Below are 53,500 nucleotides of genomic sequence, written 5' to 3' on the forward strand. Positions count from 1 at the left end.
AAACTCCGTTATTCGGCACCTATCTGAGATCGTCGTGTTCTGACCTTAAGAGCATAAAGCCCAGCTTTCTTTATGCCAAGCATAGACGCTACCTTTGAGTTATCTGGGTCAAGTACTGCTACCATCCCATCCCATCTATCCGAGAATTCCCGCCCACCGCAGACCGGGCATATGTTTGTGTCGTCTGGGACAAGGGCCTTGCACCGAACACACGCCTTCAGCGTTGCTCACCCTTGGCCTGGACTTGCTGTTTTTCCGCTGCCAGCCACTGTAAGCTGCCGAGGCCGGGCTGCCTCAGCGTTAGGCTCACCTTAACATCACTTGAGTCGCCCTCGTGCACGCTCGCCGTTATTATCCTTGCCCTTACTAGATCTCCCCTCTCAATGGTCTTCTTGGTGTTCCTTCCTATGTACTTGCCGCCCCGTGGGTCGAAATCGACGTAATCATCCATGAGCTGGGACTGGTGGGCTACCCCTTCAATCGGACCTATTCTGACGTGTATGCCATATTCTTCAACGGCTACTACTTCTCCTTCGACGATTTCTCTTTCCAAGGGGCGGTAGGTTAGGAGAGAAAACGACGCTTCATGATAGGTCACGCCCTGTCCTATGGGTATCTTTCCCTCTTCGGACGCCTGAACGTCGAGCACCTGCAGCACTATGCCTATGTCCTCGTTTATTACCTTGCCGACGTACTTTTCCCTGAGGGCCATGGTCACGGCGTCCTCTAGCGGGTTTCCGAAGAGGGTGGCCGGCACTTTTACCAAGTCGCTCACTTTGCAGAGGTAAAACATAGACTAAACACGCCCTACTTTTTATCGCTTTTGTTGCAAAGATGCCCGTACCTGTTGGTTTGGATCGCCCTTATCGCAGAAAACGATAAGCCCATATTGCAATAGGGATGAATGAGCGGGTCGCTTTCTGCGTACCATGGGATCGGTGAACACGTCGTACTCATCCGTGCTCGTGGATGAGAACTCGGAAATTACGGCTCCCTCATCACCTGCCTGAAACCAGTGCTTGGTGTTGGGGGGTATTGTGTACTGCTGGGCGGGGAGAAGTACTATTTGATGCTTTGCGGTATAGTATTCTGGTCTCAAGGGAGGTCTTACGTCAGGTTGCTTTTCCTCTTCTCCCTCTACGAAAAGGTAAACCTTTCCCCAGCGGCATCTGAACGTCTCCTGCTTTCCTTGCCTGCCGTCTACCGGAGGATGCCTATGTTCTGGGCACGTTTGCCCTGGTAACATTATCAGCTCTTTTGCACAGTACCTATCATTGTTTACATATACAATCAGCTGCAAGCCTACCTGCTCCAAGTGGCCAAGCCCGAAATCAGCAACCTCCATGTTATTGATTTCTTCATTGGTTACAGCTATGCATGCCTTCTTCAATATGGCGAGGGCTTTTTCCTTCGCTTTCAAGCGCGTTGCGTCGTTATTCATAAGTAATATTCGCTATAACGTAAAAGGCATTTGGGCATGAACTTTACTTAGATGGGGCCGGGGAAGTGGAAGCTCCGTCCGTTAGGGCGGGCCAGCCCGTTATGGCGGCCGAGCTCTCTTTGTTGTGATTCACCTTTATAAGTCATGGCATGGGAAAGTTATGGGCTTAGTGTACTTGCCACTTCCTCAAGACATGGAACTCATGCGTAGGCCCTTTGGCGAGCTTTACGAAGGAAGCAAACTGGAAGACCTCCCCGATCGCTTGAGGAAGAGGGTGAGAGAGACCGTTCTCTGCAGCGTGGGAGATGTGGTTACCCGTTATCTACTGAAGAACGGCCTTTTCCCAAACGTGGCTGTGACCGACGGCAAGACGCTCCGGGGTAATGCGGGGCTAAGTAAAGCGGAAAGCGGTTATGAGGTCATCCAGGTGCATAATCCTCCTGGAACCGTTTCAGCCGAATCCCTTTCGGTTATTACCGCTATGTCGCAGAAGATAAATCCCTCGTGCAGGTTCTGGATAATGGTGGATGGTGAAGAAGACCTTTTAGCACTTCCCATAATAGCTCTTTTCCCTCCGTCAACCATAACGCTTTACGGGCAGCCAAAGAGAGGCGTCGTTTTGGTCACGGGTAACGCTAAAAAGGAAGAGGCGTTAAAGATATTGGAGAGGATGCAGGTCGCCAGAAGAGATTAGCTTGATTAGGGATTTTAGGAACAACCTCCTAGGTAGAAGAGAAGTGACCCTGACGTTTTCCACGCAGGGCCCCACTCCGAGCAGAAAACAGGTACTGTCTTTGATAGCTTCTGCTTTACACGCGCCAGAGGATAGGATCGTGATAAAGGAGATAAAGCAGGAGTACGGCGAAACGGTCGTCGTGGTAACCGCAAACGTTTACGACGACGCCGCGACTCTAAAGCGCGTCGAGTATCAGCACTACCTCAAGAGGCTTGAAGGTAAAAAAGAGGGGCAACAGGTCCCAGCAGGGCAGGCTCCGGCTCAGGAGGCGAAGTGAGTTGTCAGAAGTTCACAAGCTTTACGATTATTCTTATGAGACGGGAACCATAACACTTAAGAACAGGAAGTGCCCGCGTTGCGGATCTGTTATGGCCAAACACACGGTAGGAGGTGCGAGGTGGAGCTGCGGAAAGTGCGGCTATACGGAGTACGTAAAGGGATCCTGATTTGAGGTATTGGGTAGGGATTGAGAGCACCGCCCACACGTTCGGAGTTTCCATAGTTTCTGAGGAAGGGATGATATTAGCCGACGAAAGGGACGTGTACGTTCCGCCTGCTGGAGGGCTGCAGCCCAGGGAAGTTGCCAGGCATCACACGAACGTTGCGCCCGACGTGATAAAGAAGGCGTTTACCAAGGCTGGAATAGGTCCCTCTGATGTGACCGGGATAGGAATTTCTTACGGTCCCGGGCTTGGGCCTTGCCTTCGCGTGGGGGTGTCTGTTGCGAGGGCTCTCTCGTCCTATTACGGTTGGAGGCTTTTCGGCGTTAATCACACCGTTGGCCACGTTGAGATCTCAAGGCTTTTAAGCGGCTTCTCGGACCCATTGGCCGTTTACGTGTCAGGCGGAAATACCAATATCGTTGCCTGGAAAGACGGTCGGTACAGGATATTTGGAGAAACTCTTGACATAGCGGTGGGCAACCTACTTGACTCGTTTGCCCGTGAAGTGGGGCTGCAGCATCCGGGCGGGCCGAAGATCGAAAAGCTCGCGCTTGAAGGTGAGAAGCTTGGCCTAATAGAACTGCCCTACTCAGTAAAGGGGCAGGATGTATCGTTTTCTGGTCTTTTGACCGCGGCCATAAGGGTTTACAAGTCAGGGGAAAAGCTCGAAAGGGTAGCTTACTCTCTTCAGGAAACGGCTTTCGCCATGCTCGCGGAAGCGGCCGAGCGCGCTCTGGTGCACACGCGCAAAGATTCTGTTATCTCCGCGGGAGGAGTTGCAGCTAACTCGAGGCTAAATCAGATGCTTTCTCTTGTGGCTAAGGATCATGGCGTTCCATTCTTTGCCACTCCCATAAGGATGGCAGGCGATAACGGGGCTATGATTGCCGCTGTAGCCATGGAAATGGACATGGGAGGAGTTAGCCCAGAAGATCCGTCAAAGCTTTTGCCCACGCCGAAGTTGAGGATGAGTGATACTGACGTGTATTGGAGGGTCACGGGGCTAAAGCTGAAGGTGAAATAACGATGGCTGTCTTGGACTTTTTCGTTGAGGGGTCTCTTGTGGCTAAGGGGGCAGAGGCCGAGCTTTGGTCTGCTACCATGCTTGGCATGCCGGTGCTCATAAAGAGGAGAACAAGCAAGGCGTACAGGGACCCAGCTCTCGACTTCAAGCTTAGGGTAAACAGGACCTTTGAGGAAGGAAGGCTCATATCTAAGGCTTACATAGCAGGTGTCAGCGTTCCAGCTCCGCTTTTCATTGATCCCATAAATTTCATGATCGTTGAAAGTTACGTTAAGGGAGAACTTTTGAGAGATGTCGTGGAGCGTAAGGGGCTCATGCACAGCGTTGGCGTTGAAGTTGCCAAGATGCATGGTGCTGGAATAGTCCATGGCGACCTAACTACGTCGAACGTGTTGATAACTTCCGGGGATAAACCCGTCATTATAGACTTTGGCCTAGGGGCTTTTAGCTACGACGTTGAGGACTTGGGCGTCGACGTGCTATTGATGAAGAAATCGTTGGAGGCGAACGTACCGGCTAAGGCCATAGCCCTTTACGACGAGTTCATGGAAGGGTACAGAGAGGTGGCAGGCGCGGCTTCAGAAGAGGTCTACAAGAGGGCCGAGGAAATAGAGAGAAGAGGGAGGTATTTCCAAGAGAGGGCAATTGACCGATGAGGGTTTTGCTGGTAACGGGGAACCAATCGAAGGTGGCTGAGGTCAGAGATGCGCTTGAGCCCTACGGAGTGAACGTGGAGAAGGCTGACTTGCGTAAATTTGAAGTTCAGGGGGAAATAGAAGAGGTTTCTATGTTGGCGGCTCGCCTGGCCGCGATGGAGGCCTTAGAACCAGTCGTAGTTGATGACTCTGGGTTATACGTGGAAGCCCTGAAAGGTTTTCCGGGTCCCTATTCTTCTTACGTTTACTCCACTATAGGTAATGAGGGCCTCCTTTCGTTGCTTAACCACGATGACAACAGGGCTGCGGCGTTCAGGTGCGCCGTGAGCTACGTAGATCCAATCAACAGGGTGGAAAGGACTTTCTTAGGAGAGGTTATGGGTTACATAAGGCGCGAACCAGGTAAACCAGGTGGATTTGGTTTCGATCCCATATTTTCCCCCTTCGGTCCGAACGGCGTGCCCCTCTCCGAGATGTCCATCGAAGAAAAAAACGCTATATCGCACAGGGGCAAGGCGTTCAGAAAGCTTGGGGAATACCTTGCGGCAAGGCAGTAAGGTCTACCTGTGGGGTGGCCTTGGATGTCGAGCGGGGAGAAGATGATTGAGCTGGATGGCAGCCTCGGAGAGGGAGGAGGACAAATGCTGAGGACAGCGCTCGGCCTTTCGGCCGTCCTCGGAAAGCCTTTTTTTATGAAACACATAAGAGCTGGGCGCGCTAGAGCAGGCCTTCAGAATCAGCACCTCAAGGTAGTTGAGCTCATGCAAAAGCTTACTGATGCTAAGGTCGCTGGGAATGTCATAGGTTCCATGGAACTGACTTTTGTTCCATCAAGAAGGCCGCAGGGCTCGATTGCATTGGATACCGGTACAGCTGCGAGCCTAACGCTAATGATACAGCCGCTCTTAATAGCAACGTTGGCAGGCGGTGACTTGGCGATAGACCTCAAAGGAGGAACAGATGTGCCCATGGCTCCTACCTGCGATTACGCCAAAGCCGTTGAACTTGGAATTTTGGGCAAGTTTGGCCTCGTGGCATCGCTGGACATAGTTCGTAGGGGCTACTATCCAAGAGGCGGTGGGAGGTTACGCTTTTGGGCAAGGGGCTGGTCTCCACCTCCTATAAACGTGCGCAGGGCCCAGGAGATAAGGGAAGCGCGCGTAATCGCGGTTGCCTGTTCTTTGCCAAGACGTGTTGCTGAAAGGGAGGTGAACAGCGCTGCCCAAGTCATCGCAAGCGAGCTTGGCATCAATCCCGAGATCTCCATATCGCTGTGTTCTGATAGCGTGGGCACGACCGTTTTGGCGCTTGCTGATGCGGGGACGTCTTTTCTTGGCAGCGATTCCCTTGGCGAAAGGGGAAAACCAGCCGAAATAGTAGGTAAAGAGGCGGCGATGTCGCTAATCGCCGAAGTAAAGAGCGGGGCATCCGTTGACGTTCACATGGGTGACATGCTTTTGCCCTTTATTGCGCTTTCCGGTGGCTCCTTTACTGTGCGCGAGCAAACGCCTCATATGATTAGCAATGCTTACGTGATCAGACAGTTCACTGGGCGCGAGGTCAAGTTCGAAAGAGAGGGATCTCTTTGGAGAGTTTCAGCTTGAGATTCAGGGCGTTAGGAATGGTAACGCATATAACCCTTGACTTAAGGGTATCGTGAAAAGTTCAGTCGTAGTTGGTCTTCAGTGGGGAGACGAAGGCAAGGGCAAGGTGGTTGATCAGCTAGCACACCGGTATGACGCAATAGTAAGGTTTAACGGTGGAGGTAATGCTGGCCACACCGTCGTAGTGGGTAATGAGAAAAAGATCTTTCACGTGCTTCCCTCGGCCGCGCTCTGGAAGAAAAAGCTTTACATAGGAGCCGGCGTGGTCGTAGATCCCGAATCGCTGGCTCAGGAACTTTCTCAAAACCCTGTAAGCGTCATGGTTGACTATCGGTGTGGTCTCATAACGCCGTTCGAAAAATGGCTCGATAAAAGGCTTGAAGAGCTTCGGGGAGCTGGCGCCATAGGCACCACGGGGAGGGGTATAGGTCCCGCCTATGCTGATCGCATGTTAAGGGTGTCGCCGCGCGTTATGGACGTTGTTTACGGTAATCGCCACGACCTTTCGATCATGCGTATGCTGGTCGGGGACGGATGGGACGTGACGAATGAGTGGCTAGATATGAGCCGCAGGGTACTTTCGCCTATAGCTGGCGACGTTCCGGAGTCCCTGTCCTCCGTCTACGAGAAAGGTGGGTCGATACTTTTTGAGGGAGCACAGGGCGCATTGCTCGACATAACATACGGAACATATCCCTACGTTACCTCTTCAAACACGGTTGCGTCCTACGTTGGGGTTGGGGCAGGCTTTCCCGTGAGCAAAATTGACGAGGTAATAGGTGTGGCCAAACTCTACGTCACAAGGGTTGGCGCTGGTCCTTTTCCTACAGAGATCACGGGAGGGCTCTCAGAGAGGATGAGAAGCAAGGGCGGAGAATACGGTTCCACAACGGGAAGGCCCAGAAGGGTGGGTTGGCTGGACCTAGTGGCATTGAAGTACGCCGTATCCCTCAATGAACCAGGCAAGTTAAGGCTCGTGCTCACCAAGGCAGACGTTCTGACCGGCTTGGGAGACCTTAAAGCTGCTGTAGCCTACAGCGTGGATGGGAAGGAGAGTTCCAACTTCGTTGACGCAATGGTGGGCAAAAGCGTTAAACCAGTTTACGAGAGCTTTGATCCGATACCCGAGGTTGATTGGGGGTCTGTTACGAAAGGAGGATGGGACGTGGCGCCAAGGCAGCTACGCAAGTTCGTCGATTTCGTTCAGGATTACCTTAAGGTTGAAGTAGCGGAAGTTTCGGTCGGTCCACAGAGAGGGATGAACGTTGAGCTCAGGTGACGCCCTTTCTCCGGTTGATGGCAGGTATCGGGACGAGGTCGCTCCACTCAGGGAGCTCTTCTCCGAAAGGTCGCTTTTTCTTGAAAGGGCGCGCGTTGAGCTATTGTACCTCAGGAACTTGGTTATGAGCGGAGCATTGGGGCTGCAGCCCCAGGAGTTTGACCCGGAGGGTCTCATTAATAGCTTTCCCGATGAATGGTACGCGCAGGTTAAGGCCTTAGAGGAAAAACTGGGCCATGACGTGAAGGCCCTGGAGGTTTGGCTACGTGGTTTTCTCGAGAAGCGTGGTTACCAGCGCCTTGCACCGCTTGTTCATATAGGTCTAACCAGCGACGACACGAATAATTTGGCTTATGGTCTTCTTTTGAAAAAAGCTCTAGACGAGATGATTGCGCAATATGAAAGGCTTCTCGCCGAACTCCGCGCTCTAGCTGAAAGGCATGGTAAGGACGTCATGCTGGCTAGAACGCATGGAGTTCCTGCCGTGCCCACGACCTTTGGCAAGGAGATGGGCGTCTTTGCCTGGAGGTTAAACGAGAGGATTGAAGCATTGAAGGCGATAAAGCCTTACGGGAAGCTTGGAGGCGCCGTTGGAAACCACAACGCTCTGTGCTTCTTGAATGGGGATTTTGATTGGCTGGATTTCTCCGCGAAGTTCGTATCGTCTCTAGGGTTGAGATATGCACCTCTTACCAAGCAGGTGGTGCCACATGAGGCAACTTCCGATGCGTTGCATCAGATAATGTTGATAAACCAAATAATGGCTGAGCTGAGCCGGGACCTTTGGACATATAATATGTTGGGGCTAATATCTTTCATGAGAAAAGGTGTTAGCAGCTCGACCATGCCGCACAAGGTAAACCCCGTTGACCTTGAGGATGCTGAGGGGCAGTGTGATATATCTAACTCGCTACTTTCCCTTCTGGCCTATAGGTTAGTGAGTACAAGGCTCCAGAGAGACTTGTCGGATTCGCCCATAAGGCGTATGATGGGACAGGCACTGGCGCATTCGTATATAGCATGCGGCAGAGTGATCAGGGCTCTAGAATACATGAAGGTGAACTCAGAAGTAATGCTGAGCGAGGTGCGGGCGCACCCCGAGGTTCTATCGGAAGCCGTACAGGTAAGCCTGAGGGCAAGCGGGGACCCTTTGGGATATGAGGAAGTGCACGGTAACATATCAAACATGGAAGAGTTGAAGAAGAAAGTGAGAGGAGATCTGGGCAGGCGCCTGATGAATTTGACGCCCGAGAAATATGTCGGGATGGCTGAGAGGCTTGCCAAGCTGGCATCAGAAAAAAGCTCCTAGTTGCAAGCTTAAATGCGATTCCATGGGGCTTTGATCATGGAGATAGAAATCGACTTTGACTTCGAGAGCGAGAAATTGGCGCAGGCCGTATGCGTTGCGACGTCTCCCGATAATGTCAGCGTCCCAAAAGATCAAACCATCGAAGAATCGGTGAACGGAAGGACCCTCAAAGTGAGAGTGAGCGGTGAAGAAAGCGAATCGTTTCTTTATACAATCGAGGATGTCTTCGATAAAGTAGCCCTTTGCGAGAAGTGCGTGCTCTGCCTTCAGCCCTCCCGGAATTGAGGCGCATTGCTTATTAAGGTACGGCCTTATTTGAGCGGAAGTTGTCTCAGGTAAAAGTTAAGGAAAAACACTGGTACAGCATATATGCGCCCCCCACGCTGGGAAACAAGGAGATAGGAAAAGCGCTTGCCGTTTCTCCGGAGGACCTCATGAACCGCACGGTAGAGGTAACACTTTATGAGCTGACGGGCGACATAGAGCAGGCGCACGTCCACATAAAGCTTCAGGTTAAGAGGGTTCAGGGTGGGGTTGGATATACCGAGTTCAAGGGTCACCACTTCTCCAGAGATTACCTTGGCGGCAGGATCAGGCGTAGGTACAGCAAGGTTGAGGCCATATTCGACGTTTCTACGAAAGATGGTGCGTCTATGCAGCTCCAGGCAGTCGCTATAACAGCAACTCCTGCCTCTAGGGCACAGCGTCATGACATAAGGATGAAGATGATCAAGACCGCGCAAGAAGCGGCTGCGAGCGCCAACTTCTACGACTTCGTGCAAGATATGCTGACGGGAAAGCTGGCACAGCTCATGCAGAAAGACGCGAAAAAGGTCTTTCCAATAGCATTCTTAGATGTTGCTAAATCAAAGGTGAAGGCCATGGGTGAAAAACCCGTTGAGGCCGCGCCCGCTGCTTCAGAACAAGTTCAGAGTTAATGGCGTGCCCGTTGATTGGGAGCCGATACGTGGGCTAACCTCAATCGGGGCTTCACTTGGAAGCAAGGGTTCGAAAGTACTTGTCACGGGTAGCAGGGTAACTGCTGACCTCGTGCTTGCGGGTTCTTTGGTGGCCGGCTCATATCCGTTTTATTGGAATGTGGATTCTCCGGAGCTAGCATCATTTACCTGCAAGCTTATGGGATTTGACTCTTGCGCGTTTTGCTCAAGTAACTCAATTGATGTGATGGTTAGCGGGAAGGCTCCTGGGCCGTCGTTCTTTGGTTCCTTGAAGGAAGCTGATCTTTCATCGCTTGACTGGAGGGAGGTTTCCCAGGTAGGTGAGATAAGCGCTGACCTCAAGCCCTATCTCGACGCGTTTAGGGACGCCTTTCAGGGCATAACCCTCATGGGAATCGAAAAGAGCATCCTTGTTGAAGCTAACAACGATCAGACGAAGCTTATCGCGGAGGCCTTTGAAGAGCTCGGAGGAAGGATGCCAGCGGTGCTGATAAAGTCGAGCTATAAGGCCGACCTTACTTACCGTGATCGCTATGTTTGGCCCTTTAGCGAAGAAGACCTGTGGTCTCGGGCGGTCTCTTTGGCGCTGCAGCTAGGAGGTAAGCTAGCAGTTCCCCTTGACGCGCCAAGCGTGCTGGAAGAGGTGATGGACAGGAACGGCGAAAAACTCGTAAGAGTTGGAATAACTGAGTACGATTTGTCCTCGTCTGATAACGGCTTTGACATAGGAGTGAGCTCTCATGGTTACTGGGTCAGACCGAAGCTGCATAGGTGGAAGGACGCAGCAGTAGCCTCGGTAGCATACGCGATCCCCATGAAGCACCCAATTTCCTTGCCTCCCTCTTATTCAGTTGAGGTTAACGGAACACCTAACATGGCTGCTCTGGGTTGGACTTTGCATGAGGGATGGGGTTGGAAGGCCGGTGTCGGCGATGTTGATGGTCATCGGGTGACCGTGGTTCAGGAAGTGGGAAAGGTAATAGTGAGGGCTGAGGGAAGAGATGTAGCCCAAGCTAGGGAGATCGACGAGAAGGTCGCCAAGATCATTGGTGGTCATTCGCCTTGAAGGCTGGAGTACTGGCAGGAGGCATGGGGAAGAGGCTTAGACCGTTGACCGACGTGGTTCCCAAGCCGCTAGTGTTCGTAGGAGGAGCGGTTATGATAGATCACTGCATGAGCGCTCTGAGAGCCGTAGGCATATCAGACGTGGTCGTTGTGGTATCGCCTTACACCGAAAGCGCGGTGAGGCAGCACCTAGCTGAAGAGGGAATTGAGGTAAGGTTCGCAAGGCAAGACGCGCCGCTTGGTACAGGGGACGCCGTATCAAAGCTTTATCCTTCAAACGATGATGTTTTGATAATCTCATCTGACGTGACTGTTGAGCCGCGTTCTTTGAGCGCTCTCATAGAGTATCACAAGAGGTTCAGGCCAGTCGCAACAATATTGGGCATCAGGGTACGTGATCCTCGGCGTTATGGCGCCCTATTGATCGAAGGAGAAAGGCTGAAGGGAATCGTTGAGAAGCCGCTAGTTCCCGTAAGTAACGTGATAAATTCTGGTATCTACGTCATTTCGGAGGAGGGCCTAAAGGCTACGAAGGACCTGCCGACCAGCCCGAGGGGTGAGAAGGAGATCACAGACGCTTTCAACTTAATGGTAAACCAGGGAAAGGAAGTGCGCGTGATAACGGATGAGGGGTCATGGTGGCATGATGTAGGGGACTTCGTTTCGCTTATTCGTGCTAATGAGTTTTATCTTGAGAGAGGCACAGGAGCGTCTTACGTTGGCTTTGGAGAAAAGAGGGTCACGGAGGAGGGTGGCGTGATAATCGGCCCCAGTTACGCGCCAGCTGGAGCAAAGATAAGGGGTTCGGTAGGTCCTTATACCTCGGTCGACGGCGGCTCGATAGTGGAGAGAGGGGCTTCTGTTGATCACTCGATATTAATGAAGGGTTCTCGCGTTTTCTCGGGTCGCCGTCTATCTTACTCCGTACTGGCGCCCGGCGCGGTTGCCTCCAGAGATGTCTTTGGCAGCGAAGACGCCCCGTTGCTCATACCAGCTGGCGGTAACACTGCCGCTTGAGTACCTGCTTATCACTTGATGTGCGATATACGTGGGTTGTCCCATATATGGGCACTTCTAGGCTTGCTAGTACCTTGCCTTTACTTCCGAAAAGCGCGGGAAGCGGTAGCGATAGAGCTGCTCTAGGTACTGGGCAAGCTCTGACCTTTTACCTCGCGATAAGGTTAAATAGCCTGCTGACCTTTTACTCGAAGTGTCATCAACCGCGGTTTGGAATGGCATACACTTCGACATGAACACGGTAATACCGTGGTGGGTCATAGGCGTTTACGTTTTGATCATTGTTTTTCTTCTTCTCTATGGCTGGCGCAAACACCTTTTGTCCTCTTACAGGACCGTTGATTACGTTTACATGGGCTTACTAGCAGCGCTGCTCGTGATTTGGAACTTCTTCATATCCCCCTTGATACCTAAGGTATCGGCGGTTACTTCGTGGTTTTACTACCCCTTAATAGGTGAGGTAATAATACTGTTGCTGGCGGCTTCCCTGATAGGAAAACCAGGAACCGTTATGGTTACCATGTTCATATATACACTTCTTTCTGATATATTCCACTATGGGTTTGGAGGTGAGCCGTTCTGGTTCATATACGAGATAATCGCTTACGCCGCAATGTTTGACCTATATCTCCTTCTGAGGGGAAAGTACTTCGGGACGAACAACCAAGCCCTCGGCAAAAAAGAGGTTAAAACCGAGCAAGGAGAGATTAGAACCGAAGAGAGAGTGATAACGATACCGGGCCTTTTTGTGGTGGATTCCGTCATAGGAGGTATCATAGTCGCCATAGCTTACCCGCTTTTCTATCATGGCTTCTTTGCGACGTTTGTCGAGGGATACAGCTACACAACGAACTACGTGCTGACCAATACCCTGGTGAGCCTAGCTGGCGGCGTTATAATGGGGCTGATCGCAGCGCCCTTCGTAGTGTACATAAGAAAGGTAATAACCGGAGTATACTGATTTTTTTAACTTGGTTGCCAGTTCTGAGGTAGGATACCCTCTCTCTTGTAGTATTTCATCAAGCGTCTTATCTTAGAATCTGTCCTAACCAATCCCTTCTTGGAGTCGTTGTCCTTAGGATGTTGTTCAAGGTGGTTTTGAATCCTTTGCTTCTTGCTAATAAGGTTTGCGAGGTCTTCTGGCACGACCTCCTTTTCCCCCTCCTCTTTAAGGGCTCCTGTTAGTGATTTCCCGAGTATCCTCTTCACGGAGGGAATTCCCTCTTCGTCGCGCAACTTCTGCCCAATGAGCGCCTTGCTTAATCCCTGCTTACGCATAGAAACGATCTTTTCCTTGAGCTCTTCCGGTGTCACCGGGTTTCCTTCCACTAGCTGGAGCTGTCCCAGTGGCCTCTTAGATTGGGATTTTCCTTTTCTATGGTTCTTTTTCAATGTGCATGTTTCTAAGCAGTTCTCTTTTAACCCTTTCGTTCTCCTGATTATGCTGCCCTTTGAAAGGCCAATCTTTTAAATCAAAACCAGTTGTTAGCGGATTGCAGGAGCTACTCGATGCCGTTGACGAAGCCAAGAGCGTTAAGGTGATATCGGGACGCTCACTGGATGCGGTCATCGCCTCAGCTATCGTATTTGATTACTTGGCTTCTAGCGGGCTTATCGCTTCTATGCAGGTAATGGATGGCATGCCCGGCGCGGACAACGATGCGGACCTCATGGTTTACGTGGGCACGGGATATCCTTCGGTAGGGATCAAGGGAAAAGCGATTTTCATAGACTATGCGCTTAAGGGATCGCTTCCAGATGCATATATTCAAGTTGATGGTAGCATTTCTCGCGCGATTTTCCAAGGTATTGGCTACGGGATAAGAGAGGTTGCCGAGGTAGGCGAGCTTGATCCATTTTTAACAATACCTCGTGTTGCTCTACCCGACGAGCTGTTCGCTGTCGATGCTTACACGCTCTCTTGTCCTCCCTTACCTGGTGTAATCAACGCAAAGGAACAGCTCATAGATAAGTCATCAAACAGGGAACTGTTGATGCAAGCCATTGAGGAGCTGGTTCACGAGATGGGCTTTTCGTTGGAGTTTTCTTCGGGTGCCGGCAGAAAGGTGTTTTCTGAGGCTAACGTGGTAACGCGGGAGCTGTTCAAGAAACAGGGTGAATCGGCCGCGGTGGCATTTCTGGTCGAAAGGGGCGTTCAGCTGAAATATGAGCCGGATAACTTACTGCTTGAGACTCTAAAGCAGTTCTTCAATCGCTCGGATAACTGGCTGACAGTGAACGCGAACATAGGAAACCTTTTGCTTTTGCCCTCAGGGTTACCGCTTACTTATGCGATACCTCCGGCGATTCCCGTAATAGCGTCCTTTGGAGGGTTAAAACTGCCGGTCTTTATCATCGAGCCCATTTCGGATGATAAGTCGGTGGTTTGGGGAGTGGGGAAGGATTTTGAGCTTGATTTTATGCTCTCGCTGATCAATAAGTACAATGGAGTCGGGCTGGTTTCAGGAAGGAAGTTTTGGGCGGAATTTCCTCATGGATCCATAGAGATTGCGAACCTTTTAGAAGGGCAATGAGTAGCCCTTTCTCCATACCTAAGGATCGCTTGCGGGCCTACGTGAGCTATGCAACAGAGGTCAGATTCCACAATCAAATCTTCGCTGGAGAAAAGCGGTGACTAAAAAATAGAGGTATCTCCCCCGGCATAAAACGGATTTGCTAACGTTTTTAAGGGATGCTCTAAACAAAGGTAGACATGAATCATGCCATAGAGGTAAGAGACCTCTCAGTTTGGTATAACATCTCTGGAGAACCTGCCCTTAAGAACGTCAGCCTTACAATCGATGAGGGGGAATTTGTTCTTCTTGTTGGGCGTACGGGTTCAGGCAAGTCGACACTGTTAAATTCTATAAATGGGGTAATCCCAAACATAATCAATGCCAAGCTTTCGGGTGCCGTCAAGATTTATGGGCGCGATACAAGATCGATGCAGCTCAAGGACTTGAGTACGCTTATAGGAACGGTCTATCAAACGCCCGAAGATCAGATATTTTCCTTAGTTGTGGAAGACGATGTGGCATTTGGTCCCGAAAACTTGGCCTTACCCCCCGAGGAGATCAGAAAAAGGGTTGAGGATTCTCTTAAACTTGTGGGATTGGGTGACAGGAAAAAATTTCCGACTTTTCTCCTTTCTGGCGGACAGAAGCAGAGGCTTGTAATTGCTGATGCTTTGGCCATGAGGCCGAAAATACTCATACTTGATGAACCAACAAGTATGCTTGACTCACTTGGAACGGCAGAGGTATTCTCTACGCTGAAGAAGCTAAGGGACGAGTACGGTATGACTATACTCATGTCGGAGCATAAGGTTGAGAGGGTCCTAGGCTTAGTTGATAGGTTGATACTCATTTATGATAAGACCGTGGAGATAGACAGGCCTATTCGCGAAGCGCTAATGGAGGACTTGAGAAAATATGGTATTGAGGAGCCCCAGGTATCTTACCTCTACAAGCAGATAGGCGGTACCAACAAGGCCCCATTGACCATCGAGGAGTTCATAGAGTACGAAAAAGAGTTCTCGGCCTTTTCGAGAGGAAAGTCGGCCGCGATAACGGAACTCCAGCCAAGCATCGAAGACCCTGTGATAGAGCTCGACGACGTTTGGTTTGCGTACGAGCGGTCAAAGGAATGGGTGCTTAAGGGAATGAACTTTACGGTCAGAAAGGGAGAGTTTGTGTCACTGGTTGGACCTAATGGGTCTGGTAAGACAACGGTCCTAAGGCTCATTGCCGGGCTTCAGAGGCCTTCTAGAGGAGAGGTAAGAGTGCTTGGAAGGCCCACGGCAAAGATGAGCAGAAAGGAATTATCTTCGGCCGTGGGATATGTCTTTCAGGACCCTGATCAGATGCTTTTCAACACCACGGTTCTCAGCGAGGTTGAGTTCACTCCAAAGCTGATGGGCCTTGACTCGCAGGTAGTTAGGAAGAAGGCACTGGGCATACTGGAAGAATTTGGCTTAATAAACTACAAAGATGAAAACCCCCACAGGTTAAGCGTGGGTCAGCGGAGGCTTCTGTCTTTGGCTTCGGTTTTAATAAATGAGCCAAAGGTCCTTTTACTTGACGAACCTACTAGGGCCCTCGACTGGGAAACTGGGGAGAATGTGCTGAATTTCATAAAGCACTTGGTTAGGGAAAGGGGAATAGGCGTGGTAGCTGTGTCGCATAACATGAAGCAGGCGGCTGATCACAGCGACAGGGTCGTGGCGCTTTACTCGGGTATCGTGGCGGCGGAGGGAACGGCAAGGGACGTTTTTGAGCGCTCGGTGGATAATCCCTCTTGGTCGATCGTTCCACCTCAGGTGTTTCAGCTATCCATGGCTCTTTCCATGAAACCTCCAGCTGTCAAAATGGATGAAATCATGCCCATAATAAATGAATATAAGATGCGGGTCAGCGCCAAGAGCGCCACCTCGGGGTTGAGGGAACGTTGAAAAACTCTGGGCTCGCGGAAATGGATATTAGCGTGAGTCAGCATATGGAGGAGTGCGAGTCGAAAACCTATAGTGCTAGCCTAATTTGCGCTTGCTGGTGGAGGCCGGGTTGACTTGAACGTTATTCTTCTTTGGATAACATCCATACTGATAATAACAATGGGTCCTGTGCTTACGGTCTACCTTATATGGAAGATAATCGGCTTTAGGGGATATATGTCACTTTTTCAGTTCATCGAGGGAAAATCCTTTCTTTATCGCGTTGACCCTAGAGTAAAGATCCTAATGGCGATAGTGATAACTACTGTCGCCGCCTTTACCATATGGTGGATATCTGCCATTTTCCTTGCCGTCATGCTCGTGCTTTACATCTTTACGGTTAATCCTGCATCAAAATACCGCATAGTGCTGCCATTAACCTTGGCTACTTTCTTGGGAACGGCTTGGACTGAGGCGCTCTTTACAAACCCGTCATTGCTTACTGAGCTTTTTGGACTGGACGTGTTCATATTGCCGTTTCCTCCGCAATTTCAGGTCATAGGGGCTTATGGGCTTTCAGAGCAGGGCTTCTTCTACGGGCTTCAGATTGCTTTCAGGGCTTCGGCAGCTGTAGCCAGCGGATTTCTGCTTGTTTTTACGAGTTCACCAGCGGATATCTTGCGTTCGCTTGAAAAGTCAAAAGTACCGGTAGAGCTTGGCTTCGCACTTGTCGTTGCCGTAATTGCCATTCCCAAGATATTGGAAAGCGCTATGACCATAATGGATGCGATGAGAGTGAGGGGGTTTGATTTTGGACCTGCTCAAAGCCGTAATGCAAAGGCAGTGTTCAGCAAGTTCTTCCAGCAAATAAGGGCCGTTCTCATGGCGACAGCTTCCATAATAATATGGACATTGAAAAGCGCTGAAAACATAGCCATATCAGCGGATCTCAGGGGATTTCGCGCGAACAAAGTCAGGACCTACTATCATGAAGTGGCTTTCCACAGAATAGATTGGATAGCCATGGCGATCCTGATAGCCGTGTTTGCGGTAGGTGTCTACTTGTCAGGGATAGGATATGGTCCTCTTGCTTACAATCCGTGACGTGTTTATAGTTCTGTAATTGATTTTTCTTTGAATTTAATGGGTGAAGCATGTCAAATACTACCCGGCTTACGATTCAGTTTCGAGTGCAGTTGGACTTGCGGTAACGTGCTAACAGATAGTACCGTTAAACGCCCCCAAATAAACTATAACTTGTCTAGCGTTGGTAGCGCGTATGGGAGTCAGGTTTGTGCGTGCTTTTTATCGTTAACCATTTAGCCATAAAGGACGGCGCTTCACATCGCTTGGCAACCGCAGGGGACGTTCGCCTTGCCGCCCGCACGCGCGAGCGCCTTCATGGTGAGAGGGCGCACCGACAACGGGCCTCTCTACGGTTAAGCGTATTGCTTTCTTAATTAAGGGCCATTATTTCCTTAAGCGACTTAAACCTGTAAACCCGTTCAAGTTAAAATCAGATGTTCTTTTTCGAAGATACGTAATCCTTCTTTTTCCAAGCCTCTCTCTTTCTGAATCCGTCTTTTTTGGCCTTGTTTTCCAAGCCCCGGCTCTTTCTGCCAGATGGCGTCAGTCCTCTGAACACCCTGCCCTTTTGGGAAGGATTTGCAATCCAGTTGAGTTCTTTATCAGACAATATGGCGGGGTTGTGGGGGTCGACCATGACAACTTCAAACCATTTGTGTTTTCCGTCCTCCCCAACAAAGTAACTTCCCAAGACTTCCATCCCCGGGAAATGTTCAGCTGCCCTTCTTTCAGCTATGGTCTGAGCGCTTATATTATACTTTATGAGTTTTACACCCATGTTTTTCGGGCGCCTTCCTGCCCTCGGCCTGGGTACAAAGAAACCCCCTTTTTTAGCTACAGAGCGGACAACTATCACTCCGGGTTTCGCCTTATAGCCGAGCTCTCTGGCGCGATCTAGCCTTGTAGGCCTTTCAAGCTTAACAACATTTGGTCCTTTTCTCCAATCAACCAGCTTCTGCTTGTAGAAGTCGATGAGGTCTCCTTTGATCTCTCTCCTGAACGTCTCTGACCTTAGCTCTGCTATGCTAGCCATAATGAACATAAAAAAATAGCTATAAGCTTATGGTTTTTTCGTGCCCCGGTCGGATGGTTTTATAACTAGTAGCTACGAGTTAAGTGTCTTTGGCTCATCGCGGGTCAGCAGCTCCCTCTTGATTATATCACATGCCATAGCTACTGCTCTGGTTTCCGCTTCTTCTGTGCTTCCCGCTACATGAGGTGTAACTATTACCCTGGGATCTAGCAGAAGCGCTTTCTCGCTATCCGTTAGCGGTGGCTCATGCGGAAGCACGTCGAGCGCTGCTCCAGCTACTATGCCATCGTGTAGACCTTTCAATAGGGCCTCAACGGATACAACCTCACCTCTCGAGGCATTAATTATTCTTGCCCCACGTTTCAGGATAGCAAGGTTTTCCACATTAAACATGTCTTTTGTTTCCTGGGTTAGTGGAACATTATAACTGATGAAATCTGACGTGGCCAGTAATTTCTCGTATGAAGTTCCTTCCGCGTTTGAGTCGACGCGCTTGTATTTGTCATAAGCTATTACCTTCATATCAAGTGCCCGCGCGTGCTTTGCAAGCTCGCTTCCTGTGCAGCCGTAACCCACTATCCCAAGCGTCTTACCGCATAGTTCAACTCCAACGCACTCTGCCTTCGGCCAAACCCCGCTTTTTACTCTATGCGAGCATGCAGGTATGTTCCTAGCCAGCGCCAGCATAAGACCTATTATGTGCTCTGCTACCGACGTTGCAGATGAGCCTGGGGTGTTGAACACCTTAAGTCCTAGTTTTTCAGCAGTTGCTACGTCAACATTGTCTAAACCGGCTCCTAGTCTAATGACCAGCGAGCCGGGCTTTAGCCGGGCAAGAAACGAGCTATCAGCTTTTATGTTGCTTCTTATGAGGATTGCATTGAAGTCGTTCAGTTTGGCAGGAATCACGTCCTCGGCGAGTATTGGTTCTAAACCGCTTTTCTTTAAGAGCTCGAGCGATCCTTTGGGCACTTTGCAAGCGACCAATACCCTGTTATTTGTTAGCACGATTAAGGTCATATGATCGCATATAAGCATAGTTGATCAAATATGTCAAAGTACCTACCTTTCATCTTTATCGCGAGAAGTCCCTTGATTGGGGTAAGAAGATAAAAACCATAAAGCTGGTACGTAGTTGTTTTGGGGTTGTTCCCTTAAAGCCGAAGCTAGGCTGGCAGTGCAGAGAAAGATATCGCCTCTGAACAGGGAAAGTAGGAACAACCTCAACGCAGTGCTGGAGCTGCACACCCGCGCGGTAAAGTTCTTTTATTCCTTCCGCGTGACCGACGGGAAAGTTCTGCAGGACCTGGTGCATTACGAAGGCCAAGGATGGGTTTTCGCTGCCTTAAGTACTAACTAACCGAGATCATAAGGGGCAAGCCAAAGCGGTTCCTTATGCCCGTTAACCATTCTAACGGTTACGGGAAATTGAAGCGCGCGCTTTACGGCTTTCCCAGATGTGGCGCGAGGGCCATGCTCGGCCTTTCTTCCCTCCCTTCTGCCGAGCTTTGCGGAAGGGAGTTGACGTGCCCCAGCTGCGGTTTAACTTACAACCGCGCCCTCAGCTTGGCTCAGCTCGGCCCGTGCCTTAACGAAGCGCACGGCCGCGCTGCGCAAGCATGAAAAGATGAAGGCGCGCCGCGCTGCCCGAATCCTTAAGCCCTGCCCGCAAGGATGGGATAGTATACTTAGAGGGGACGGATTCTTCTTAGCGTGCAGTTTGTTGGGAACTAACCACCCTTTTAAGTTGCTGCATGAGAGGTTTATGCTAGTAGGCGTCGTGGGCAAGACAAACGTGGGAAAATCCACTTTTTTTAAAGCTGCAACGCTTATCCCCGTTGCCATTGATGACGTCCCGTTCACGACTATTAAGCCAAACAGAGGGATAGCGGCCGTTAGGACACCTTGCGTGTGTAGAGACTTAGGGGTGAAGGACGAGCCCAGAAACTCCAAGTGCATTGATGGTAATCGCTTTGTGCCAGTGGAAATGCTTGATGTTGCAGGCTTGGTTAAGGGTGCTTGGAAAGGCAGGGGCCTAGGCAATCAGTTTCTTGACGATCTGAGGCAGGCTGATGCCCTTATACACGTGGTTGACGCCGCTGGGAGCACAGACGAAGACGGAAACAGGGTACCGCCAGGCAGTAGAGACCCACTTGAAGATGTGAAAGAAATAGAGGAGGAAATAACCCGTTGGATAACCAGCATATTGAAGAGAGATTGGGAAAAGAGCGTGCGGACATCAGAAACCGTGCGCGGTGATCCCCTGGTAGTTTTATCTGAGAAGCTGGCTGGGCTCTCCGTTTCACGTGGTGAAGTAGCGGCGGCTTTGGAAAAAACGGGTCTGATGGGCACGCGTTTATCGTCGTGGAGAGAGGAAGAGCTCAACGCTTTTGCCTCTGCGATATACGCTCTCAAGCCCAAGGTCATAGCTGCAAACAAGGCAGACATGAAGGAAGCGGAAGCCAACATAGAATCTATGCGTAAGTCGCTTCCAATTCCCGTTATACCAACGATCGCTGAAGCCGAGGTCGCCCTAAGGCTGGCTGCGGACAGGGGTCTGATAGAATATTTGCCGGGAGATCCGACATTTAAGATCAAGACGGGGGCTCAGCTGACTTCAGCGCAAGAAGACGCATTAAAGAGAATCCAGCAAATGCTTGAAAAGTGGGGAAGTACTGGTGTGCAACAGGCCATAAATGAAGTAGTCCTTAACCAGTACGGCGCCATAGTTGTGTATCCAGTTGAAGACGCGAACAAGTATTCTGATTCAAAGGGGAGGGTCCTTCCGGATGCGTACTTGGTTCGCTCGGGAACTACTCCAAAGGAGTTTGCCTACAAGATACATACGGATCTCGGTGAAGGATATCTTTACGCTGTGGATGCCGTAACGAAGCAAAGGCTTCCTGAAGACAAACCACTTAAGAACAGAGTTGTAATTAAAATCGTATCGTCGAAGTGAGGATTAGCGAATATTAGATATAAGGCGATAAGTTTAAATGCACTACTAAGACTTACACTAGAGCAAAAATGAGAGCTGAGTTTGCGGCCAAGATGTTTGGTTTGATGTTCATGCTTGGCGCGCTGCTCTTCGTTATAGGGTATGCCGTAGGCGTTTATGTGCTCGGAGCCTCACCAATTGCCGCCATAAGCGGGGCTCTCGTATTCGCTTTCATTATTAACTTCATAAGTTACTACTTCAGCGGAAGCATGGTGCTCAGGGCTTCCCGTGCCAAGATCGTGAGCGAAAGCGAAGCACCAAGGGTTCACAGGATAGTGTCCGAACTGGCCCAGAGGGCTGGCATACCTAAGCCTAAGGTGGCCATAGTTGATTCTCCGCAACCCAATGCCTTTGCAACGGGTAGAAACGAGAAGAATGCTGTCATAGCTGTTACTACGGGGCTGCTCACTACAATGAACGATAACGAGCTCATGGGGGTGCTGGGCCACGAGACGGGGCACATAATCCACCATGACATTCTGATAGCGACGGTAGCGGCCTCTATTGCCACTGCCATATCTTACTTAGGCTACATCGTTGAGTTCGCCTTACTGTTTGGAGGCTTTGGAGGTAGCGCGAGAAGAGAGGGTGAGGCATTCGGATTGCTTGGCGCAACTTTGTTGGCGCCCATAGGGGCCCTATTCATACAGATGGCCTTGTCGAGAAGTAGGGAGTACTACGCTGATGAAGCAAGCGCAAGGTTGACGGGAAGGCCTGACTACCTAATAAGCGCTCTCACGAAAATAGAGGCTTACATAAGGGCGGGAGCCCCCATGAAGGCAAATCCCTCTACGTCGAGCCTTTGGATAGCTAATCCCTTTAGGGGCGGACTTAGCGGCCTGCTGTCGACGCATCCTTCGACACCAGATCGCATCGCGAGGCTGAAGAAGATAGCCAAGGAAATGGGCATATATCTCGAGTGATTTTTCAAATTTTAGTTATACGCTCCACACCGTTGATAGTTCTTTGTAATGAAAATACGGATTTTTTTAGGATTGCTATACCAGTAACCTCTCCAACAACTTCAATTAAAAACACGCATGAAGGGTTTTTTAGGTCTACGCGCTGTGATGATAGAGATGCTACCTCGCTTACGACTCTGTCCCCCTCTAGGCTCGAGTCCCTCTTCACGACCGTCACGCGAAATGACTCGCATTTTGAAAGCTCGTTTTCGAGCTCCCTAGCGGCTTTAGTTATCTCGTCCAGATTTGTGCTCACGACCTTTTCTATTGGGACTATTTTCGTGACGTACCTGAAGTTCCAAGGGTTTTCGAGCGCCTCCTCCTTAGCCCTTTCAACCACTATGAACGGGTCAAGCGATGTAAAGGCTTCTAGTAATCCCGAAAATCTGGTCTTGGATATGCGCGGAGCGTTGTCTCCTAGATCTGATAAAAAGTAGGCAAGCTCGGACCTTGCCATCGATTCCTTTCCCCTAGGACACGAGACCAGCAGGTTGAAGGACATACGTAAATCCGGCCATTGCTTAAAAGCTGAGCTCTACAGTCAAGCGTGAAGCATATAAGGGAAAGGTGTAAGAGAATTGGGCCCGTAGCTCAGCATGGTTAGAGCGCCGGACTCATAATCCGGTGGCCCGGAGTTCAAGTCTCCGCGGGCCCAGCAATGGATTCTCGTTCTTAAGTGGGCTAAGTGCTACCCAAAGTATAGTGACAAGTTTTGAAAAATACCGCTTTCGCGGAGGGAACTAATCGCTTCTCGTAAAAGGTTCCTAAAAGGAAAGTCATAAAATTTTTCGATTGACATCAGGAGCGCACATTTATGAAAAAGTTTTTGCGACTTTGCGCCTACAGGCTATAAGGGTCATACTGAAGGCGCCGCTAATTGCTTTGATGGTTTTGGCTTTTTAATAGCTTTCTGGCGCCTAGGCGCGGAACCCCTAGTTGCGGCGACGCAACCCTATTCTGGCATACGCTTAGTGAGGCAACTAGTGAAAGCACGTTGGTATATCCAGAGGCTACCTTGCTGCCCTTGGCCATGGAGCTGGTTAACGCTGTTATCACTTCCATTTACGAGCGCTCTGATCGCTTTTGTGTGGGGCATTTAACGGTCGGGCGTTTTTGAACGCGACGTTTCCCTTCGCTGTGGCTAACGTTAATTAGTACGTTAGCACTTTGCTAGGCCATTCGGTCGCGGTTCCAGGGCATTCATTATAAGCGCGACGATCACCGTCGATCAAGGCTCTGGTTCAAGCAATTTCGGCTTACCGATAACCGTGATGTCATTGACCTATTTTGTGGCCACTGGCAAGGAGCAGCCATAAATATCCGTTGGTCCGTCGAACGACCGCAGAGCTGAGTGCGACGAATTTCGGAACTTATCCGGCAAGTGTGTAACCTTTACGATGCTGATGAAAGCATGGATTTTTTAATTTCAGCTAAGGATAACCGGCAAAATCTATGAGGCTACGCCTGTGACAAGGTCTTCCAAAGGCTTTTATGCCGATGTCGTGTTAAGTTTACCCTCTCGTGTGGACGCTTGGTATGCATGGCATATCCGACCGAAACCTGGATCGGATCTAGCTGATAGATAATCCCTGGGTGGGCTGAACTTAAAACTTATGGCTGATGAGATATCCGGAGGTCAAAACCTGGTCGCCCTTGTTAGGGTTAAGCCTGGAGCGGAAGATAGGGCCGCCAAAGAGCTCAGCGACCTTTTCGCCAAGTTCAAAGTAGGGGCTGAAGTTCGCGAAAGCGGCATCGGAGGTAACCTTTTCGTGTTCTCTTCTGCTCCGAAGGGATATATTGCCGCGGTGCTGGCCCGGGCAAAGCTCGCTTATTCTCGGACCATATTGTTGGTTGATGCCACGAGCAGAGCCGACGCCGAATCCATAATCAAGGCCGCTTCAAGGGTTCTGGCTGATTACCTTATGAAGAAGAAAATCGGCAGCTTCAGGGTGAAGGCTCGGATACGCGGCTCAACGATAGAAGAAAAGGAAATCGAGGTGGTCGTGGGCAAAGCCCTAAAGGAAAGCACAGGCCTTGTAGTGGATTTAGAGAATCCAGATGCTACGATTTACGTCAGCATCGTGGGAGAGATAGCGGCTATCACGGTGGCTTGACTAGCTACATCGGCAATCCCCTCAATATTTGCACCGAATTATAACGGCATAATAAGACTTTTATCCTCGTCCCTGATTAGTTTGAGAAATGTCTTCTGATAGGTTGGCAGAACTTATCGGTTGGTTTGCACCTTTTAGCTCGGTTCTGGTCGCATTTTCTGGAGGGGTTGATAGTTCCGTTGTCGCATATGCCGCGCATGAAGCGAAAGGAGACCGTTCATTAGCGGTTACGTTTGATTCCCCCCTTCTTCCTCCAGGAGAGATCCAAGACGCTACCTTAGTAGCGAGAACGATAGGAATCAGGCATGAGATCATTAAATCTGACGTTCCCGACGTAGTACTAGCCAATGACCGTTATCGTTGTTATTATTGCAAGAAAGGAGAAATGGGTTATCTGGTTAATCTTGTCAAGGATAGGGGTTTTGGTGTGGTTGTTGACGGGACAAATGCAAGCGACCTCAATGGAGGTTGGAGGCCAGGGGCGAAGGCGCTATCCGAGGTGGGCGTCAGAAGCCCCTTGGCGGAACTGGGAATAAGGAAGGATGAGGTGAGGTCCATAGCGAAGGAAGTGGGCCTTCCTAATTTCAGCAAGCCATCAATGGCATGCCTAGCTTCTCGCTTTCCGTATGGACACAGAATAACCCTCAACGAATTGAAGAAGGTTGGTGTCGCTGAATTATACATAAGGCAACTCGGCTTCAAGGTTGTGCGCGTTCGCGACTTTGGAAACGTTGCTAGAATAGAGGTAGGAAGGGAGGAAATCCCCATGCTCTTTACCAATGGTAATTCGGATAGGATATACTCGCGCCTAAGGCAACTCGGCTTCGATTACGTCGATGTCGATATAATGGGTTACAGAACAGGGTCCATGGATGAGCCATACGCGGCCGTTGAAAGCAATGCTTCGAACGAGGGCTAGCTCATAGCTCACGTTTTTCGTTGTATGACGAGAGGCTTGCCAGCCTTCTGAGCATCCATCTTTTATCGGGATCGTCTAACCTCGCTTGCTTGGCAACCTCTTCGAGCTCGCGGATCGCGGCATCGTAGGTTTTCCTGTCCACAGGATAAGGAACTCCATCCTTTCCTCCTACGGCAAATGAGAACTTAATGGGATCGCGCCACGAGGGCTCCTCGCCGTATATCAGCTGAGATAGGAGCGAAAGCGCCCTTACGGTAGCTGGGCCGGCGCCCGGAACCAGCAGGAGCTCTTCGTAAGTCGCTGGAGGATTCTCGTACATGGACTTTACAGCCTTCCAATTGACCTTTTTCGGAAACTCAACTTCTTTGGGCAAGCGTGCAAGGCCCTTGTTTCCACAGCTTGCGAAAATATCAAGCGTTGTGCGCTTAGAGGACTCTAAGACGGCCATCAACCTTTCGGTCTTCTCTTGAACAAGCTCAATTGAGGCCTTGCGAGCGCCATCTGATTTGGGGTCTACCATGTTTAGCACGACGTCCTTTTTGAGGCCGATCACGACCTCGGGAGGGTTGTTGACGAATCTGCTAGTTTCAATCCAGTGATACCTTCTCGCAGTCCTGTCTTCAGGGTTCATGCCCTGTTGTATGAGGGTCCAATTACTTTTTTCATCAATGAAAATCGCTTGATGATAAAGCTGATAACCGGCCTGTACAGCTGATGTGTCAACCCTTGCGGCAAGCCTACTTGCCCTTTTGAGTTCGTTAGCCTTCGAGTCCTTAATGATGCCGGCGTCAGCCATAACGTCAATCTCATCAAGGATAAGTTTCATCATATCTCCCTTTCCACCCAGAACCATAACTCCGTGCGAGCTGATGCTTAGCACCTCACGTAAAACTCCCGTGAGAACGGTAGTAATACCTGAGCTGTGCCAATCGTAGCCAAGAGCCGAGCCAAGCGCCTGAAACCAAAGTGGGTCTGCAAGTCTCTCAAGCAGCACCCTCGTGCCGTACTCCTGTACCATGATGGTAGCGATTGCCGATGACATCCTTTTCATGCGTTCGACTAGGTATGATGGAGCTTTCCCATCGTGGAGAGGAAGGGTGGCTATGGCTACGTTTTCCATGAATATCAAGCATTTATCGTTTTTAAGTTAATGGCGATCGAGGAGCAGAATTCCGTGAGGAAACGCATGAATAGCGCCCTGTGGAACTATGCAAAGTCGCTCGATGCGGTATCTCCGTCTGGATGGCTGTGGCGCTGATATCATGGTAAGGCGCCCTGATGCCATAAGCTTCTGTTAGAGGTGTGTTGGTTAACCGGAAAAACCACCTACAAGTATGGCCAGTTTACGAAAAAATGAGCAAGAAAGCTCCGATCTTCAGGGATGAGATGAATTGCGAAAAACTTTTACGGCGATCATGTGCTCGCTCATAGGGATAACCAACCGATGGTAGGGCGGGGCACGCCCGAACTCATGCCCGTGAATAAACGCTCCGTAACCCGCCTTCCGGATTTGGTCAAAGAAAGGTTTCCAGCGTCGGGAAACTGCGCTCCGGTGGCATGGGGATCGAACGCGGTCGTTGAAGCAGGAACCCCACACCTATCGGGGTGGGAGGATGTCAGGTGTTAGTCGTGGTTGCGTCTATAGTCTTTGGCACGATTAGGTCAACCAGGTCATAGGTGCGCTCAAGCACTTGTTCCATGGCCGCCTGAAAGTTGAGCGCTTTCATAAGGTCGCATCCCTTGCCTGTTGTCTCGAATTTCAATAGATCTACGAGCTTTGATCTCCGCTCGAGTAGAGATGGCACATCCTGAAACGCGTTTGAAAGCAGCGCTTCTATGGCCCTTCCCTGAATGTCCATAATTTCACTCAGAAACGACCTAACGGAGACTTCATCTTTAGGCGCAAGCGCACGCTGATATGCTACTAAGCTCGCCACCTTTACGGCGTAGTCGGCCAGGTTTTCCAGTACTTCCGATGCCTCTCTTATGTCAAGCGCTGACAGCGGACTGATTTCCAACTTCTCGCTGATGTAAGCGTTTCCTATGGCTCCCCGCGTAAGCCTTACCAGCAGGAAATATAGTCTGTCGACCTCATCATCTCTTTCCTTGACGTCTTGAGCCGACTCCGCATCTCCTTTAAGAAAAGCCTCGACCGCTTCGCGCTCCATTCCAGTTGTTACAAAGAGCTCTTTTCTGAGGTATTTATCTATGAAACCGGGTCCGGCTTCCATGAGCGTTCCTATGGTTATCTTATCTTCTTTCTCATCGATTATCTCAAATCCCGCCAGCCTACTTATGGCTTCTTTTATTTCGGACTTTTCCTCCTTAGTTATGGGGGTATCTCCTATGATCTCGACGAGGTCCGCCCCCATAAGGTAGCTCCACGTTATGTGCCTAGATATGTAAGGAGCCATGTGGAGGGTTACCTTGATCTCCTTGTTTCTCGCTTGAGGAGGTCTGATTATTAGTGATCCGTCGGAGCCTTGAGTTATCAAGAGCGCTTCTTGCTTATCTAAAGAGTACTCAGTAGCCCACTCCTTTGGCAGCGATATGAGATATGTTCCTTTTGAGGTCTTTTGGACCTTTCTGTAAGACATATATTTATGCATCTTGAGAAGATAAAGTTATGTGCGCGGGTTTTTAGCGCTTACGGGTAATGCCCTGCTCCGTACGTGCCCTGCATTGGAACAAATATGCATGGAATGAGAGGTTTAGTGATCATGGCTCCTTTCTTCTTCTTCACTAGCAGCAATTCTTGCACATCGGTTCCTACCGGTACAATCATCTTCCCATCCTCTGCCAATTTTTCAAATACAGCGTGAGGTACTTCTGGAGCCGCGGCGGAAATGATTATGGTGTCTGGTTGGGTGTTCAACGGAGGGCCCAGTGAACCGTCGAAGACGATGACGGTAACTCTGTCATCGATGCCTAAGTCGGTAAAGTTCTTGGCTGCATGGGTTGCTATATTCTCGTAAAGTTCAGCTGTAATTATTTTTCCATTGGGTTGTGCAAGAGCGCATACCGAGGCCAAATAGCCGTATCCGCATCCTACTTCAAACACGAGAGAAAAAGGAAGCGCAGCTTCGCACATGATGGCTATTATTGAAGGCGCGGACGTTGTTTGGCCGTTCTCGGTGGGAAATGGCGCGTCTTCGTACGCAACCGTCTCGTAGCCCTTCGCAACGAACCTATGTCTTGGAACCCTTCTCATGGCTTGCTCCACGGCCTGTGACTTAATGAAGCCCTCTTGAACGAGAATATCAACCATGCGGTTTCTTTCCCTTTCGTACACGTTAGATATCATGTGCTTGATTTTTAGTTTGACGATCGCCGATCGGTGTGAAAGCAGATGGTAGAAAGCTTCTAAGGAAAGTTTTTTGTGGGCGGAAAGCCGATATCGCGTGAGTTTAAAGATTTATAAAAAATCCTTGGGATAAGGTTAATATGGTGTTGATGTGGCCACAATCAGTTAGAAGCCCTTTTGAACGCGCTTTTCTTGGCCTGCCTATTATTTTTGCCATAAGCTTTACGGACGATTTATCGATGGGGAGTGAAGAGGGAGCAGGGTCTCGTCTGTTCGTTAGAGTGGGCAGATTACATTTATTGAGATTAGAGGGTTGGAGTCCGTGAAGGGCGGATGAATAGTTCGCTTCTAAGAGAGTCAGTTTAAACATGTTTTAGATTTATGACATGAATAGAACGCATATATTTTACCCGATAGGACTTTGCGTTCGAAACGAGGATGGGAATCATCTCGTCTCTATTGGCATGACGCAGCGTCCACCGGAATTCCTTTTGTGAAAGCAGGCGTGTTGGTTAGCCGGAAAATCGCCTGCAAGTACGGGCAGTTTGCTTTCGGAATGCCTCAATAGCTTTATCAATAGTTTATCGGTGTTTCACTAATGAGCGGTGTACGAGTGACATAACAGTCCGGCTTGCTCTGCATTGCCCTCACGCTTTTTAAGCACCGGCATGGTGCACATATGGTGAGTGTGGCATTCATGGGGTCGTCTGACTTGGCCGATGGCTTCGCAGCGGCGGGTGCCCAGATTTTAAGCGCACCTGACAGGGATCACGCGATTTCAAATCTGCAGGTTGCACTTTGGTCTGGCAAATACGCTTTTGTTATAATATCGGAGCCGTGGGCATCATCGCTTAGCAAGGAGTTGAGGGACGTTATGGCCAGTAGCCCCACTCCGGTTGTTGTGCTAAGCGGTACTGGTGTAGATTTATCGAGCTTTATGGGAGCCCTAACGCGTGTGGTGGGGACCAAGGTTGCCTGAGATAGAAGGAGATCTCAGTTCGCTTTACAATAAGATAGTATCTGATGCCATATCTCAATATGATAGTGCTCTGGACTCAGCTTTGGCAGATGCCAAGAGCGTGTTAGAGCGGGTTTATAAACAGCTCGCCAGTAACTTATCTGAAAAAAAGAGGGAGATTGGACTTAAGGCCGACGCCGAGGAGAGGAAGGCCTTATCCCTTGCGTCCATGGAAGTCAAAAACGAGCTTATACAGGCGAGAGAAGATGCAAGAAGCAGGCTCAGGTCCGCTTTAGTTGAGAAAATAAAGGTCTTCGTGTCGTCTCAAGATTATCGCGGGTTTCTCTCTAGGTGCTTAGCCGACGGTATAAGCGCCATAGGTTCTAAGGAAGTGATCATTTACTGTAGATCATCGGACGTGGATTACCTCGAGAGGGCCGCGAAAAAGTTGGGAGCTGAGGCCGATTTCCACGAGAAGGACATCATAGGTGGGGTTCAACTTGCTTCGAAGGACGGTCTTTTAAGCGTTGATTATTCGCTGGAATCCATGATAGATGAAATATTCCGGAGTAGGCTTGATCTCGTAGATGGGTTGCTGTTTGGTGATTCAGATGCGCATATACAGGGTTAGCGGGGCTGTCGTGGAAGCTGAAGAATCTACCGGGGTAAAGATGCATGAGCTGGTACTAGTAGGTGGGCAGGGCCTAGTAGGAGAGGTCATAAGGATCGATGGGGATCGCGCTTTTGTACAGGTTTACGAGGACACATATGGGCTTAAGCCAGGAGAACCCATAACATGCACTGGAAACCCCCTTTCCGTTGAGCTTGGACCAGGGCTCATAGGAACGATTTACGATGGGATTCAGCGCCCTTTGTCTTCCCTCAAGGAAAAAGAAGGGGCTTTCATTAAGAGGGGCGTCAGCGCACCGCCGCTTGACAGAACAAAGAGATGGCACTTCTTGCCAATTGCCTTGGCGGGGCAAAAGGTCGCTGGCGGCCAGGTCCTTGGTTACGTCCAGGAGACGGAGATCATTAAGCATGCAGTGCTGGTTCCGCCTGACGTAAGCGGAGAGCTGCAGTGGGTAGCCGATGAGGGTGATTATTCCCTTGAGGATCCAATCGCTAGGCTTCCCTCACAGGAGCTTCACTTATATCACAGGTGGCCGGTGAGAACACCAAGACCTTACATGGAGAGGCTTCCTGCAGATGAACCCCTTGTGACAGGACAGAGGATAATAGACGCCCTTTTCCCGGTCGCCAAGGGCGGCTCCGCCATAATTCCCGGTGGCTTCGGAACGGGTAAGACCGTGGTTCAGCATCAACTTGCGAAGTGGGCTGATGCGGACGTAGTTGTGTATGTGGGATGCGGAGAAAGGGGAAACGAGATGACCGAGGTACTAAGGGACTTTCCCAAGCTGATGGATCCCCGCACGGGTAAACCATTGATGATGAGGACTGTTCTTATAGCAAACACGAGTAACATGCCCGTAGCAGCGAGGGAGGCCAGCATATACACGGGTATAACCATAGCCGAGTACTTCCGCGACATGGGATATAACGTGGCGCTTATGGCTGACTCCACATCCCGCTGGGCCGAAGCCCTAAGGGAGATATCTGGTAGGCTGGAGGAAATGCCGGGAGAGGAGGGATATCCGCCCTATCTGGCAAGTCGCCTTGCGGAGTTTTACGAAAGGGCGGGAAGGGTGAAAACCCTACAGGGGAAAGAGGGATCTGTGACGGTCGTCGGGGCCGTATCCCCCATGGGGGGTGATTTCTCGGAGCCCGTAACGCAGAACAGTCTTAGGTTCGTTCAGGTTTTCTGGGGCTTGGATAAGGATCTGGCGGACAGAAGGCACTTTCCCTCTATAAACTGGATCACCAGCTATTCTCAGTACTCTTCAACGGTTAGCCCTTGGTGGATAAAGCACACGGGCGAAGATTGGCCTGACCTCGTGGCCGAGGCATTCCGCATTCTCCAGACGGAAAACGACCTAGAAAGCTTGGTAAGGCTTGTGGGCATCGAGGCTTTGCCAGAATCCCAAAAGTTAACGCTTCTTGTCGCTAGGGTACTTAGGGAGGGCTTTCTACAGCAGAACGCCTTCAACGATGTCGACACGTATTCTTCGCCAAGAAAGCAGTACCTTTTGCTCAAGGCAATGATAGGCTTCTATCGGTCATCGGAAAAGATAATAGAGAAAAAGATACCTGAGGCGGAAATAGAGGCCCTTCCCATAGTCCAAGAGCTGATTAGGGCTCGCTTTACGGTGTCCGAAGAGTCTAAGCTCGAGGACCTTGCGAAGAGGGCTGAGGATGCCCCCAAGTCCTTGGCTGGTGAAATTGATCGAGGTGATAGAAAGTGAACGAAATCCAGATGGGTCTTAAGAGAAGGATCAGCTACGCGACGGTCACTCAGATAAACGGTCCACTCGTGTTTATCAAGGGCGTTAAGGACGTAGGATATGACGAACTTGTGGAGATAAGCTCCGCGAGAGGTCGCAGCTTGGGCAGGGTGCTTGAGGTATCGAGGGATGTCGCGGTTGTGGAGGTGTTTGAAGGGACAACTGGTCTTTCACTGGGCGGGACGTCCGCCACGTTCCTGGGGAGAGGACTCGAGGTTGGCGTTTCCCAGGAAGTGCTTGGCAGGGTCTTTGACGGAATTGGCGAACCTGCTGATGGCAAGCCTTACCCTTATGCTCGCGAGAAGGCAGATATAAATGGTTCGCCCATAAACCCTACGGCAAGGGAGTATCCAAGCGAGTTCATAGAAACCGGAGTTTCTGGCATCGATGGCATGGATAGCTTGGTCAGAGGGCAGAAGCTTCCCATATTCAGCGGGGCAGGCCTGCCTCATAATGCGCTTGCCGCTCAGATAACTAGGCAAGCGAAGCTGCTTAACTCTTCGGAGGGGTTCGCCATAGTTTTCGTGGCTATTGGTATAACGCATGATGAGGCCATGTATTTCCGCAAGAGCTTTGAGGACTCTGGCGCGCTGGCCAACGTGGCTATGGTGCTCAACTTGGCGGATTCGCCAGCGGTGGAAAGGATAACAGCGCCAAGGGTGGGGCTGACCATGGCGGAGTACTTGGCCTTCGAAGAGCAGATGCACGTGCTCGTGATAATGACAGACATGACCAATTACTGCAACGCCCTCAGGGAGATAAGCTCGTCCAGGGGCGAGATACCTGCCAGGAAGGGATATCCCGGCTACATGTATACTGATCTGGCATCCATATACGAAAGGGCGGGAAAGATCATAGGAAGGAAGGGTAGTATAACTTTGCTACCTATCCTCACCATGCCCAATGACGACATATCTCATCCCATACCAGACCTAACGGGATACATAACCGAAGGGCAAATTGTTCTAGACAGGGGACTTTACAGGAGGGGAATATATCCTCCCATAGACATATCGCTGAGTCTTTCAAGGTTGATGAAGGACGGCGTCGGAAAAGGCTACACCAGAGAGGATCACATGGACCTATCAAACCAGCTTTACGCATCCTATGCCAGGATGAAGGAGGTGAGGTCGCTTGAGACAGTGGTAGGAGAGGAAGGGTTGAGTGAGAAGGACCGCATGTATCTCAAGTTCGGAGACTTCTTTGAGCAGAGGTTCTTGAAGCAGGCAGATGACGAGGACCGGAACATTGAGGAGACCTTGAGTCTGGGTTGGGATTCCCTAGCGCTTCTTCCTGAGGATGAGCTCACCAGGGTAAGCCCAGACGAGATATCGAAGTACATGAAGAAGGGGATTTAAAAAATGGAACGCATGAACGTACCCCCGACGCGCTTCAACCTTCTCAGGCTGAAGCGGGAGCAGGCAACGCTTAAGGTAGGCCATGATTTGCTGGAGGAAAAGAGGGAGGCGCTTCTCGAAGAACTCAAAAGAGAGGTTATGGCATTGCATCAGCAAGCGGATGCGGCCTCCGAGTCGTTGAGGCCAGCGCTCTTGGCCTTGGCCAGAGCAGAGGGCGTGGCTCACGTGCAGCTCCGGGCCGTGCAAAGGGCGGAGGTTTCCGTATATCAACAGGCCAAAAGCGTTATGGGGGTGCGCGTTGTTGTCTATAATGTAGACAGGAAGCCAACCGGGAAACTTGTGATTCCGCCGGGCTTTGAAAGTCCGAGCGTCGAGCAAGCGTCGTTTCTATTCTTCGAATTGATCGTGCAGCTCTCGAAGCTTGCCGAGCTTCAGGCATCTATCATGTCTTTCGCTAAGGAGATGAAAAGGATGCAACGCAGGGTCAATGCGCTGGAAAACATCTTCCTTCCCCAATACGAGGAGACGATACGTTTCATATCTGATTCCCTCGAAGAACGCGATAGGGAAGAGCTTATTTCGCTTAAGGCCGTAAAGGAAAGAAAGCAAGCTGAACGACGACACAGAGGCTGGTAAGATGGAGGCTGCTGTTGCGTCCTTCGGCTTCAAGGCGAAAGGACATCCCATGGTAAAAGCAACGCACAGATCAACACTTGAGATCACGACGGAAGATAGCTTAACCGAGAGGGGAGACTGCATAATTGCCGTTTACAGTTCAATGGCTCCATCTCGGATCCCGGACGAGATTAAACGGATGATAAGAAGGAATGCCCGGATAGAGGTGGTGTTTTCCTGCGACGGAATAGTAGACGTCGTAAATGGATGGGGGCACGAGTCATTGCCACTTTCAAGTGATAGGTGCTTTATACTGAGGAAGAGCGCGTACATCAGCCCCGAGACTTTGGCCATAAGGTGTGATAAAGCGGCAAAGGACCTTGATAGGAGGTTAATTGAAAGGCTAAAAGAGGGAAAGGAGCTAGAGATAAAGGTCGAGATAATGCTTGGTGGGCGAGGTCTGCTTAACCAAGGTTGTGCTAGAAAAGGCCACGCGATTACATATTAGGTTTAGAAACACTCGCTTGGTGAGCGCTGGCCTCCATCCCTTAAACGCTCGCCATTTTAGCTTCAGCAAATAAGCGTGAATTGGAAGAAGACGGCTTGTTCATGGGCAAAAGCGCGAGTCAAGGTAAGGTTTTTGGGAGCAGGAAATAAAAACCGGAAGCCAGAACAAACCCGAGCACGGGGGCTATCGCCCATACCGCGGCGATCTTCGCCATCCTGCTTTTGTTCGCTATGGTCGCCCGCCTAGTGAAGGCAGGGCCAAATATGGCAGTAACTCCGATTTGCGACACGGAAACCGGTATGGAAAGCTGCGTCATGACCTCCACCATAAGGGCACTTGCAAAGCTTGCGCCAGAGGATGCTATCGGGCTTATCCCTACTATGTTCTCGGAAACGGTCTTTGTAACGGTCTTTCCGGCTAAGTAAGAGCCCAAAAAGGCTGCGGCCGCAAGAGCTGGCCCACTTTCGGAGGAAGGTGCCGAACTCATTCCCTCAAGGAGCCCGACGGTGTTGGCACCTAGAACGTACGACACATAGAAGGACGAGACCGTGACGAGGATGGCGTTGATTCTTGCCCTGCGGAATATGCCCTTTGGAAGCACGGCCCTTAGGGCCACATAAATGATGGCTGATAGAGGTATTGATAAAAGGGGGGCATAAACCCATGAGGCCGAGACTAACGCCGTGAATCTAAGGTTCAAGGTGCCGGTGAGGATCCCTATGCCTATGGCTCCTCCAACAAGCGCTTGAGAAAAAGAAAGCGGAAGCGCAAGAAAAGTAACGATGATCAGCACGATGAGTGAAGCTAAAAGTAGTGAAGCCGTGACAGGGCTTTGATTTGCCTTGATTAGGTATCCGACGACGCTTGGCCTCATCTTCCATCCCTCGAGTATGATTCCGATTGCCATACCAATCCCGGCAAGGAGAAGGGCCTTATCTTCCCTCATCACGCCAGAGCCCACAATGGCTCCGACGCTTGCGGCTGCGTTGTTTGCTCCAATAGCGAAGGCGGCGACCAGTGCCAGCACAAGCAAGAGCATCTTACACACCTGATTTTGCCGCTATGATTATGGCTATGTCCGATGCTTCCTCAATTGCATCTAAAACGTTATCTAACCAGAGCACGAAGTCCTTGAGTTCAAGCAGCGTAAGCACGTCCATTGAGTTTCTCCTTTGGAAGATTTTCTTGATTAACCGGGCCTTTATCTCGTCCCCTTCCTCTTCCTTTCTCTCCACGTCCATGGCGAGCTTCACAGATTCTCTTGGGTTAGAGAACAGCTGGCTTATGCATAGCTCGAGCGTTAACATGGCGTCTTCGGCTTTCTTGATAAGCGACATGGGGTTGTCTGCTGAAAACACGGCCTGATAATCCTCGAGTTTGATCGGATACTGCGCTACGATGCGACACGCGTCCTTAGAGTAATCAGCTATGTTATTTATGGTCTCCATTAAGTTAAGGATGTCTTCTCTTATGCCCGCAAAGAAGGCGCCTTCAGATATCATCACCATTCCCTCTCTATGAATGAGATCAACTTTTTCCTCACTACTCGAGACCCTCTCGCTCTCGGCCTCCACCAGTGTCCAATCGCCCTTACCCGCTGCCTTAATGACCCCCTCAGTTAGCCCTATGGTTTCCTCTACCATCTTTGCTTCTTTCAGCATGGTCTCGATGGCCAAAGTCTCCTTTCTTCCGAAAAAACTAAGTCTCCCGAACGATCTTGGCCACATTTCTGGGTAGGGTAAAGCAGCCTTCTACTGATTTAACTCTAGCGCCGAAAAAGCTTGATTTAAGGCGAGCGCGTTTCGGTAAGAGTTGTTGATTCAGAAAATAAAGGTGCACAGGTCGGTCGAAGGAGAGAACAAGACGGCCACAATAATAAGGGGACGTTGGCCAGTGGTCCGTTGTCCTAACGGCAAAAGAGCCCGAAGGACAAGCAAAATCGTAACCCGATTGAGCGGTTGGCGTCGACCTAGGCGTGACGAACCTAATAGAGCCGAGCGATGGCACCGCGATAGAGGCGCCTAACTTCATGAAGAAGGCCGAGCAAAAGATCAAAAACCTCAAAGGGAGCTACCGCGCAAGAGGAAAGGTTTCAAGAGAAGTAAGCGAAGGGAGAAGAAAGGAGTTTTACCAATTATTAACGTGAGCAAGAAAGTTCATATCCTTCAGGAGTGGGAAGATGCCAGTAGCTAAGACTTGGAGAAAGACAGAGAGGCTTGGCGGCCGCGTAATGGCCGTCAACCCAACGGTTACGTCGCAGAAATGCCCAAGGTGCGCGCTGCATAGCACGACCTGAAGCTTTCCGACCCCGTGTACCACTGCGACGTCTGCGGGCTAACGATGGATGGGGACGTCGACGCGGTAAAGAACATAACTGCATCGGGCCTGGAACGGAGCCTCCACGGAGACCGAATCCCTACTTATCCATAGGATGATAAGCAAGTTCGGTCAATGAAGTGAGAAGTCCACCTCATTCAGACGTGGATAGTTTACCTGCTCAAGTTACTGGTATTTCGGTTAATGAAGATCGAAACGGCCACGTTGAATGTTGCAATGCTTAATAGCGTGAGCAAGGTTTACCACATGCTCTTTCCCCAGACCATGGAGAAGGTAGAGATCATCACTCCTCGCGATGAAGCCGACGATCTCGTTGACGCACTGGCGCAGCGGGGTTTGGTTCACTTCTCCTTATCTGTTGTGCCGCAGGCGTACGAGGAATTAAGACAGAGGGCTCAGCAGATTGTTCAGATGGCTTCCGAGCTGGGGCAGTCAGGCGGAGAAAAAAAAGAAGTTGAAATTTCGTCGTGGGATGTTGTTTTAGACAATTATTCTCAGGTACTGTTGAGCTACTTGAGTATGAAGAAGAAGATAGAAGACGAACTCAACGAAGTCAGAGCTCAAAGGCAAAAGCTTGATGAGGCTTTGCGCAATTTAGAGGCGTTTCCACCCGAATACGATGACTCCGCGTTTTCAGCGCTGGGCAACTATGGACATGCCGTTTTCTTCTCTCAAGGGCAGTTACGCGTGAGTTATCCGCATGCCGAAGTGGATTCACAAAAGGGAAAGGTATACGTGATCCTATACGAGCCGTCAATTGGGGTTGGCGTGCGGGATGAGCTCAAGAAGATGGGTGCTGTTGAACTGGTCTACCCCGATTGGCTTGATCCGTTGGCCGAAAGGGCGAAGAAAAAGGCTCAGGAGGCGCTTCTTGAGTTATCAAAGCGCGAAACCGAGCTCATGGACCAACGCAGGAAGTTGATCGAAGAGGCATCACCAATCGCCACAGAAGCTGGAGAAATATCTCGCATGTTACTGAGCTCACTTGAGGTAAAACCGGGCTTAGATTTCACGAAAAGCACCCGCCTAATAACTGGGTTTGTACAGGAGAGCGAGGTAAAGGACCTTGTCGATATAACCAAGCGCTTTCCGGGTGTTCTCGTCTATCACAGGAGGGCTTTACCCTCGGACAACCCCCCGACCCTACAGAGACTTCCAGGGCTGGTTTCTCATTTTAGAGTTATAGTGGGAAGTCTGGGGCTACCAGCTTACGGGGAGGTAGATCCTACACTGATAACCGCCATCACGTTTCCCCTTCTCTTCGCGGTGATGTTTCCTGATGCTGGACAGGCCCTTCTGCTAGCTATAATGGGGCTTGTTATGGCGAAGAAGTTCCAAGGAAGCCTCAAGGACCTTGGCTACGTCATGGTTTTTTCCGGCGCGGCCGCCGTGATCTCAGGACTTGCCTTCGGGGAGGTTTTTGGCCTTGAGATTCATCCACTCGTCTTTCACATATTTGAGTGGCGGGGTACGTTCTCCTTTGCCGGCACTCCTTTCTCCGTTTGGAGCCCTTCTGCATCTATATCTTCAAGTACCACTCAAACCATTGTCACGCTTATGCTCTTTTCCATAGGTGTCGGAGTAGCCCAGATGAGCCTTGGATTTCTGCTTTCAATGATCAACCAGCTGAAGAAGGGATTTACCCTAAAGGCCTTGGGTAGTTCGCTCCCCAAGCTTGTGTTGCTGCCCTCCGCGTTCGCCCTAATAGTAGATAGAATTTCACTTACGGGCATTGGGCTAGCTTTGTGGCTTGTACTTGTAATAGTGCCTTTCGCAGCTCTCTACGTTTTTCCTTTTTTGGCCAAGTCGCTTACTCGTGAAGGCTCCCTTGCCGACGAGGAAATGGATGCCATCGAGACCACGATTTCCTTTATATCCAATAGCTTCTCCTACCTTAGGTTGCTGGCCATGGCCGTTGCGCACCTGGCGCTCATGTTGGTAGTTTTTGTGGTGGCGTGGCTGGCTTACGGTTACTTCGGCTCGTCCACGCTGGGATGGGTTATGTTCTGGACCATAGTGGCCCTCGGAAACTTGGTAGTCATGGCCTTTGAGGCACTTTTGGTCTTTATACAGAGCATGAGGCTTCACTTTTACGAGTGGATGATGAAGTTTTTTGCTGGGTCTGGATACCAGTTTTCCCCGCTGTCCTATGAAGGTAGAAGCGTTAGGCTAGTAAAGAAGTCGTCTCATGCTAAAGTTAAATGAAAGGTTTTTATATAAGTTAGCCGTCTACTCTACGATGATAACTGTGTTTAACGCACTAGCGGTGAATACATACCTCGGAGGTGACGCCGCGTGAAGTTTTGTCCTAAGGATGGGAGTGTCTTAGTTCCCGTAAGGGAAAAGGGAAAGATCTACCTGGTATGCAAGAAGTGCGGATACAAGGAACCAGCAAAGGAAGAAGTTTACGTTGAAAAGACCAAGATAGACAGCAAAAAGAAGATAAAGCTGCTGACCGAGGATCTGCCCAAGGAGACTGAAGAGGAAAGGGAGTACATGCTCGAATCATTCAGTTCTGGAGAGCTAGACCAAGAAGAAGAGGAGGAGGAAGAGGAAGAAGAAGAAGAGGGCGAGGGATGGGGAGAGGGCGAAGAATACTGAGCTTAGGGGATTGACTTGAGGCTTGCAGTGGTGGACGACGAGCTTTGTAACTCGAAGATATGCGGTATCCCATGCGTTACCTTTTGTCCTGTTAATCGTATAGGCACCAAGACCGTGTGGATAGCTGAAAACGGGAAATCGAGGATCAACGAGCAGACCTGCATAGGCTGTGGGATATGCGTTCACAAGTGCCCTTTTGGCGCCATATCAATAATTAACGTGGCGGATTATTGGGGAAAAAAGCTCGTCCACAGGTACGGCGAAAACGGCTTCGCGCTTTACGGCCTGCCAGAGGTCAAACGCGGGTTCGTTACCGGCATCATAGGTAGGAACGGGGCTGGAAAGAGCACGTCACTTAAAATACTGGCGGGAGAACTTCAGCCGAACCTCGGTGGCAACGGAGGTAGCCTTCTCGACTTGTTCAAGGGATCGGAGCTGAGGCAATATTTCTCTGATCTTGGCTCTGGTAAGCTGAAGATATCGGTGAAGCCGCAAATACTGACGCTAGAGGAAGATGACCCATATATGCAAAAAACGGTGAATGAGGTCATTTCCTCATATAACGATGAGCGTCTAAGGTCGCTGACTAAGGAATTCGCCCTCGACTTGCTGGGCGAGAGAAGGCTGGGGCAGCTAAGTGGCGGCGAGCTTCAGCTTCTCACTCTGGCCATAGCTCTCTCGAAGGATGCAGATGTTTACCTGATCGACGAACCATCGAGCTATTTGGACGTTTTTCAGAGAATGGAGGCGGCAAAAAAGATAAGGGAAACCGTTGGCAGAGGTAAAAGTGGGGTTGTCATAGAACATGATCTCATAGTCTTGGATTATCTTTCGGATTACGTCTCCGTGGTCTACGGCTCACCTGGGGTATTTGGAATGGCAAGTAGGAGCTATGGCACAAGAAATGGGATTAATAACTTTCTCAGGGGATTTCTGCCCGATGAGAACACGCGGCTTAGAGAAGGTGCCATAGACTTCTTTGATGTGGGCATGGGGAAGGAGGAAGTTGGAAGGGTCATATTTTCTTGGGAGAAGCTAAGGAAGAGACTTGGTGATTTTGAGCTCACAAGCGATGGCGGAGAAGCCAAAGAGGGATCGGTTACAGCGCTACTGGGCAGGAACGGGATAGGAAAGACCACGTTGGTAAAGATGCTAGCCGGCATAGTTGAGCCAGACGAGGGAGCGGTGCCGACGGCTGGACTGAGGATATCGTATAAACCTCAGATGCTTAGACCTGTGGATATGCTCGTCTCAGACGTTATGGAGGCCGTAAAAGATTCCCTTGGTAAGGACTACTATAAGACCGAGGTGTTTGAATCTCTGGGGATAGATAAGCTTTGGAATAGAAATGCTAAGTCCTTGAGTGGCGGTGAGTTGCAGAAGGTCGCAGTTGCCCTTTGCTTGGGTAGAGATGCTGAGGTCTATCTCCTGGACGAGCCAAGCGCTTTCCTCGACGTTGAGGAGCGGCTTAGGGTCGGTAAAGCCATAAGAAGGGTCATGGCCATAAGGAGATCAACGGGCTTCATAGTTGATCACGACCTCTTGCTGCTCACTTCAACATCGGATTCCATGATCGTTTTTGAGGGAGAAAGCGGCAAGAGAGGGCATGCTCGCAAGCCAGTGAAGGTTCTGGACGGGGTGAACCACTTCTTGAAGGAGGTTGGGATCACCATGAGAAGAGATCCGGAGACGGGCAGGCCAAGGGTTAACAAGGAGGGAAGCATATTAGATAGGCAACAAAAGGAAAGCGGTGCATACTTTATGATATCGGTGGGTGCTGAAGTTGAAGGTTAGAGCTGATTGCGCCCCGTGCCTGATAAACAGAGCGCTGAGCGCCCTTGACAAGAGCGGAATCAGCGAGGAGGCTAAGTTTAGGGCAATGACGTTCTTAATTCAGTCGCTGGCAAGTCGTTATAACGAAGAAGCGGTGCCCGCGTTTCTGGAAAAGGATGACATGGATTTTATAAAGGAGTTTACGGGATGCAACGATCCCTACGCTGAGGTCAAGTCCAAGGCTTACCTCATAGCCAAGAAAGTGGCCGAAAAAGTTGTTGTAGATTACGGCACCTGGAGCGAGAAAAACCTACGTCATCTGATGGAGCTGGCGGTTGCTGCAAATGGGCTTGAGTTTGACGTCAAGGGTTATGAGTTTGATCCATCATCACTTGAAAGGCCAATGCCGCTTGCCATAGATGATATACATTATCTGTGGGCGCAAGCGGCGAGCTCAAAGGTTATAGCCTACGTTTTGGACAACGTTGGAGAGCATGTCTTTGACTTAATGGCGGCTAAGTATTTATCAACGCACATTGAGGTACACGTTTATGCCAAGTCAACCCCGCTTTTGAACGATGTGACAAGGGACGAGCTATCGCGTGATCTGCTACCTCCCCTAAGGGCGCATTACTACGAACCCAGGGCGGTTGGAATAACTTGGGACGATTTTGATGATGATTATGACTTCGTGATCGCTAAGGGGATGGCCAACTACGAGACCTTGACGGAGGGTAAATCCATGTTTCCCGTTTATCACGCGCTGAAAGTAAAGTGCAGGCCGATGGCTTTATCGCTGGGGGCGCCTCTGCTCTCTGGTGTGGTTAAGCGCAGACAATAGATGTATCTGACAGAACACTTAAAAAGCATGTCAAACAAAATCTTGGGCTCGTAGCTCAGCACGGTAGAGCGACGGACTCTTAACCCAGTGGGGGAGATCCGTTGGCCGTGGGTTCAAATCCCGCCGAGCCCGCTAATCATAAAAAATCACTGATCCTTTTTCTTTGCATCTTTTTCCTTGGATTTGCTTTTGCAAGGCATAAGCTCTTTTATAACGGCCTTATAAACGCAACGAATGAGGCCGTTCCATCGGCACAAACAGGTGAGGCTTTGGCTTTCAAGAGCTTTGAGGAGCCCAAATTGTGTAAGGAGCCTGCCCTTTTCACGCGCGCGTGGTTTCCCGAGCTTGGGAATTCACGCCGTAAAGCTTCTGCAGGAATATCTCGCTTACCTCTTTGGCCTCCACCTCCTTGAGAATGAAGGCGGCTTGTGCCGGTGCCGGGCTAAATTGATTTCTGTGTGCTTCATTGCGCGCCCATTCTAGCATTGAACTAGCGTATATTTCCTCTCCTGCGGCCACATTTTCGGGGTAACGTTTGCGTTCCATCACGCTTAGGAAGCTCTCTTGAAGCTCTCTGCTTGAGGCGATCCCTATTTCGAGCTTTTTTCCATACTCCTTTCCGATTACCTGCGTCTTAACGGCATACCACGCCAAAGTCGGAAAAATGAATCCTGAGAGCTCATACCTTTCGCAGTCCGCCAGCGCGTTAAAGCTCGACACGAGCTGACGTATGTAGGCGTGGTCCACGGCAATGGTAAGGTCCACAGGGTCGTGGCTCTTTTCGAAGGAATCAAAAGAGCTCTTGACATCGTTCCACGGATTTGGAAGCGACTCAACGTAGCTCTGAAGGGCCGATGGGTCAGCATTAGTTGCCCTAGCCGCGAGCTCCGATTTAAGTTCCTCGGCGTTCCAATGCAGAAGGTAGGACGATAAGTAGGATCTAGCGCGCTTTGGGGCATAAGGTAAGACCTGCGTTTCTGCATTAATTACCGACCTCTTGAATGCGGCGTAAAGCTCATCGGCGGAGCGCGCAGAAATGCGCGCTACATCTCTGTAGGGCGTATTTTCTAAAGCAGAGCGGAAGCTGACTACGTCTGATCTCCTAAGTTCATCTAGCGTGACCTGGGGCAAGAGCGTTGAGCGCAGGGCAGAGACGGCGGAGGTCAAGGCCGCATAGGACATGCGGGGGAGTCTCCCTAATTCCTGGCCGCGTTTCGGCGTCGCGATCAAGTCTAGTCAGCCTTACTTCCTGTGATTAGCTCGAAAAGTGCCTTGATGGCCTTATCTAGGTTTCTTTCTGAGCTTTTCCTTATTTTCTGTACCTCTATCTTACCTTTTTCTGCGATGACCTTAGCCTCACTTTCAGCGCGTTGACGCGTCTGATTTAACGTGACTTCCTCATATTGTTTTTCAAGGGCTTTCTCCTCTTCCTCGAGCCCCGCTGCCAGAGCTTGAGCTCTCCTCATTACTTTAAGCGAGTCCTCTTGAGCCTGAACGGATATCTTCGAGGCCAGCTCTTCAGCCTCCTTAAGCTTGTCTTGAAGTTGCCTTAGAGGGCTCGGCTGTAGCTTTTCGCTCACGGCTTGATCAGCGCTTTGTCCCATCATCATCGCCCAGTTTCAATTATGGTTAGCTAAAAAGCCTACGCCTTAGCTCATAACTTGAACAGAAAAATTTATTAGATAGGGGTATTATTTTACCGCCTAGTAGGCATTATGGGTCTTAGATTTGACCAGATTAGATATATCTCGGCATGTGCTAGTATCAACGCACATATTGTTAACAAAGGAGGAGGCGGAAAAGGTAATGAAGGAGTTAGGGGTTACTCCCGACGACCTACCGAAGATCACCACAAGGGATCCCATGGTTAAGTACCTTAAGGCGAAAAGGGGCGATCTAATAAAGCTGGTTAGGAATAGCCCCACCGCCGGGCAATCTGTAAGTTATAGGGTAGTGGTTTGATTTGGAAAAAAAACAGTCTTTGGGTTGGTATGCCCTGCAATCTTTCGTCAAGGAGAAGGGCTTGGTTAGACAGCATCTGGATTCGTATGAGTCGTTTCTGAACTCTCTAATGCAGCAGGTCGTAGATTACTACCGTGAAGGAGTCGATGTCCCGGGAAAGAACCTCAAGATATGCTTCGGAAAAATCTCCGTTGACACCGACCCCCACCTAATAGAGGCGGATAGGACCATGATAACTGAGCTTGACCCAGTGCAGGCAAGAATACGCAACATGGATTATTCGTTGCCCTTGATGCTTGAGATAGAGATCAGAGACGTGTCGAGGAGGGTACAAGAGGAGAAGAAACCCTCTGTTGAGAGGCCCGTGCTTGCCATGGGTCCGTCGGCGATGCCCACGACGAAGAGTTGCCAGGCCATGGGGATCCCGATCGTGAGGGAAAAGGTCTACATTGGAAGGCTCCCCGTTATGCTTAGGTCAAGCCTTTGCCCGCTTTCCAGTAAGACGCGCGAGGAACTAATATCTATGGGGGAGGATCCAGATGATCCAGGCGGCTACTTCATAATAGCTGGCTCCGAAAGGGTCATAGTATCCCAGGAGGATCTGGTCTCAAACAAGATCCTGGTTGACGTTGCCCCCAGCACCATGCCCGCGCAGTACATGGCCAAGGTATTCTCCTATTACAACGGGATAAGGAGCCCCGTGTCGCTTTTGCTAGCAAAGGACGGAAAAATGCTGGTCGAGTCGACGGCTTTTCCTGTCAGGATCCCGTTTGCGGTCCTGATGAAGGCGCTTGGCGTTGAGAAGGACAGTCAAATAGTAAACCTCGTGAGCAGCTCGCAGGAGATTCAGGACTCCCTCCTGGTCCCGCTTCAAGATGCGTCCGACATCACGTCGAAGGAGGCAGCTCTTGACTACATAGGTGGTAGACTTGCGGTGGGCCAGCCAAGGGATATCAGGATAAGGAGGGCCGAGGAGCAGATAGATGCGCGCTTCATGCCTCACCTTGGTACATCACCTGAGGACAGGCTTAGAAAGGCGGTGCACCTTGCTCTGATGGCCGAGAAGGTTCTGCAGTTCTCCAAGGGGATGAGAAAGGCTGACGACAAAGATCACTATGCCAACAAGAGGCTCAGGCTAGCCGGAGATCTTTTAGCTCAGCTTTTTGCTGTCGCATTTGCGGCTTTTGTGAAGGATTTCCAGTACCAGGTGTCTCGCTCCTTTAGCAGGATGAAGAAGGTTCCGAACCTTAATAGCCTTGTAAGGGCAGACTTGGTAACCCAGCGGTTCCAGCACGCGCTTGCGACGGGTAACTGGGTTGGTAATAAGACCGGCGTGAGTCAGCTTCTGGATAGGACTAACTACCTTTCTACGATATCCCATCTTCGTCGCGTTATTTCCCCCCTCTCGAGGAGTCAATCTCACTTCGAGGCCAGGGACCTGCACGGAACTCAATGGGGTAGGATGTGCCCCAACGAATCTCCAGAGGGGCCAAACTGTGGGCTGGTAAAGAACTTGGCCATATCAGCCATAACGTCAGTTGAGAGGGACCCTATCCCTGTGCTGCGGGCCATGGCCGACGAGGGCGTGGAGTTTCTGGATTATAGGGACAACTCCCTGTTAAAGAACGGAATAGCCGACAAGGAGGGAGCAAAGGTGTTCGTCAACGGCGTATTCGTGGGATTCTGCAAGGATCCAATTGCCCTTGCGGCCGCTTTAAGGGAGAGGAAGAGAAAGGGAAGCTTACCGTTTGACATAAGCGTGTCTTATGTGGTAACTGATTCTTTTTCTGAGGTTTACGCCTTTACCGATGGCGGTAGGATAATAAGGCCCCTGTTTGTTCTTGACAGGGACGGGAAGCTGAAGCTGACGCAACAAGAAAGGGAAGAGCTGATGACCGGTAGGATGCCCTGGTCCGAGCTAGTGAGAAAGGGTGTGGTGGAGTATCTCAGCGCTGAGGAAGAGGAGAACTCCATGATAGCGCTTTCGCTCGATCAGGCGCAGGCAAATCCCGGGAAGTACACTCACTGCGAGCTTGACTCGATAGCGCTATTGGGCGTTGTGGCCAGCCTTATCCCGTACTCAAACCATAACCAAAGCCCGAGAAACTCGTATCAGACCGCTATGGCAAAGCAGGCCATCGGCGTGTCCACCATCAATTTCCAGAAGAGGCTTGATACGCGGTCCCACGTCCTTCACTATCCTCAGCTTCCACTCGTGACGACCAAAACCGAAGAGCTAGTAGGCTTTAATAAAAGGCCGACTGGACAGAACTTCGTGGTGGCGCTTCTTTCTTACGAAGGTTACAATATAGAGGACGCTGTCATACTGAACAAGGCGTCAGTAGAGAGAGGTCTCGCGCGTTCTTCAACGTTTAGGCTTTACGAGACCGAGGAGAGGAAATACCCAGGAGGCCAAGAAGACGAAATAGGAATTCCCGATGAGACGGTAAGGGGATACCATGGAGCATCTCAGTACACTAAGCTTGATCCCACCGACGGCATAGTGTTTCCGGACAGCGACGTGGAGGGTGGAGAGGTCATAATCGGGAAGACAAGCCCATCGAGGTTCATCGAGGAGTTCAGGGAGCTTACTGGCGGAGAGGTAATAAAACACGACTCCTCCGTTTTGTTGAAACATGGGGAATCGGGAGTCGTCGATAGGGTTTACGTCACGTTGAACTTGGACGGAAGGAAGCTGGTAAGGGTCGTGGTGAGGGACTATAGGGTTCCTGAGCTTGGGGATAAGTTTGCGTCGAGACATGGCCAAAAGGGCGTTGTTGGCCTCCTCGTGCCGCAGGAGGACATGCCCTACACGGCGTCTGGTATAGTGCCTGACCTAATAATGAACCCGCACGCAATCCCGTCCAGGATGACCGTGGGGCACCTGATGGAGATGTTAGGCGGCAAAGTGGCCTCCCTAAGGGGATCGAGAGCCGATGGCACGCCATTTGAGGGTGAGACTCTAGAGCAGTTGGAGTCGCAGCTCAAGGCGTTGGGCTTCCTTCCAAGCGGGGAGGAGGTCATGTACGATGGGCGGACGGGCAAGATGCTCAGGGCTAAGGTCTACATAGGGTTGGCGTACTACCAGAGGTTGCATCACATGGTTGCCGACAAGATGCACGCAAGGGCCAGGGGACTGGTGCAGATTTTGACGCATCAGCCAACGGAAGGTAGGGCTAGGGAGGGCGGCCTGAGGTTTGGGGAAATGGAGAGGGACGTGCTTGTGGCCCATGGAGCCTCTTCGCTGTTGCTGGACAGGTTGCTTGAGTCCTCGGATAAGACCGACGTCACCATATGCGAGAACGACGGGGCAATGGCCTACTTTGATTACAAGAAGAACAGGTGGATATGCCCGATTTGTGGCGAGAAGGTTAAACCAGTAACTGTGACCATGCCATATGCCTTCAAGCTTCTTGTTCAGGAGATGGTTTCCATGGGAATTGACATTAAGATTGAACCGGGTGATCCAGTATGAGTTTGTCGGATAAGAAGATAGTTAGAGGGATAAAGTTCGGACTTCTATCACCCGAAAAGATAGTAAAGCAGGCGGTAGTTGAGATAAACAGCCCCGAGACCTACGATCAAGATGGGCTTCCAGTTCCAGGAGGACTGATGGACAGAAGGCTTGGAACGGTGGAGCCTAGTCAGAGGTGTGAGACCTGTGGGGCTAGGGCTGGAAAGTGCCCAGGGCATTTTGGTTACATAAGGTTAGAGAGACCCGTTATACATCCGGGCCTTGCCAAAAAAATACACGAAACTCTCTCATCGGTTTGCAGGGAGTGCGGTAGGATAAAGTTGCCTGACGAGGAGCTTGCGAGCTATGAAAAGCAGATGAAGGAACTCGAAGGACGTAATCCGAACCTCGCCAAGGCTCTTTCAAAGGCCATAATCAAGAAGGCCTCTTCGGTGACCACGTGCCCTCACTGCGGTGCTACCAATTATCCCATCGAGTACGAGAGACCTACCACGTTCTATGAGCAGATGGGAGGCAAGAAAGGAGAGGCATCCTCGCTTGTTCGCATACCTCCCACAGAAATCAGGATCAGACTTGAAAAGATAAACGATGAAGAAGCCAAGCTCTTGGGTTGGGATCCCGAGGTTGCGAGGCCCGAGTGGTCCGTGCTGACTTATCTTCCTGTCCCACCAATTTCCATGAGGCCTGCCATAACCTTGGAGACGGGCCTTAGGTCGGAAGATGACTTGACGCACAAGTTGGTCGACATCCTAAGGGCTAACGAAAAGCTCAAGGAGCACATTTCAAGCGGAGCACCTCAGTCAGTCATCGACGACGTCTGGGAACTTCTCCAGTATCACGTCATAACTTATTTTGACAACGAAACGCAGGGTGCTCCGTCGTCCAGGCATAGGAGCGGAAGGCCGCTTAGAACGCTGGCCCAGAGGCTCAAGGGGAAGGAAGGAAGGTTCAGGGGCAACCTTCTGGGCAAGAGGGTTGATTTCTCTTCCCGTTCGGTGATTTCACCCGATCCTTGGATAGGCGTCAATGAGGTAGGCGTGCCCATACATGTGGCCAAGATCCTCACGATACCCGAGAGGGTAACCGAGCTGAATCTAGATGAAATGAAGGAGCTGGTAAGAAGAGGACCGAACAACTATCCCGGCGCAAATTACGTCATAAGGCCCAACGGGGTGATGATAGATCTGAGGTACGTTAAGGACACCAACGAGATCGCGGAGGAGCTTGGCGTTGGCTTTACTGTTGAAAGACATTTGAGGGATGGAGACGTAGTGCTCTTCAACAGGCAGCCATCGCTTCACAGGCCATCCATAATGGGTCACATAGTGAGGGTTTTGCCGTACCGCACCTTCAGGCTTAACCCGGCCGTTTGCCCGCCTTATAACGCGGACTTCGACGGTGATGAGATGAACCTTCACGTCCCTCAGGGCAAGGAAGCCGAGGCTGAGGCCAAGGAAATACTGCTGGTAGAAAAGAACATACTATCGCCGAGATTTGGAGGGCCGCTCATGGGAGCTATACAGGACTTCATATCGGGGGCTTACATGCTTACGAGGAAGTCGGTTCTACTTGAGAGAGATGAGGTCATGGACCTTCTATATGCCGGAAACTATGAGGGGCCTTTGCCCCCTCCGGCCATAACTGTCCCGAGGCCTCTTTGGACTGGTAAGCAGATCGTTAGCCTCTTTATACCAAAGGACATCAATTACTCGTCGAAGGCCAACTCTTGTGTGGGTTGTGGTGACTGTTCCTTTGATGATTGTCCAGGCGACGGCTTTGTGTACGTTAAGAACGGAGACCTTCTAATGGGTGTGCTTGACAAGAAGAGCATAGGCGCTACAGTGCCCAACTCGCTGCTGCACAGGATAGTGAAGGACGTGGGAAACGAGGCCGGAAGGGAGTTCATGGATAAGGCCTTCAAGGTGTTTCTTAGGTTCAGTGAGTGGAACGGCTTCACCGTTGGCCTCAAGGACCTCGAAATACCCTCAGCGGTTCGGGAGGTCATGAAGAAGCGCATAGCGGAGGTCGAGAAGGACATAGACGATGCCATTGGAGCCTATGAGAGGGGCGAAGTCGAGGCGGAAGCAGGAAAGACCGCCGAGGAGGAGATAGAGGACATGATAATGGGCAAGTTGACGAAGCTAAGGGACGAGATAGGAGATATGGCAGCCAGAAACATGGATCATAACAGTCACTCATACATAATGGCGTTGACTGGTGCAAGGGGATCCGTTCTAAACCTCACTCAAATATCTGCTATAGTTGGCCAGCAAGCTTCGAGGGGTGGCAGGATAGTTCGTGGCTACACGGACAGGACGTTGCCTGTATTTGATCACGGTGATATGTCGGCGAGGGGAAGGGGATTTGTCGAGAGCTCGTTCTATGAGGGATTGGATCCGGTCGAGTTCTTCTTCCATGCCGTGACTGGAAGAGAAGGACTGGTAGACACGGCAGTCAGGACGTCCCAGAGCGGTTACATGCAGAGGAGGCTGATACACGCGCTCGAGGACCTGCACGTGGAATACGACGGCAGCGTAAGGGGGGCTGAGGGAGAGCTCATACAGGTGCGCTATGGTGACGACGGCGTCGATCCAGCCAAGAGCGATCATGGTGTGGGGGTCAACTTAGATAAGATAATTGACGATGTGGTGCAGGAGGTGAAGTGAGTTGCCAAGAAGAAAGAAAGCCGCCGCGCCATCTGATGAAACCAAACAAGAGGAGAAGGATCCAGAACTTTTGATAAAGGAGGTAAGGGAGTCAGCGGTACTCCCTGAGTCATTGCTGGATCAGGTCGAGAAGAAGGCCAAGGAAAGGGGATTGACATACGAGCAGCTGAAGTCCGTCCTCGATAGGGTCATAGCCGAGTATCAAAAGGTTTCTGTAGAGCCAGGCGAGGCCGTGGGCGTGGTTGCAGCTCAATCCATAGGCGAGCCTGGAACGCAGATGACTCTTAGGACGTTCCACTACGCGGGCGTTAGAGAACTTGACGTCACGCTTGGTCTGCCTAGGCTAATAGAGATCGTGGACGCCAGTAAGGCTCCGCGCACTCCCATGATGAGAATTTACCTTGAGAAGCCCTACTCCGAAGACAGGGAAAAAGCAATGGATGTGGCCTCAAAGATCGAAGAAACGATCCTAAGCGACCTCGTGGAGAGCGTTGAGGTGAACGGGGCTGAGCTTTCCCTGACCGTTACGCTTGATGGTGGGATGCTTCAGGACAGGAAGATAACTTTTGACGACGTGATTTCCCTTGTGAAAAAGATAAAGGGAGCTAAGGTATCATCTCAGGATGCCGATTCTGGCACGTTTGAGGTATCGCCTTCTGTGAGCGATTACAACGAGCTCATAGCCTTCCGCGAGAAGCTCCTCTCAATGCACGTGAAAGGGCTCAAGGGGATCGAGAGGGTATTCCTCTCAAGGACTAAGGGAGCTGACGGAAAAGAAGAGTACATGCTTATAACCAAGGGCTCGGACCTCGCGAAAGTTATGGAGGTGGAGGGCGTTGATACAACTAGGACCACGACAAACGACATAAATCAGGTATTTGAGGTCCTGGGCATCGAGGCCGCAAGGAACGCCATAATGCAGGAGATCATGTCAACGCTGTCGGAAGCGGGCCTTGAAGTTGACGTTAGGCACGTCGAGCTCCTTGCGGATGCCATGACCTACTCGGGCATAGTCAAGCAGATAGGGAGGCACGGGGTCGTTGGAGAAAAGGCTAGTCCCCTTGCCAGGGCTGCCTTTGAGATGACCGTGAGGCACCTGCTCAACGCTGCAATAGCCGGCGAAGAGGACCAGATAAAGGGAGTATCGGAAAGCGTCATCGTCGGGCAGCCCATACCTATGGGTACCGGAATGGTGGACCTTCGCATGAAGCTGTTCTCGAAGTCAGCCAAGAAGTGAGAAGACTTAAATCCCAAGAACGGTGATCAAATCATGAAAACCGGAATAGCGAGCAAATCGCTTCCCGAGGGGCTTAGACCCCTGTGCGTTTGAAGGGTCGAAAGATGGAATTAGAGAAGAAGGAGATAAAGCTAACACCTCAGGAGCTCAGGGCCATGTCATTGTTCTACTCCGCTACGGGAAAAGCGGCGAAAGACTGTGTCATAGACGAGGAGAACAACCGCATAATATTCTTGGTAGATCCAGCCGACGTTCCTATGGCAATTGGTAAAGGAGGCGTAAACGCGAAGAGGGCTTCGGCGTTACTTGGCAAGAGCGTCGAGGTCGTGGAGTACTCTCCGTTCTTTGAAGGGCTTACGAGGAATGCCTTGGCCCCGGTACGCGTCTTATCGGTCAAGGAGGAAAACGGAAGAGCGGTGGTAAAGGTCAGGGACGAGGACAGAGGGCTTGCCATAGGGAGCGGCGGAAAGACGGCTGCCAAGTTGAAGCTTCTGTTAGGCAGGTACTTCGGCATTAAGGAAGTGGTTATAAGGTGAGAAGCCCCTGACACCTGACAACGTTTAAATGCGCTTGGGTCTCTTAAACTGAGATATGTCAGATAACGCGATGCCGGTTATGAGAATTAGGCCTGGGTTAAATCACGTTGATGTGCTTGTTCGGGTTATAGATGCCAGGGAAAAGAGGAGCGTTGTCACGTCTACCGGGACAAAAGACATGAGCGAGGCCACGGTTGGCGATGAAAGCGGAAGGGTAAGGCTTGTGTTGTGGGGAGATAAGGCTGGTTCGCTTAAGAAGGGACAGCCAGTTCTGATTAAGAACGCGTTCGTCACGGAATTCCATGGACAGCTTCAGCTAAATGCGGGAGAATACAGTGCCGTGCTTGAAGCCAATGATTCGGCGGTGCCTGACGAGAATTCCATCCCGAAAGTTGAGCCGAGACACTCTAAAAGCGAAGGATACCGCAGAGGTCCTCGCGGGAGCAGTTTCAGGCATTGGCATTCGCGCGGCTACTGAATCGCTTGGCTTGCCACCGGATCAGGGCCCGTCCAGCGAGCAGCCTAGCACCCCTCACGCTGCTCAGGGTAATTACTAAACCAGGGCATTTAAAAAAGATGAAGGTGTTATCGGTTTTCGTTTTGTAAGGGAGTCAAGGGGAACGGAAGTCCCCTTAAGGAAACGGGAGCCCCCCTCATGGAAGTTCCACGAACCTCTAACCGTAGAGAGGCCCTTGCCAGCGGCGCTCTCCCGGTGCGGGCGGCAAGGCGAACATCCTCTGTGGATGCCGGAAAAACCAGAGCCATCGGTTAGTGCAGTTCACGTCAGCTTAATGATGAAATGAGCAGGAAAGCTTTGACCTTCGGGGAGGAGATGAATTGCGGAAATCACATAAATAGCAAAGGAAAGAACGTGAATGTGGAAAGCCCTGCGGATAAGTCCTCTAATGGAGGCATGCAGGATACTCCCACAGCAAATCCAGCCACTGGCTGGTCTGGAATGCCTCCACAGTCTGTTCCCAGGTGATAAAGGCATATCCAGATTGCACGCAGACAGGGATGCATGTAAGGGGAGCGCTGATACCCCAGAGGGGCAACGTTTGGGATAGGAACGATTCCGAAACCAAGAATGGAGGTTCCGCAAAACGCTCCCAGACCGCGAGGGATGATGGAGTAACAGGAAGCAAAAGCAGAACCTCCGTCGCTTCAGCGAGGAGAGCATGTCAGCTTTAAGAATACCCGTTAAGAATAATTCTGGAAGAAAATGAGTTGTACGCGTTAAGACAGGTTTTGCATTTGTTCGATTGCACATGGGCGGTGCTTGCGCCGGATTAAGGGGGTTGCGGTGGAACTCCAGTGCAATAACGCGATACAAGGTGATTTATCAGGACCTACGGGGCCTGCCCTGCTAGCTGGAGAGAAACCCATATTTCCTAGAAATTTTGTTCAATTAAGGTCAGCTAATCCGAAAGATTTTTTCGTCGCGTGGGAATTAACCGAAGCTTATTTCTAATATTTCTCCTGATTTGAATATTTTTTCATTTAAATTACATAAGTCTTATATATGGTTTGGTTCATTTACGGTAAAATTGGCGCAAGAACCTAAACGTAGGATGAATCTCGTGGCAATCGTTATAATTATAATAGTTGTGGCAGGAGCTGCAGGATACGCGTGGTACAGGCTTTCGCGTGAGGGAAGCAGCAGCGCTGGTTCCAGGGAAGTCGTAATAGGCCCCTCGAATCCAAACACTTTGATTGACATAGGTACTGGCGGTGTTATAACTACGCCTGATGCGTTAGATCCCGCAACGGGCTTCTATGGGGTCGATAGCGGAGTATTTCAGGCGGTATATCAGGGCCTTGTTACCTTTAATGGCTCGTCCTTAACGCAGCTAGTT

53 protein-coding genes, 2 tRNA genes and 2 pseudogenes (1 of these 57 only partly in view) are annotated in these 53,500 nt (G+C 50.6%); 43 read left to right on the forward strand and 14 right to left on the reverse strand.

Annotated elements, in window-relative coordinates:
* Positions 1-27 carry the 3' portion of a hypothetical protein gene (locus tag PRZ02_RS05400; RefSeq protein WP_449464805.1) on the forward strand. Its footprint begins 321 nt before the window's first position, so only the last 27 of its 348 coding nucleotides appear in the window; its start codon lies beyond the left edge, outside the window; its stop codon occupies positions 25-27.
* On the opposite strand, the gene spt4 is transcribed toward PRZ02_RS05400, so the two are convergent.
* From spt4 to PRZ02_RS05415, 3 genes and pseudogenes are all read right to left on the reverse strand, one after another.
* Positions 9-221 carry a transcription elongation factor subunit Spt4 gene (spt4, locus tag PRZ02_RS05405; protein ID WP_449464863.1) on the reverse strand — a complete coding sequence of 71 codons (213 nt, stop codon included), beginning with the start codon at positions 219-221 and terminating at the stop codon, positions 9-11. The two genes, PRZ02_RS05400 and spt4, sit on opposite strands and share 19 nt — an antisense overlap.
* Positions 218-793 (reverse strand): DNA-directed RNA polymerase, encoded by a 576-nt coding sequence (locus PRZ02_RS05410; RefSeq protein WP_449464806.1) that lies wholly within the window; start codon positions 791-793, stop codon positions 218-220. Before PRZ02_RS05410 ends, spt4 begins: the two co-directional genes overlap by 4 nt.
* 132 nt (positions 794-925) lie before the next feature.
* Positions 926-1,441 (reverse strand): annotated as a pseudogene (locus PRZ02_RS05415) (D-lyxose/D-mannose family sugar isomerase); the annotation flags it as partial.
* 160 nt (positions 1,442-1,601) lie between these two features.
* On the opposite strand from PRZ02_RS05415, the gene PRZ02_RS05420 reads away from it, so the two are divergent.
* The 14 genes from PRZ02_RS05420 (at position 1,602) to PRZ02_RS05485 (ending at position 12,494) form a co-directional block, all read left to right on the forward strand.
* Positions 1,602-2,135: a GTP-dependent dephospho-CoA kinase family protein gene (locus tag PRZ02_RS05420; RefSeq protein ID WP_449464807.1), complete on the forward strand. Its 534-nt coding sequence runs from the start codon at positions 1,602-1,604 to the stop codon at positions 2,133-2,135.
* A gap of 1 nt (position 2,136) precedes the next feature.
* Positions 2,137-2,454 carry a 30S ribosomal protein S24e gene (locus PRZ02_RS05425; protein WP_449464808.1) on the forward strand — a complete coding sequence of 106 codons (318 nt, stop codon included), beginning with the start codon at positions 2,137-2,139 and terminating at the stop codon, positions 2,452-2,454.
* A 1-nt stretch (position 2,455) separates the two neighbouring features.
* On the forward strand, positions 2,456-2,623 hold the full coding sequence (locus PRZ02_RS05430) for a 30S ribosomal protein S27ae (protein ID WP_449464809.1): 168 nt from the start codon (positions 2,456-2,458) through the stop codon (positions 2,621-2,623).
* 1 nt (position 2,624) lies between these two features.
* Positions 2,625-3,644, forward strand: coding sequence for a KEOPS complex N(6)-L-threonylcarbamoyladenine synthase Kae1 (gene kae1, locus PRZ02_RS05435; RefSeq protein WP_449464810.1), 1,020 nt, complete (start codon positions 2,625-2,627; stop codon positions 3,642-3,644).
* A 2-nt stretch (positions 3,645-3,646) separates the two neighbouring features.
* On the forward strand, positions 3,647-4,300 hold the full coding sequence (locus PRZ02_RS05440) for a Kae1-associated kinase Bud32 (RefSeq protein ID WP_449464811.1): 654 nt from the start codon (positions 3,647-3,649) through the stop codon (positions 4,298-4,300).
* Complete coding sequence (gene rdgB / locus PRZ02_RS05445) at positions 4,297-4,857, forward strand: RdgB/HAM1 family non-canonical purine NTP pyrophosphatase (protein WP_449464812.1); 561 nt, start codon at positions 4,297-4,299, stop codon at positions 4,855-4,857. Before PRZ02_RS05440 ends, rdgB begins: the two co-directional genes overlap by 4 nt.
* 24 nt (positions 4,858-4,881) lie before the next feature.
* Positions 4,882-5,904, forward strand: coding sequence for an RNA 3'-terminal phosphate cyclase (gene rtcA / locus PRZ02_RS05450; RefSeq protein ID WP_449464813.1), 1,023 nt, complete (start codon positions 4,882-4,884; stop codon positions 5,902-5,904).
* Between the two features lie 52 nt (positions 5,905-5,956).
* Positions 5,957-7,183, forward strand: a complete 1,227-nt coding sequence (locus tag PRZ02_RS05455) for an adenylosuccinate synthetase (protein ID WP_449464814.1) — start codon at positions 5,957-5,959, stop codon at positions 7,181-7,183.
* Positions 7,170-8,492: a lyase family protein gene (locus PRZ02_RS05460; RefSeq protein ID WP_449464815.1), complete on the forward strand. Its 1,323-nt coding sequence runs from the start codon at positions 7,170-7,172 to the stop codon at positions 8,490-8,492. The genes PRZ02_RS05455 and PRZ02_RS05460 overlap by 14 nt, the downstream gene beginning before the upstream one ends.
* A 36-nt stretch (positions 8,493-8,528) precedes the next feature.
* Entirely contained in the window at positions 8,529-8,777 is a 249-nt protein-coding gene (locus tag PRZ02_RS05465) for a KEOPS complex subunit Pcc1 (protein WP_449464816.1), read from the forward strand.
* Between the two features lie 41 nt (positions 8,778-8,818).
* Positions 8,819-9,430, forward strand: coding sequence for a 30S ribosomal protein S3ae (locus PRZ02_RS05470; RefSeq protein ID WP_449464817.1), 612 nt, complete (start codon positions 8,819-8,821; stop codon positions 9,428-9,430).
* A complete protein-coding gene (locus PRZ02_RS05475; protein WP_449464818.1) occupies positions 9,378-10,517 on the forward strand; it encodes a hypothetical protein in 1,140 nt (379 codons plus the stop codon). The genes PRZ02_RS05470 and PRZ02_RS05475 overlap by 53 nt, the downstream gene beginning before the upstream one ends.
* Complete coding sequence (locus PRZ02_RS05480; protein ID WP_449464819.1) at positions 10,514-11,533, forward strand: sugar phosphate nucleotidyltransferase; 1,020 nt, start codon at positions 10,514-10,516, stop codon at positions 11,531-11,533. Before PRZ02_RS05475 ends, PRZ02_RS05480 begins: the two co-directional genes overlap by 4 nt.
* Positions 11,534-11,726: 193 nt before the next feature.
* Positions 11,727-12,494, forward strand: coding sequence for a hypothetical protein (locus tag PRZ02_RS05485; RefSeq protein ID WP_449464820.1), 768 nt, complete (start codon positions 11,727-11,729; stop codon positions 12,492-12,494).
* Between the two features lie 5 nt (positions 12,495-12,499).
* Here the strand turns inward: PRZ02_RS05485 and PRZ02_RS05490 are convergent, their stop codons facing one another.
* On the reverse strand, positions 12,500-12,925 hold the full coding sequence (locus tag PRZ02_RS05490) for a 30S ribosomal protein S15 (RefSeq protein ID WP_449464821.1): 426 nt from the start codon (positions 12,923-12,925) through the stop codon (positions 12,500-12,502).
* Between the two features lie 101 nt (positions 12,926-13,026).
* On the opposite strand from PRZ02_RS05490, the gene PRZ02_RS05495 reads away from it, so the two are divergent.
* The 3 genes from PRZ02_RS05495 to PRZ02_RS05505 all read left to right on the forward strand — a co-directional run bounded on the left by PRZ02_RS05495 (position 13,027) and on the right by PRZ02_RS05505 (position 17,066).
* A complete protein-coding gene (locus PRZ02_RS05495; RefSeq protein WP_449464822.1) occupies positions 13,027-14,067 on the forward strand; it encodes a hypothetical protein in 1,041 nt (346 codons plus the stop codon).
* A 179-nt stretch (positions 14,068-14,246) separates the two neighbouring features.
* Positions 14,247-15,983, forward strand: a complete 1,737-nt coding sequence (locus PRZ02_RS05500) for an ABC transporter ATP-binding protein (RefSeq protein ID WP_449464823.1) — start codon at positions 14,247-14,249, stop codon at positions 15,981-15,983.
* Positions 15,984-16,097: 114 nt separating this feature from the next.
* Entirely contained in the window at positions 16,098-17,066 is a 969-nt protein-coding gene (locus tag PRZ02_RS05505; protein ID WP_449464824.1) for an energy-coupling factor transporter transmembrane component T family protein, read from the forward strand.
* A gap of 412 nt (positions 17,067-17,478) precedes the next feature.
* Here PRZ02_RS05505 and PRZ02_RS05510 read toward each other — a convergent pair whose 3' ends face one another.
* Entirely contained in the window at positions 17,479-18,081 is a 603-nt protein-coding gene (locus tag PRZ02_RS05510; protein WP_449464825.1) for a 50S ribosomal protein L15e, read from the reverse strand.
* Positions 18,082-18,153: 72 nt separating this feature from the next.
* Positions 18,154-19,089 carry an NAD(P)-dependent oxidoreductase gene (locus tag PRZ02_RS05515; protein WP_449464826.1) on the reverse strand — a complete coding sequence of 312 codons (936 nt, stop codon included), beginning with the start codon at positions 19,087-19,089 and terminating at the stop codon, positions 18,154-18,156.
* Positions 19,090-19,216: 127 nt separating this feature from the next.
* Between PRZ02_RS05515 and PRZ02_RS05520 the strand changes: the two genes are divergently transcribed.
* The 3 genes from PRZ02_RS05520 (at position 19,217) to PRZ02_RS05530 (ending at position 22,002) form a co-directional block, all read left to right on the forward strand.
* Positions 19,217-19,441, forward strand: a complete 225-nt coding sequence (locus PRZ02_RS05520; RefSeq protein WP_449464827.1) for a hypothetical protein — start codon at positions 19,217-19,219, stop codon at positions 19,439-19,441.
* 405 nt (positions 19,442-19,846) lie between these two features.
* Positions 19,847-21,040 carry a redox-regulated ATPase YchF gene (locus tag PRZ02_RS05525; protein ID WP_449464828.1) on the forward strand — a complete coding sequence of 398 codons (1,194 nt, stop codon included), beginning with the start codon at positions 19,847-19,849 and terminating at the stop codon, positions 21,038-21,040.
* Positions 21,041-21,108: 68 nt separating this feature from the next.
* Complete coding sequence (locus PRZ02_RS05530) at positions 21,109-22,002, forward strand: zinc metalloprotease HtpX (protein WP_449464829.1); 894 nt, start codon at positions 21,109-21,111, stop codon at positions 22,000-22,002.
* A gap of 4 nt (positions 22,003-22,006) precedes the next feature.
* Here PRZ02_RS05530 and PRZ02_RS05535 read toward each other — a convergent pair whose 3' ends face one another.
* Complete coding sequence (locus tag PRZ02_RS05535; protein ID WP_449464830.1) at positions 22,007-22,543, reverse strand: THUMP domain-containing protein; 537 nt, start codon at positions 22,541-22,543, stop codon at positions 22,007-22,009.
* Between the two features lie 78 nt (positions 22,544-22,621).
* Between PRZ02_RS05535 and PRZ02_RS05540 the strand changes: the two genes are divergently transcribed.
* The 3 genes from PRZ02_RS05540 to larE all read left to right on the forward strand — a co-directional run bounded on the left by PRZ02_RS05540 (position 22,622) and on the right by larE (position 25,074).
* Positions 22,622-22,696: transfer RNA gene (locus PRZ02_RS05540), tRNA-Met, on the forward strand.
* A 958-nt stretch (positions 22,697-23,654) separates the two neighbouring features.
* A complete protein-coding gene (locus PRZ02_RS05545; protein WP_449464831.1) occupies positions 23,655-24,155 on the forward strand; it encodes a THUMP domain-containing protein in 501 nt (166 codons plus the stop codon).
* 88 nt (positions 24,156-24,243) lie between these two features.
* A complete protein-coding gene (larE, locus tag PRZ02_RS05550) occupies positions 24,244-25,074 on the forward strand; it encodes an ATP-dependent sacrificial sulfur transferase LarE (RefSeq protein ID WP_449464832.1) in 831 nt (276 codons plus the stop codon).
* 1 nt (position 25,075) lies between these two features.
* On the opposite strand, the gene PRZ02_RS05555 is transcribed toward larE, so the two are convergent.
* From PRZ02_RS05555 to PRZ02_RS05565, 3 genes are all read right to left on the reverse strand, one after another.
* The gene (locus PRZ02_RS05555; protein WP_449464833.1) at positions 25,076-26,194 is read right to left on the reverse strand and encodes a DUF763 domain-containing protein; all 1,119 of its coding nucleotides are present in this window, start codon (positions 26,192-26,194) and stop codon (positions 25,076-25,078) included.
* 496 nt (positions 26,195-26,690) lie between these two features.
* Entirely contained in the window at positions 26,691-27,671 is a 981-nt protein-coding gene (locus tag PRZ02_RS05560) for a PhoU domain-containing protein (RefSeq protein ID WP_449464834.1), read from the reverse strand.
* A 50-nt stretch (positions 27,672-27,721) separates the two neighbouring features.
* Positions 27,722-28,366 carry a protein-L-isoaspartate O-methyltransferase family protein gene (locus PRZ02_RS05565; RefSeq protein ID WP_449464835.1) on the reverse strand — a complete coding sequence of 215 codons (645 nt, stop codon included), beginning with the start codon at positions 28,364-28,366 and terminating at the stop codon, positions 27,722-27,724.
* Between the two features lie 691 nt (positions 28,367-29,057).
* On the opposite strand from PRZ02_RS05565, the gene PRZ02_RS05570 reads away from it, so the two are divergent.
* The 6 genes from PRZ02_RS05570 to PRZ02_RS05595 are packed head-to-tail and all read left to right on the forward strand — an operon-like array spanning position 29,058 to position 34,216.
* Positions 29,058-29,357 (forward strand): V-type ATP synthase subunit F, encoded by a 300-nt coding sequence (locus PRZ02_RS05570; RefSeq protein ID WP_449464836.1) that lies wholly within the window; start codon positions 29,058-29,060, stop codon positions 29,355-29,357.
* A complete protein-coding gene (locus PRZ02_RS05575) occupies positions 29,350-29,967 on the forward strand; it encodes a V-type ATP synthase subunit E (protein ID WP_449464837.1) in 618 nt (205 codons plus the stop codon). Before PRZ02_RS05570 ends, PRZ02_RS05575 begins: the two co-directional genes overlap by 8 nt.
* On the forward strand, positions 29,936-31,696 hold the full coding sequence (locus tag PRZ02_RS05580; protein ID WP_449464838.1) for a V-type ATP synthase subunit A: 1,761 nt from the start codon (positions 29,936-29,938) through the stop codon (positions 31,694-31,696). The genes PRZ02_RS05575 and PRZ02_RS05580 overlap by 32 nt, the downstream gene beginning before the upstream one ends.
* A gap of 11 nt (positions 31,697-31,707) precedes the next feature.
* On the forward strand, positions 31,708-33,093 hold the full coding sequence (locus tag PRZ02_RS05585; protein WP_449464865.1) for a V-type ATP synthase subunit B: 1,386 nt from the start codon (positions 31,708-31,710) through the stop codon (positions 33,091-33,093).
* Between the two features lie 12 nt (positions 33,094-33,105).
* On the forward strand, positions 33,106-33,729 hold the full coding sequence (locus PRZ02_RS05590; RefSeq protein WP_449464839.1) for a V-type ATP synthase subunit D: 624 nt from the start codon (positions 33,106-33,108) through the stop codon (positions 33,727-33,729).
* A gap of 1 nt (position 33,730) precedes the next feature.
* The gene (locus PRZ02_RS05595; protein ID WP_449464840.1) at positions 33,731-34,216 is read left to right on the forward strand and encodes a DUF371 domain-containing protein; all 486 of its coding nucleotides are present in this window, start codon (positions 33,731-33,733) and stop codon (positions 34,214-34,216) included.
* 118 nt (positions 34,217-34,334) lie between these two features.
* On the opposite strand, the gene PRZ02_RS05600 is transcribed toward PRZ02_RS05595, so the two are convergent.
* Entirely contained in the window at positions 34,335-35,255 is a 921-nt protein-coding gene (locus tag PRZ02_RS05600) for an anion permease (protein WP_449464841.1), read from the reverse strand.
* 1 nt (position 35,256) lies between these two features.
* Entirely contained in the window at positions 35,257-35,943 is a 687-nt protein-coding gene (locus PRZ02_RS05605) for a DUF47 domain-containing protein (protein ID WP_449464842.1), read from the reverse strand.
* An 838-nt stretch (positions 35,944-36,781) separates the two neighbouring features.
* Here PRZ02_RS05605 and PRZ02_RS05610 point away from each other — a divergent pair.
* The 5 genes from PRZ02_RS05610 (at position 36,782) to PRZ02_RS05630 (ending at position 41,900) form a co-directional block, all read left to right on the forward strand.
* Positions 36,782-38,758: a V-type ATP synthase subunit I gene (locus PRZ02_RS05610; protein WP_449464843.1), complete on the forward strand. Its 1,977-nt coding sequence runs from the start codon at positions 36,782-36,784 to the stop codon at positions 38,756-38,758.
* A 90-nt stretch (positions 38,759-38,848) separates the two neighbouring features.
* Entirely contained in the window at positions 38,849-39,154 is a 306-nt protein-coding gene (locus tag PRZ02_RS05615) for a DNA-directed RNA polymerase subunit M (RefSeq protein ID WP_449461814.1), read from the forward strand.
* 15 nt (positions 39,155-39,169) lie between these two features.
* The gene (locus tag PRZ02_RS05620) at positions 39,170-40,948 is read left to right on the forward strand and encodes a ribosome biogenesis/translation initiation ATPase RLI (protein WP_449464844.1); all 1,779 of its coding nucleotides are present in this window, start codon (positions 39,170-39,172) and stop codon (positions 40,946-40,948) included.
* Positions 40,938-41,768: an ARMT1-like domain-containing protein gene (locus PRZ02_RS05625; RefSeq protein WP_449464845.1), complete on the forward strand. Its 831-nt coding sequence runs from the start codon at positions 40,938-40,940 to the stop codon at positions 41,766-41,768. Before PRZ02_RS05620 ends, PRZ02_RS05625 begins: the two co-directional genes overlap by 11 nt.
* Positions 41,769-41,812: 44 nt before the next feature.
* Positions 41,813-41,900: transfer RNA gene (locus tag PRZ02_RS05630), tRNA-Lys, on the forward strand.
* Between the two features lie 189 nt (positions 41,901-42,089).
* Here PRZ02_RS05630 and PRZ02_RS05635 read toward each other — a convergent pair.
* Both PRZ02_RS05635 and PRZ02_RS05640 read right to left on the reverse strand, forming a co-directional pair.
* Positions 42,090-42,950: a V0D/AC39 family V-type ATPase subunit gene (locus PRZ02_RS05635; RefSeq protein WP_449464846.1), complete on the reverse strand. Its 861-nt coding sequence runs from the start codon at positions 42,948-42,950 to the stop codon at positions 42,090-42,092.
* Between the two features lie 50 nt (positions 42,951-43,000).
* On the reverse strand, positions 43,001-43,378 hold the full coding sequence (locus PRZ02_RS05640) for a hypothetical protein (protein ID WP_449464847.1): 378 nt from the start codon (positions 43,376-43,378) through the stop codon (positions 43,001-43,003).
* 118 nt (positions 43,379-43,496) lie between these two features.
* Here PRZ02_RS05640 and PRZ02_RS05645 point away from each other — a divergent pair, with 118 nt between their 5' ends.
* The 8 genes and pseudogenes from PRZ02_RS05645 to PRZ02_RS05680 form a co-directional block, all read left to right on the forward strand.
* Complete coding sequence (locus tag PRZ02_RS05645; RefSeq protein ID WP_449464848.1) at positions 43,497-43,730, forward strand: DNA-directed RNA polymerase subunit H; 234 nt, start codon at positions 43,497-43,499, stop codon at positions 43,728-43,730.
* A 1-nt stretch (position 43,731) separates the two neighbouring features.
* On the forward strand, positions 43,732-47,205 hold the full coding sequence (locus tag PRZ02_RS05650) for a DNA-directed RNA polymerase subunit B (protein ID WP_449464849.1): 3,474 nt from the start codon (positions 43,732-43,734) through the stop codon (positions 47,203-47,205).
* Positions 47,202-49,871 (forward strand): DNA-directed RNA polymerase subunit A', encoded by a 2,670-nt coding sequence (locus PRZ02_RS05655; protein ID WP_449464850.1) that lies wholly within the window; start codon positions 47,202-47,204, stop codon positions 49,869-49,871. Before PRZ02_RS05650 ends, PRZ02_RS05655 begins: the two co-directional genes overlap by 4 nt.
* Position 49,872: 1 nt before the next feature.
* Entirely contained in the window at positions 49,873-51,108 is a 1,236-nt protein-coding gene (gene rpoA2 / locus PRZ02_RS05660) for a DNA-directed RNA polymerase subunit A'' (RefSeq protein WP_449464851.1), read from the forward strand.
* 104 nt (positions 51,109-51,212) lie between these two features.
* Positions 51,213-51,644: a NusA-like transcription termination signal-binding factor gene (locus PRZ02_RS05665; protein ID WP_449464852.1), complete on the forward strand. Its 432-nt coding sequence runs from the start codon at positions 51,213-51,215 to the stop codon at positions 51,642-51,644.
* 55 nt (positions 51,645-51,699) lie between these two features.
* Positions 51,700-52,122, forward strand: a complete 423-nt coding sequence (locus PRZ02_RS05670) for a single-stranded DNA-binding protein (protein ID WP_449464853.1) — start codon at positions 51,700-51,702, stop codon at positions 52,120-52,122.
* A gap of 336 nt (positions 52,123-52,458) precedes the next feature.
* Complete coding sequence (locus tag PRZ02_RS05675) at positions 52,459-52,629, forward strand: hypothetical protein (protein WP_449464854.1); 171 nt, start codon at positions 52,459-52,461, stop codon at positions 52,627-52,629.
* A 562-nt stretch (positions 52,630-53,191) separates the two neighbouring features.
* A pseudogene (locus PRZ02_RS05680) lies at positions 53,192-53,500 on the forward strand (hypothetical protein); the annotation flags it as partial.

It is taken from the genome of Tardisphaera saccharovorans, assembly GCF_046635845.1.
In the GTDB taxonomy this organism is placed as follows: Archaea; Thermoproteota; Thermoprotei_A; order Marsarchaeales; family UBA168; genus UBA168.

What these genes read in the sequence shown, in the direction of transcription:
- PRZ02_RS05410 (WP_449464806.1), bottom strand. Translation starts at nt 793, where the DNA reads ATGTTTTACCTCTGCAAAGTGAGCGACTTGGTAAAAGTGCCGGCCACC.
- PRZ02_RS05420 (WP_449464807.1), top strand. Translation starts at nt 1,602, where the DNA reads ATGGGCTTAGTGTACTTGCCACTTCCTCAAGACATGGAACTCATGCGT.
- PRZ02_RS05440 (WP_449464811.1), top strand. Translation starts at nt 3,647, where the DNA reads ATGGCTGTCTTGGACTTTTTCGTTGAGGGGTCTCTTGTGGCTAAGGGG.
- rdgB (WP_449464812.1), top strand. Translation starts at nt 4,297, where the DNA reads ATGAGGGTTTTGCTGGTAACGGGGAACCAATCGAAGGTGGCTGAGGTC.
- rtcA (WP_449464813.1), top strand. Translation starts at nt 4,882, where the DNA reads ATGTCGAGCGGGGAGAAGATGATTGAGCTGGATGGCAGCCTCGGAGAG.
- PRZ02_RS05465 (WP_449464816.1), top strand. Translation starts at nt 8,529, where the DNA reads ATGGAGATAGAAATCGACTTTGACTTCGAGAGCGAGAAATTGGCGCAG.
- PRZ02_RS05500 (WP_449464823.1), top strand. Translation starts at nt 14,247, where the DNA reads ATGAATCATGCCATAGAGGTAAGAGACCTCTCAGTTTGGTATAACATC.
- PRZ02_RS05510 (WP_449464825.1), bottom strand. Translation starts at nt 18,081, where the DNA reads ATGGCTAGCATAGCAGAGCTAAGGTCAGAGACGTTCAGGAGAGAGATC.
- PRZ02_RS05525 (WP_449464828.1), top strand. Translation starts at nt 19,847, where the DNA reads ATGCTAGTAGGCGTCGTGGGCAAGACAAACGTGGGAAAATCCACTTTT.
- PRZ02_RS05530 (WP_449464829.1), top strand. Translation starts at nt 21,109, where the DNA reads ATGAGAGCTGAGTTTGCGGCCAAGATGTTTGGTTTGATGTTCATGCTT.
- PRZ02_RS05535 (WP_449464830.1), bottom strand. Translation starts at nt 22,543, where the DNA reads ATGTCCTTCAACCTGCTGGTCTCGTGTCCTAGGGGAAAGGAATCGATG.
- PRZ02_RS05545 (WP_449464831.1), top strand. Translation starts at nt 23,655, where the DNA reads ATGGCTGATGAGATATCCGGAGGTCAAAACCTGGTCGCCCTTGTTAGG.
- larE (WP_449464832.1), top strand. Translation starts at nt 24,244, where the DNA reads ATGTCTTCTGATAGGTTGGCAGAACTTATCGGTTGGTTTGCACCTTTT.
- PRZ02_RS05555 (WP_449464833.1), bottom strand. Translation starts at nt 26,194, where the DNA reads ATGGAAAACGTAGCCATAGCCACCCTTCCTCTCCACGATGGGAAAGCT.
- PRZ02_RS05560 (WP_449464834.1), bottom strand. Translation starts at nt 27,671, where the DNA reads ATGTCTTACAGAAAGGTCCAAAAGACCTCAAAAGGAACATATCTCATA.
- PRZ02_RS05570 (WP_449464836.1), top strand. Translation starts at nt 29,058, where the DNA reads ATGGTGAGTGTGGCATTCATGGGGTCGTCTGACTTGGCCGATGGCTTC.
- PRZ02_RS05585 (WP_449464865.1), top strand. Translation starts at nt 31,708, where the DNA reads ATGGGTCTTAAGAGAAGGATCAGCTACGCGACGGTCACTCAGATAAAC.
- PRZ02_RS05590 (WP_449464839.1), top strand. Translation starts at nt 33,106, where the DNA reads ATGAACGTACCCCCGACGCGCTTCAACCTTCTCAGGCTGAAGCGGGAG.
- PRZ02_RS05595 (WP_449464840.1), top strand. Translation starts at nt 33,731, where the DNA reads ATGGAGGCTGCTGTTGCGTCCTTCGGCTTCAAGGCGAAAGGACATCCC.
- PRZ02_RS05600 (WP_449464841.1), bottom strand. Translation starts at nt 35,255, where the DNA reads ATGCTCTTGCTTGTGCTGGCACTGGTCGCCGCCTTCGCTATTGGAGCA.
- PRZ02_RS05605 (WP_449464842.1), bottom strand. Translation starts at nt 35,943, where the DNA reads ATGTGGCCAAGATCGTTCGGGAGACTTAGTTTTTTCGGAAGAAAGGAG.
- PRZ02_RS05635 (WP_449464846.1), bottom strand. Translation starts at nt 42,950, where the DNA reads ATGTCCTATGCGGCCTTGACCTCCGCCGTCTCTGCCCTGCGCTCAACG.
- PRZ02_RS05640 (WP_449464847.1), bottom strand. Translation starts at nt 43,378, where the DNA reads ATGATGATGGGACAAAGCGCTGATCAAGCCGTGAGCGAAAAGCTACAG.
- PRZ02_RS05655 (WP_449464850.1), top strand. Translation starts at nt 47,202, where the DNA reads ATGAGTTTGTCGGATAAGAAGATAGTTAGAGGGATAAAGTTCGGACTT.
- PRZ02_RS05665 (WP_449464852.1), top strand. Translation starts at nt 51,213, where the DNA reads ATGGAATTAGAGAAGAAGGAGATAAAGCTAACACCTCAGGAGCTCAGG.
- PRZ02_RS05670 (WP_449464853.1), top strand. Translation starts at nt 51,700, where the DNA reads ATGTCAGATAACGCGATGCCGGTTATGAGAATTAGGCCTGGGTTAAAT.